This window comes from Pantoea sp. GCM10028869 (assembly GCF_042666835.1).
Taxonomy (GTDB): domain Bacteria; phylum Pseudomonadota; class Gammaproteobacteria; order Enterobacterales; family Enterobacteriaceae; genus Pantoea; species Pantoea leporis.
The window spans coordinates 1-57,671 of the sequence record NZ_JBHTGO010000012.1; the positions used below are offsets into that span (position 1 = coordinate 1).

The 57,671-nt window shown below is 55.1% G+C and carries 48 protein-coding genes and 1 pseudogene (1 of these 49 running past the window's edge); 15 read left to right on the forward strand and 34 right to left on the reverse strand.

What is annotated here, in order from left to right; all coding sequences use genetic code 11:
• Positions 1-232 precede the first annotated feature (232 nt).
• The 4 genes from ACFQW4_RS21885 to ACFQW4_RS21900 all read right to left on the reverse strand — a co-directional run bounded on the left by ACFQW4_RS21885 (position 233) and on the right by ACFQW4_RS21900 (position 4,928).
• Positions 233-1,873: a dihydroxyacetone kinase subunit DhaK gene (locus tag ACFQW4_RS21885; protein WP_377727572.1), complete on the reverse strand. Its 1,641-nt coding sequence runs from the start codon at positions 1,871-1,873 to the stop codon at positions 233-235.
• A gap of 122 nt (positions 1,874-1,995) precedes the next feature.
• A complete protein-coding gene (locus ACFQW4_RS21890) occupies positions 1,996-3,048 on the reverse strand; it encodes a YncE family protein (protein ID WP_377727575.1) in 1,053 nt (350 codons plus the stop codon).
• Positions 3,049-3,262: 214 nt separating this feature from the next.
• Positions 3,263-3,472: a YdgH/BhsA/McbA-like domain containing protein gene (locus ACFQW4_RS21895; protein ID WP_377727578.1), complete on the reverse strand. Its 210-nt coding sequence runs from the start codon at positions 3,470-3,472 to the stop codon at positions 3,263-3,265.
• A 268-nt stretch (positions 3,473-3,740) separates the two neighbouring features.
• Positions 3,741-4,928, reverse strand: a complete 1,188-nt coding sequence (locus tag ACFQW4_RS21900; RefSeq protein ID WP_101763035.1) for an MFS transporter — start codon at positions 4,926-4,928, stop codon at positions 3,741-3,743.
• Between the two features lie 104 nt (positions 4,929-5,032).
• On the opposite strand from ACFQW4_RS21900, the gene ACFQW4_RS21905 reads away from it, so the two are divergent.
• Positions 5,033-5,983: a cupin domain-containing protein gene (locus tag ACFQW4_RS21905; RefSeq protein ID WP_377727582.1), complete on the forward strand. Its 951-nt coding sequence runs from the start codon at positions 5,033-5,035 to the stop codon at positions 5,981-5,983.
• Here ACFQW4_RS21905 and ACFQW4_RS21910 read toward each other — a convergent pair.
• From ACFQW4_RS21910 to gltP, 5 genes are all read right to left on the reverse strand, one after another.
• Positions 5,980-7,524, reverse strand: coding sequence for a PAS domain-containing methyl-accepting chemotaxis protein (locus tag ACFQW4_RS21910; RefSeq protein WP_217550042.1), 1,545 nt, complete (start codon positions 7,522-7,524; stop codon positions 5,980-5,982). The genes ACFQW4_RS21905 and ACFQW4_RS21910 overlap by 4 nt on opposite strands.
• A 376-nt stretch (positions 7,525-7,900) precedes the next feature.
• Positions 7,901-13,972: an autotransporter outer membrane beta-barrel domain-containing protein gene (locus ACFQW4_RS21915; protein WP_377727587.1), complete on the reverse strand. Its 6,072-nt coding sequence runs from the start codon at positions 13,970-13,972 to the stop codon at positions 7,901-7,903.
• Positions 13,973-14,462: 490 nt separating this feature from the next.
• Entirely contained in the window at positions 14,463-15,893 is a 1,431-nt protein-coding gene (gene murP / locus ACFQW4_RS21920) for a PTS N-acetylmuramic acid transporter subunit IIBC (RefSeq protein ID WP_377727590.1), read from the reverse strand.
• Entirely contained in the window at positions 15,893-16,804 is a 912-nt protein-coding gene (gene murQ, locus ACFQW4_RS21925; RefSeq protein ID WP_377727593.1) for an N-acetylmuramic acid 6-phosphate etherase, read from the reverse strand. The genes murP and murQ overlap by 1 nt, the downstream gene beginning before the upstream one ends.
• Positions 16,805-16,981: 177 nt before the next feature.
• Positions 16,982-18,283 (reverse strand): glutamate/aspartate:proton symporter GltP, encoded by a 1,302-nt coding sequence (gltP, locus tag ACFQW4_RS21930; RefSeq protein WP_007888562.1) that lies wholly within the window; start codon positions 18,281-18,283, stop codon positions 16,982-16,984.
• 581 nt (positions 18,284-18,864) lie between these two features.
• Here gltP and acs point away from each other — a divergent pair.
• The 3 genes from acs (at position 18,865) to actP (ending at position 23,093) form a co-directional block, all read left to right on the forward strand.
• A complete protein-coding gene (gene acs / locus ACFQW4_RS21935) occupies positions 18,865-20,820 on the forward strand; it encodes an acetate--CoA ligase (protein ID WP_271461117.1) in 1,956 nt (651 codons plus the stop codon).
• 297 nt (positions 20,821-21,117) lie between these two features.
• On the forward strand, positions 21,118-21,444 hold the full coding sequence (locus ACFQW4_RS21940) for a DUF485 domain-containing protein (RefSeq protein WP_008109989.1): 327 nt from the start codon (positions 21,118-21,120) through the stop codon (positions 21,442-21,444).
• Complete coding sequence (gene actP / locus ACFQW4_RS21945) at positions 21,441-23,093, forward strand: cation/acetate symporter ActP (RefSeq protein ID WP_110868165.1); 1,653 nt, start codon at positions 21,441-21,443, stop codon at positions 23,091-23,093. Before ACFQW4_RS21940 ends, actP begins: the two co-directional genes overlap by 4 nt.
• 172 nt (positions 23,094-23,265) lie before the next feature.
• Here the strand turns inward: actP and ACFQW4_RS21950 are convergent, their stop codons facing one another.
• The 4 genes from ACFQW4_RS21950 to ACFQW4_RS21965 all read right to left on the reverse strand — a co-directional run bounded on the left by ACFQW4_RS21950 (position 23,266) and on the right by ACFQW4_RS21965 (position 25,689).
• Positions 23,266-23,811, reverse strand: coding sequence for a YfaZ family outer membrane protein (locus tag ACFQW4_RS21950; protein WP_008109987.1), 546 nt, complete (start codon positions 23,809-23,811; stop codon positions 23,266-23,268).
• Positions 23,812-23,951: 140 nt separating this feature from the next.
• Positions 23,952-24,425 (reverse strand): YfaZ family outer membrane protein, encoded by a 474-nt coding sequence (locus ACFQW4_RS21955; protein WP_377727598.1) that lies wholly within the window; start codon positions 24,423-24,425, stop codon positions 23,952-23,954.
• A 153-nt stretch (positions 24,426-24,578) separates the two neighbouring features.
• The gene (locus ACFQW4_RS21960; RefSeq protein ID WP_101763044.1) at positions 24,579-25,274 is read right to left on the reverse strand and encodes an LrgB family protein; all 696 of its coding nucleotides are present in this window, start codon (positions 25,272-25,274) and stop codon (positions 24,579-24,581) included.
• Positions 25,267-25,689 carry a CidA/LrgA family protein gene (locus ACFQW4_RS21965; protein ID WP_008109984.1) on the reverse strand — a complete coding sequence of 141 codons (423 nt, stop codon included), beginning with the start codon at positions 25,687-25,689 and terminating at the stop codon, positions 25,267-25,269. Before ACFQW4_RS21965 ends, ACFQW4_RS21960 begins: the two co-directional genes overlap by 8 nt.
• Before the next feature lie 104 nt (positions 25,690-25,793).
• Here ACFQW4_RS21965 and ACFQW4_RS21970 point away from each other — a divergent pair, with 104 nt between their 5' ends.
• Entirely contained in the window at positions 25,794-26,696 is a 903-nt protein-coding gene (locus ACFQW4_RS21970; protein WP_377727603.1) for a LysR family transcriptional regulator, read from the forward strand.
• A gap of 83 nt (positions 26,697-26,779) precedes the next feature.
• Here ACFQW4_RS21970 and ACFQW4_RS21975 read toward each other — a convergent pair whose 3' ends face one another.
• The 4 genes from ACFQW4_RS21975 to soxR all read right to left on the reverse strand — a co-directional run bounded on the left by ACFQW4_RS21975 (position 26,780) and on the right by soxR (position 31,362).
• Complete coding sequence (locus ACFQW4_RS21975; RefSeq protein ID WP_101763047.1) at positions 26,780-28,429, reverse strand: Na+/H+ antiporter; 1,650 nt, start codon at positions 28,427-28,429, stop codon at positions 26,780-26,782.
• A 139-nt stretch (positions 28,430-28,568) separates the two neighbouring features.
• Positions 28,569-29,918 carry an NCS2 family permease gene (locus tag ACFQW4_RS21980; protein WP_101763048.1) on the reverse strand — a complete coding sequence of 450 codons (1,350 nt, stop codon included), beginning with the start codon at positions 29,916-29,918 and terminating at the stop codon, positions 28,569-28,571.
• Positions 29,919-30,176: 258 nt separating this feature from the next.
• A complete protein-coding gene (locus tag ACFQW4_RS21985; RefSeq protein WP_137384974.1) occupies positions 30,177-30,842 on the reverse strand; it encodes a glutathione S-transferase family protein in 666 nt (221 codons plus the stop codon).
• A gap of 43 nt (positions 30,843-30,885) precedes the next feature.
• Positions 30,886-31,362 (reverse strand): redox-sensitive transcriptional activator SoxR, encoded by a 477-nt coding sequence (gene soxR, locus ACFQW4_RS21990; RefSeq protein ID WP_101763050.1) that lies wholly within the window; start codon positions 31,360-31,362, stop codon positions 30,886-30,888.
• A 98-nt stretch (positions 31,363-31,460) separates the two neighbouring features.
• Between soxR and soxS the strand changes: the two genes are divergently transcribed.
• Complete coding sequence (gene soxS, locus ACFQW4_RS21995) at positions 31,461-31,892, forward strand: superoxide response transcriptional regulator SoxS (RefSeq protein WP_036649992.1); 432 nt, start codon at positions 31,461-31,463, stop codon at positions 31,890-31,892.
• Between the two features lie 253 nt (positions 31,893-32,145).
• Positions 32,146-32,427 carry a YjcB family protein gene (locus tag ACFQW4_RS22000; RefSeq protein WP_008109973.1) on the forward strand — a complete coding sequence of 94 codons (282 nt, stop codon included), beginning with the start codon at positions 32,146-32,148 and terminating at the stop codon, positions 32,425-32,427.
• 55 nt (positions 32,428-32,482) lie between these two features.
• On the opposite strand, the gene ACFQW4_RS22005 is transcribed toward ACFQW4_RS22000, so the two are convergent.
• Both ACFQW4_RS22005 and ACFQW4_RS22010 read right to left on the reverse strand, forming a co-directional pair.
• Positions 32,483-33,433 (reverse strand): ATP-grasp fold amidoligase family protein, encoded by a 951-nt coding sequence (locus tag ACFQW4_RS22005; protein WP_101763051.1) that lies wholly within the window; start codon positions 33,431-33,433, stop codon positions 32,483-32,485.
• An 8-nt stretch (positions 33,434-33,441) separates the two neighbouring features.
• On the reverse strand, positions 33,442-34,698 hold the full coding sequence (locus tag ACFQW4_RS22010) for a polysaccharide biosynthesis C-terminal domain-containing protein (RefSeq protein WP_101763052.1): 1,257 nt from the start codon (positions 34,696-34,698) through the stop codon (positions 33,442-33,444).
• Between the two features lie 526 nt (positions 34,699-35,224).
• Here ACFQW4_RS22010 and ACFQW4_RS22015 point away from each other — a divergent pair.
• Entirely contained in the window at positions 35,225-35,620 is a 396-nt protein-coding gene (locus tag ACFQW4_RS22015) for an IS3 family transposase (RefSeq protein WP_008109970.1), read from the forward strand.
• Positions 35,621-36,554: 934 nt separating this feature from the next.
• Here the strand turns inward: ACFQW4_RS22015 and ACFQW4_RS22020 are convergent.
• Both ACFQW4_RS22020 and ACFQW4_RS22025 read right to left on the reverse strand, forming a co-directional pair.
• Positions 36,555-37,508, reverse strand: a complete 954-nt coding sequence (locus ACFQW4_RS22020; protein ID WP_377727612.1) for a DMT family transporter — start codon at positions 37,506-37,508, stop codon at positions 36,555-36,557.
• Positions 37,509-37,580: 72 nt separating this feature from the next.
• Positions 37,581-38,411, reverse strand: coding sequence for an AraC family transcriptional regulator (locus tag ACFQW4_RS22025; protein WP_101763054.1), 831 nt, complete (start codon positions 38,409-38,411; stop codon positions 37,581-37,583).
• Positions 38,412-38,532: 121 nt separating this feature from the next.
• Here ACFQW4_RS22025 and ACFQW4_RS22030 point away from each other — a divergent pair, with 121 nt between their 5' ends.
• The 3 genes from ACFQW4_RS22030 to ACFQW4_RS22040 all read left to right on the forward strand — a co-directional run bounded on the left by ACFQW4_RS22030 (position 38,533) and on the right by ACFQW4_RS22040 (position 40,034).
• Positions 38,533-39,060 carry an isochorismatase family protein gene (locus ACFQW4_RS22030; RefSeq protein WP_271461123.1) on the forward strand — a complete coding sequence of 176 codons (528 nt, stop codon included), beginning with the start codon at positions 38,533-38,535 and terminating at the stop codon, positions 39,058-39,060.
• 72 nt (positions 39,061-39,132) lie between these two features.
• Positions 39,133-39,576: an antitoxin Xre-like helix-turn-helix domain-containing protein gene (locus ACFQW4_RS22035; protein ID WP_101763056.1), complete on the forward strand. Its 444-nt coding sequence runs from the start codon at positions 39,133-39,135 to the stop codon at positions 39,574-39,576.
• Positions 39,573-40,034 (forward strand): RES family NAD+ phosphorylase, encoded by a 462-nt coding sequence (locus tag ACFQW4_RS22040; RefSeq protein ID WP_350261422.1) that lies wholly within the window; start codon positions 39,573-39,575, stop codon positions 40,032-40,034. Before ACFQW4_RS22035 ends, ACFQW4_RS22040 begins: the two co-directional genes overlap by 4 nt.
• A 72-nt stretch (positions 40,035-40,106) precedes the next feature.
• On the opposite strand, the gene ssb1 is transcribed toward ACFQW4_RS22040, so the two are convergent.
• The gene (gene ssb1 / locus ACFQW4_RS22045; protein ID WP_192236001.1) at positions 40,107-40,661 is read right to left on the reverse strand and encodes a single-stranded DNA-binding protein SSB1; all 555 of its coding nucleotides are present in this window, start codon (positions 40,659-40,661) and stop codon (positions 40,107-40,109) included.
• A gap of 222 nt (positions 40,662-40,883) precedes the next feature.
• Here ssb1 and uvrA point away from each other — a divergent pair, with 222 nt between their 5' ends.
• Together uvrA and ACFQW4_RS22055 are read left to right on the forward strand one after the other, a co-directional pair.
• Positions 40,884-43,712, forward strand: coding sequence for an excinuclease ABC subunit UvrA (gene uvrA / locus ACFQW4_RS22050; protein ID WP_110868157.1), 2,829 nt, complete (start codon positions 40,884-40,886; stop codon positions 43,710-43,712).
• A gap of 219 nt (positions 43,713-43,931) precedes the next feature.
• A complete protein-coding gene (locus ACFQW4_RS22055; RefSeq protein WP_377727620.1) occupies positions 43,932-44,996 on the forward strand; it encodes an NAD(P)-dependent alcohol dehydrogenase in 1,065 nt (354 codons plus the stop codon).
• Between the two features lie 6 nt (positions 44,997-45,002).
• Here the strand turns inward: ACFQW4_RS22055 and ACFQW4_RS22060 are convergent, their stop codons facing one another.
• From ACFQW4_RS22060 to dnaB, 7 genes are all read right to left on the reverse strand, one after another.
• Positions 45,003-45,353 (reverse strand): MmcQ/YjbR family DNA-binding protein, encoded by a 351-nt coding sequence (locus ACFQW4_RS22060; RefSeq protein ID WP_101763060.1) that lies wholly within the window; start codon positions 45,351-45,353, stop codon positions 45,003-45,005.
• A gap of 3 nt (positions 45,354-45,356) precedes the next feature.
• Positions 45,357-45,773, reverse strand: coding sequence for a secondary thiamine-phosphate synthase enzyme YjbQ (locus tag ACFQW4_RS22065; protein ID WP_061718371.1), 417 nt, complete (start codon positions 45,771-45,773; stop codon positions 45,357-45,359).
• 108 nt (positions 45,774-45,881) lie between these two features.
• Positions 45,882-47,417: a catalase gene (locus ACFQW4_RS22070; protein WP_377727625.1), complete on the reverse strand. Its 1,536-nt coding sequence runs from the start codon at positions 47,415-47,417 to the stop codon at positions 45,882-45,884.
• A 190-nt stretch (positions 47,418-47,607) separates the two neighbouring features.
• A complete protein-coding gene (locus tag ACFQW4_RS22075; protein WP_101763128.1) occupies positions 47,608-48,801 on the reverse strand; it encodes an amino acid aminotransferase in 1,194 nt (397 codons plus the stop codon).
• A 48-nt stretch (positions 48,802-48,849) separates the two neighbouring features.
• Positions 48,850-49,464 (reverse strand): YitT family protein, encoded by a 615-nt coding sequence (locus ACFQW4_RS22080; protein ID WP_008109953.1) that lies wholly within the window; start codon positions 49,462-49,464, stop codon positions 48,850-48,852.
• 228 nt (positions 49,465-49,692) lie between these two features.
• On the reverse strand, positions 49,693-50,184 hold the full coding sequence (locus tag ACFQW4_RS22085; protein ID WP_097095220.1) for an Lrp/AsnC family transcriptional regulator: 492 nt from the start codon (positions 50,182-50,184) through the stop codon (positions 49,693-49,695).
• 128 nt (positions 50,185-50,312) lie between these two features.
• Positions 50,313-51,719 carry a replicative DNA helicase gene (gene dnaB / locus ACFQW4_RS22090; RefSeq protein WP_101763062.1) on the reverse strand — a complete coding sequence of 469 codons (1,407 nt, stop codon included), beginning with the start codon at positions 51,717-51,719 and terminating at the stop codon, positions 50,313-50,315.
• 73 nt (positions 51,720-51,792) lie between these two features.
• Between dnaB and ACFQW4_RS22095 the strand changes: the two genes are divergently transcribed.
• A complete protein-coding gene (locus ACFQW4_RS22095) occupies positions 51,793-52,776 on the forward strand; it encodes a quinone oxidoreductase (RefSeq protein ID WP_336769178.1) in 984 nt (327 codons plus the stop codon).
• Between the two features lie 193 nt (positions 52,777-52,969).
• On the opposite strand, the pseudogene pspG reads toward ACFQW4_RS22095, so the two are convergent.
• The 3 genes and pseudogenes from pspG to traF all read right to left on the reverse strand — a co-directional run bounded on the left by pspG (position 52,970) and on the right by traF (position 55,817).
• Positions 52,970-53,237, reverse strand: a pseudogene (pspG, locus tag ACFQW4_RS22100) (envelope stress response protein PspG).
• A gap of 234 nt (positions 53,238-53,471) precedes the next feature.
• Positions 53,472-54,470, reverse strand: coding sequence for a tRNA dihydrouridine(20/20a) synthase DusA (gene dusA / locus ACFQW4_RS22105; RefSeq protein ID WP_110868152.1), 999 nt, complete (start codon positions 54,468-54,470; stop codon positions 53,472-53,474).
• Positions 54,471-54,566: 96 nt separating this feature from the next.
• Positions 54,567-55,817 carry a conjugal transfer protein TraF gene (gene traF / locus ACFQW4_RS22110; RefSeq protein ID WP_101763066.1) on the reverse strand — a complete coding sequence of 417 codons (1,251 nt, stop codon included), beginning with the start codon at positions 55,815-55,817 and terminating at the stop codon, positions 54,567-54,569.
• Positions 55,818-56,268: 451 nt separating this feature from the next.
• Between traF and zur the strand changes: the two genes are divergently transcribed.
• Positions 56,269-56,787: a zinc uptake transcriptional repressor Zur gene (gene zur / locus ACFQW4_RS22115; protein ID WP_101763067.1), complete on the forward strand. Its 519-nt coding sequence runs from the start codon at positions 56,269-56,271 to the stop codon at positions 56,785-56,787.
• A 75-nt stretch (positions 56,788-56,862) separates the two neighbouring features.
• On the opposite strand, the gene ACFQW4_RS22120 is transcribed toward zur, so the two are convergent.
• On the reverse strand, positions 56,863-57,075 hold the full coding sequence (locus ACFQW4_RS22120; protein ID WP_110868149.1) for a CsbD family protein: 213 nt from the start codon (positions 57,073-57,075) through the stop codon (positions 56,863-56,865).
• Positions 57,076-57,239: 164 nt separating this feature from the next.
• Positions 57,240-57,671: the 3' portion of an MATE family efflux transporter DinF gene (gene dinF, locus ACFQW4_RS22125; RefSeq protein ID WP_377727635.1), read on the reverse strand. Its footprint extends 891 nt past the window's final position; the window shows 432 of its 1,323 coding nt (coding positions 892-1,323); its start codon lies off the right edge, out of view — the gene reads right to left on this strand; it ends in the stop codon at positions 57,240-57,242.

Below are 57,671 nucleotides of genomic sequence, written 5' to 3' on the forward strand. Positions count from 1 at the left end.
TACGTAATGACATGGTATCTCTCGCATCCCAGGACATAAGCGACTCCATAAACGGGTTCTTATGCCTTAGTTGTAAGTGTCTACCATGTCCCCGAACAAGTGTTCACCATGTCCCCGGACTGTACACTCCCACGGGGAGAGGGAGACGCTGCCAAATGTTAAATATGTGCTCGGTCAGTCCCCTCTCCCGCTTGCGGGAGAGGGTTAGGGTGAGGGGCCAGGCGCACTCTGTTTAACCCGCCAACACCGCAAACACTTTCTCAATCGCATACGCGCCCGGATCTTTCACGCCATCCAGACTCTGCTGGTTCAGATACGCGGAACGCCCCGCTTTGGCGCTCTGCATCTGCGCAGTGGCGTCGGCGCCTTTCTGCGCCGCTTCTGCCGCCGCAGCCAGCGACTCGCCCGCCACTAACGCTTCCAGCGCCGGTTGCAGCGCATCCACCAACGTACGATGACCCGGCTGCGCGCCGCCGTAATGTTTCATGCGCTCCAGCCCGTGCATCAAGGCCTGTGGCAGCGCGCTGCCCTCTTCCAGCTGCTGGCCGGCGCTGGTGAACAGAATTGACATCAACACGCCGCTCGATCCCCCCATCACCGTCGCCAGCTGCTCGCCAATCAGCGCCAGCAAGGTTGGCAGCTCATCCAGCGGCAGCTGTTTTTCCTGCAGGCCGCGCTGAATTTTCTTCGCCCCGGCGGCAAAGGTTGAGCCGGTATCGCCATCGCCTACTTTGGCATCCAGCGCGTTCAGCTCGCTTTCCAGATCGATCAGCGTCTGCGTGACGCTGGCGACGATGCGCGCCACCTCCGCATTTTCAGAGGCATCAAAATCCAGCACGCTGCCGATTTTCTCAGCACGTTGCAGGCTGATCGGCGCAAAGTCATACACCGGCACCCAACCCAGCACCTGAACCGGCGCGTTTAACGCTTCAAGGAACGGCTCCTCCAGCGCCAGCAGCGTCAGCGAAAAACCTTTCATATCCAGCGCGCTGACCAGCGTTGCCGGCCCCAGCAGATGCGTGATGCGCGCCGCCAGCGGCGACTGCAACACTTCACGCGTCAGCAGTGCCAGCTCCAGCTGCGAGAAGCCACCGAGATTGTTGATCAGCAACAGCGCTTGCTTGCCGTCCGGCAGCGCCTGCGCCAGTTTATCGGTCATGATGCTGGTGATTTGGCGGCTGTCTTGCGTATCCAGCGTGATTACACCCGGCTCGCCGTGAATGCCCATGCCGAGCTCGCTGTGCCCGGGCTCGACGCGCTCATCGCGTTTTTCGCCCGGCACATGACAAGTGGCGAAAGCCAAACCAATGGACGATGTGGCATCAATCGCGCGCTGCGCCAGCGCTTTGACCTCATCCAGCGATTGTCCCTGCTCCGCCGCAAAGCCAGCAATTTTGTGCACCAGCACAGTCCCGGCGATGCCGCGTGGCTGCGGGTTTTCCGGCAGCGCGATATCATCCTGCACCATCACCAGCTCAACTTTGTAGCCGAGGTTTTTGGCTTTCTCTGCCGCCAGACCGAAGTTAAGACGGTCGCCGGTATAGTTCTTCACAATCAGCAGGCAACCGGCATCGCCGGTGACGTTAACAATGGCGTTCAACACCGCATCGACGCTCGGCGAGGCGAAGATATCGCCGCACACCGCCGCCGTCAGCATGCCTTTGCCGACAAATCCGGCATGCACCGGTTCATGGCCAGAACCGCCACCCGAGATCAGCGCCACTTTGCTTTTATCCCAGTCCGAACGCACCACCACGCGAATCTCATCACCGAGATCGAGGCGACTGAGGTTGTGCCACGGCGTACTCAGCAAAACCCCTTCGATGGCTTCGTTAACCAGATCGTTTTTCTCATGCATAAAAAACTGGCTCATTGCATCCTCTCCAATGGTGTTGTCGTCCTACAAGGTAGCGTATGTGCGTAAAGAATAGGCGCAGCGAAGTGCGGAAATGCAAAGGGCGGCACAAGCCGCCCTTTAATTCAGACTATTACCGCTTATAAAGCGATGCGCAGCACGCTATCTGGATTTTTTGGTGGTTCTTTGCGTGAACCCGGCTGCTTGATGCTGACAAACAGGGTTTTGCCATCGGCGGAAACCGCCAGGCTGTTTGGCAGGCCCGGCGCTTTCACCGTGCGTTTTACCTGGTAACTGCTGGCGTCGATGATGCTGATTTCGCCCGCTTTACGGTGCGTGACGTACAGCTCATCACGATCGGCATTAAACAATACCGCCAGCGATTCCGGCACATCGATCTTGTGGATCACCTGCTGGGTGCGGGTATCCAGCACCAGCACCTGCGGCTGTTTTGAGTCGCTGAGGAAGGCGCGATGGCCTTTGGTATCCAGCGAGATATTGAGGAAGAAGTGATCGTTGTCGCCATCGATTTTCTGACGCTTTTCAATCGCGTTCAGGCGCGTATTGATGGTCACCAGTTCGCCATCGGAGTTAGTGACGTACAGTTTTTGCGCCGCAGAATCGATCGCTAAACCGGTGCCCATTTTGCCGGTGTTCGGCACGGTGCTGATCAGTTGCAGGGTTTTGCCATCCACCACCCACACCACGCTCTGCTCACCGAGGCCAGTGATGTAAACGCGATCGGTCGCCGGATCAACCGCCAACTGGCGCGGCTGCAGCGGACGCACGGTTTCACTGCGCTGACGACCATCCAGCACCAGCGTGTTGATCACCTTGCCGCTGGTGGCATCCACTGCAGTCAGTGCAGCATCGCGGGTGTTACCCAAATAGAGAATGTTGGTTTTCTGGTTGATCGCTGCGCCAAAGGTCGGCAGGTCGGTGTTGATGGTTTGCTTTACCGCCAGATCCTGCGGATCGAGACGATAAACGGTGCCGCCTTTTTTGTCGGTGGTGCTCTGCGCGGTCGCCAGGAACAGCGCATTATCGCTGTTGCTGAACGCCAACTCGTAAGCGCCTTTTGAGATCGCCTGGTTCAACGGCTGAGACTCCGCCGCCATCACCGCAGAGGTTGAGAACAGCGCTGTTGCCAGCAGCAGTGGACGCAGCGCCCACGATTTTTTATTCGCCTTCATAACATCTCCATAGCAAAAACACCGCCTGATGGCAGTGAAGTGAAAGCCCGACATTACAACCAATGTTAAAAAGACAGCCCGAGGCGAGCCGACGAAGGGTGCTACTTTTTGAGAATAGTAATCATTTCGAAGGGAAAGTGACAGGATTTTATCGGCTTACCAACGCCGCCAAGGCGCCCGAAGGCACCCTGTCAGCACAGAACGTTAATGCAACTTATTTGGTCAGTTCCGCAGTCATGTGCACGCCGTTGTTGAAGTTGGCTTCGGTCACTTTATACGAAGAACCAGCTTCATGCGCCTGAGCAGCGATTTGCGCTTCTGCTCCATCCAGCGTTGAAGCGGTTGCAGTGATGCTTTGCGCAAAGCTCGCGAATGGCAGAACGGTCAGAGCAACAACAGCAGCAAAAGTTTTGATGGTTTTCATGGTCAATTCCTTAGTGTACGTTTGATTGAGTAAGGCGTCATCGCCTTGTTGAGAGATATAATAGGCGCAGAATTGATCAGTAAAAAGCGGAGAGATTTGCCGTTGTCATTCGAATATTTTGAACATAAAAAGCACGTTTGGGTTAACCTTTGTGCAAAGGGTTAAAAACCTAACATTTAATTAAAAGGCAGGATATATGGCTGTGATAGCCCGAACGCATAACGCTGTCGCGGCGCGATTTATCGCGCCGCGACGGATGGCATAGGTGTTAACCGTGATGACGAACGCGGGTGAAGATGGTGATGGCCGCCAGCAGCATCAGCACGCCGCTGGCGAGGAACACGCCGCCAGCGCCTTGCAGATCAAACATCCAGCCGCCGGCTGCGGCACCGGCGGTGATCGCCAGCTGAATGGTGGCGACCAGCAAACCGCCGCCTGATTCCGCATCGTCCGGCACCGCGCGGGAGATCCACGTTGACCAGCCGGTTGGCATCGAACCAAACGCCAGGCCCCACAGCGCCACGCCCGCCGCGACCAGCCACGACACCTCGCCGAAGCTCACCAGCAGCAGCGCGGTCACGCTCATCACCAGCGCCATCGCGGTTAACGTCAGCGATACGCTGCGCGTCACCAGATATCCTGCCAGCGAAGTACCGAAGAAGTTCGCCACGCCAAACGCCAGCAGCACCAGCGACAGCTGATTGACGTTCAGCTGCGCGCTGCCTTCGAGGAACGGACGCAGATAAGTAAAGAAGGCGAAGTGGCCGGTAAACATCATGATCACCGCCAGCATGCCCCAGCGCATCACGCTTTTACGCAGCAGATCCAGCACGCCACCGCTGCGCGCTTTATTAATCGGCGGCATCGCGGGCAAGGTGAAGAACTGCCACAGCAGCGCCAGCACGCCTAATGCGGCGGTCAGAATGAAGATGTTACGCCAGCCAATAATGCCGCCCAGATAGCTGCCGAGCGGCGCAGCAATAATGGTCGCCAGCGAAATACCGCTAAACACGATGGACAGCGCGCGCGGCACCTGATCGCTCGGCACCAGACGCATGGTAATCGCGGTCGAGAGCGTCCAGAAGCCGCCAATCGCCACGCCCAGCAGCACGCGGGCCAGCAGAATCATCGGCAGATTCTCGGCAAAAGCCACCAATAGCGCCGAGGCAATCAGCAGCAGCGTAAAGGCCAGCATCACCACGCGACGATCGAGCTGGCGCGTCACGTTGCCAATCACCAGGCTGGTGAGCAGCGCCACCAGCGCAGTGACGGTCACGGTTTGTCCCGCCTGCCCTTCGCTGATACGCAGCGTGTCGGCGATCGGCGTCAGCAAGCTGACCGGCAGAAATTCTGCGGTAATCAGGCCGAACACGCCAAAGGCCATGGCAAACACCGCGCCCCACGCCGGTTTATCCACGTCTAACGGTGTTTCGACTATTTCAGTATCCAGGCTCATCTGTGATCCCCATCACAAAATATTTAGCGTTAAGCATAGTGACTGATCACCAGACGATCTATGATGCAGAAACTTTGTTTTTTGATTATTCGTCTGGGATTGGTATGAGTCGCTATGAAGATCTGACCAGTGAATTGCTGATGGGCATGCGCCTGTACGGCGTCAAATACCAGCGTATCGCGCTGCACGCGCCTTTTGGCCTGCAATATGACGACGCGCCTGGTCGCGCGCAGCTGCATTTTGTTGGGCGCGGATCGTTACTGATTCGCTCGGCGTCAGGCGTGATTTATCCGCTGCAGGCGGGCGATGCGCTGCTGATCCCGCACGGCAAACCGCACGCGCTGATCTCCAGCGAAGAGGCCGTTTGCGAACCCATTTCGACGTTTAATAGCCGCCCGATTTGCGCCAGCGTCTGCGCCATCGACGACAGCACCGAACTCTGCCCGGATAACAGCGATGTGATTCTGTTCAGCGCCTGCATGGCGTTTGAACTGGGCGGCATGCAGCCGCTGGTGCACACCATGCCAGACGTGATGCTGGTGAGTACGCTGCTGGCGCAGTACCCGGAAATTCAGCCGATTCTCGATGCGATGGAGCGCGAAACGCGGCAGCGCAAAGCCGGTTTCGCCGGGATTTTGTCGCGGCTGGCGGATGTGGTGGCGGCGCAAATTGTGCGGGGCTGGGTGGAGAACGGCTGCGGCAAAGGCAGCGGGCTGGTGCAGGCGCTGCGCGATCCGCGTCTCAGCCTGGCGATGGCGGCGATGCATCGCGCACCCGGCGAAAACTGGACGGTGGAACGGCTGGCGCGCGAATCCGGCAGTTCACGCTCGGTGTTTGCCGCGCGCTTCCAGACGGCAACCGGCATGACGCCGCTGCGCTATCTTACCGAGCTGCGCATGCGGTTGGCGGTGGAACGTATCGTGAACGAGGGTGAAGCGGTGGAAAGCGTCGCCTTCCACCTCGGTTACGGTTCGCTGGCGGCGTTTAGCCGCGCCTTCAAACGCATTGTTGGCACGCCACCCGGCGCACTGCGCGCCGAACGCGACATGGGTTAACGGAACACGCTGATCGCTTCCACCAGACGATTGGCCTGATGCTTCATGCGACCGGACGCTTCGGCGCTTTCCGCCACGCGCGCGGCGTTTCGATGGGTGATATCGTCGAGATCTTCCACCGCTGTGCTGACCTGCGTCAGCGCGATGGCCTGCTCGGCGGTCGCGCCGCTGATTTGCGCGATCAGCGCAGTGACATTCTGCACCTGATCGACAATCTCCTGCATGGTGTGCCCAGCCGCATCGGCGTGATCGCTGCCCGATTGCACGCGGCTGGCGCTGGTTTCCACCAGATGTTTGATTTCGCTGGCGGCCTTGGCGCTGCGTTGCGCGAGATTGCGCACTTCACCGGCCACCACCGCAAAGCCTTTGCCCTGCTCACCGGCGCGCGCGGCTTCCACTGCGGCGTTAAGCGCCAGAATATTGGTCTGAAAAGCGATACCGTCAATCACGCTGGTGATGTTGGCGATGCGCTTCGAGCTGTCGGCGATCTCCGCCATCATGCCCACCATCTCCTGCATCACTTCGCCGCCTTTGATCGCCGCATGACTGGTGTTTTCCGACAGCCCATTGACCTCTTTGGCGGTATCGGTGTTGCTCTTCACCGTGGCGGTCATTTCGTTCATGGTGGCGGCGGTTTGCTGCACGTTAGCCGCTGCTTGTTCGGTGCGGCGGCTCAATTCGTCGTTGCTGCGCGCAATGGCATCGCTGGCGCTCAGCACGTTGATCGCCTGGCCGCTGACATCATCCACCAGCCAGCGGAACATCAGCCCAAGCTGGCCGATGGCGCGCAGCGTCACGCCAATCTCATCGACGCGATCAATCTGCTCCACTTTATGGCTGGCACCGGTCGCCACGCTCAATGCCTGACGGCACATGCGCTCCATCGGACGTGAAATTTGCTGCTCCAGCCACAGACTCGCCAGCAGTAAAAGGCCCGCCATGCCGCCGGCAAAGCAGCCAACGGCAAGAGGTGCAAGGCCCAGCAGCCAGACGCCAATCACCGAGAGCGGCAGCAGCGTTAATAAGGTTGAGCGGATGCGCCAGCGCAGCGGCAGAGTTTTCAGGATCGAGCCCAGGCGACGCCAGCCGGTGCCGACCATCAAGCCTTTATGGAAGCGGCGTCCTTTGACGCGCCCTTCGCGGAAGTCGCGGTACAGCGCTTCGGTCTGGCGAACCTCCTCCACCGACGGCTTGGTGCGCACCGACATAAAACCCTGCACTTTGCCTTCACGCACCACCGGAATGGCGTTGGCGCGCACCCAATAGTGATCGCCATTTTTACGCCGGTTTTTCACCAGCGCCGTCCACGGCTCGCCCTGTTTGAGGGTCGCCCACATATCGGCAAAGGCTTCCGGCGGCATATCCGGGTGGCGCACCATGTTGTGTGGCTGGCCATTCACCTCTTCCGGACTGAAGCCACTGACTTCAATAAAGGCATCGTTGGCATAGGTGATGTAGCTGTTGAGATCGGTAGTCGACATCAATGTGGCGTCATCGTCAAAAGCGAATTCACGCTGAGTGACGGGCTGGTTGTTACGCATGTGTGTGTCCTTGCAATACGCAGGCGAAAAGAAGCAATCGATAATACTTTTTTATCTTTTCGGCATCGTACGGCTTGAGCTTTAGCACCAGTTTCAAATTCAGGCCAATAAAAAAGCCGCTTTGCAGCGGCTTTCACACTTTTTCACTTAGCTCATCGATTAACCGGGTTTTACAGTAAACCAAATCAATCTTTTATTAAAAACCCAGTCAGCAGACCTGCATGCAGCGCAAAGGGCGCAGGGAAATGGGATTTCCCAAAGCCATTTGTGTCGCAGGAAGGCGGCAAGCTCGTTCATCCCCGGGAGCAGAGTGAACTCTGTGACCGGGGTGAGCGAGCGCAGCCAACGCACCTGCAGCGCAAAGGGCGCAGGGAAATCAGAATTGCCAGCGAACCCCCACGTTATACCGCCACCCTTTGGCACCATTACCATCAATCTCTTTGCGATAATCCGCTTCCGCATACAACGAAACATCCTTCTGCAAGGTTGCGGTGCCGCCTGCGCCCACTTCCCACATTTGACCAAACTTGCCGCTGCTGAAGGTTGCGCCAAACGCCGGATTATCCACCGATGACACCGAGGTATCTGCGCTGCCGCCCCAACCTTTGTAGTAGTTCGCGCGCAGATAAGGAGTGTATTGACGATTGCTGTCGTCGGTCCACGTACGATCGAGGCGCGCGCCGAGACGACCAATAGTTTGATTATAGTCGCCGTAACGCACGTTTTTGCCGTCTTTATCGGTGAAATCATTCATATTCAGCTTCATGTACATTAGCTGCGCCTGCGGCTCAAGCTTGTAGCCATCGCCCAACGCAAACGGATAGCCGCTCTCCAGCGATGCCGTCCAGCCGTGGCCTTTCAGCTTCGCTACTTCTTGCGTGCGGGCGATATCGGTTTCGCCGCGATGCCAGTCAAATGACAACACACCGTCCAGATAGAATCCGCTCTGACGCTGCCAGGTGCCGTAAAACGCCAGGCTGTCGCTGTCGAAAGTGGTGCTGCTGTAACCGTCGGCCGCATGCGGACGAATGCGCGTATTACCGCGCGTATAGGCTAAACCGCCGCGCAGGCTATCCTGCTCGCCATCGAGTCGCAGCAGATTGCCGCCTACCTGCACCGCACTGTAATCGAGGTCAAAGTCGTAACCGAAGTCGCGGAAACTCTTATCGCTCTTGTACTTCAGGTTCGAGCCGATATAGCGCAGGAACATCTCGCCGCCGTTGCCTTGCGGACGTGTCTGCTCGTGGCGCAGTTCACCAAGACGTTTATGCAGATCGTCGATAATCGCCGAGGTGTAATAGGCCAGGCCAACCGGTGCCGACACATAAGATGGCACCTGCGGCACCACCGCCGGACGCGAATCGTAGCTTTGCGGCGTGCCAAAGGCATCGGTGACGAAGGTCGGCTGACAGTTAACGCTATCCTCACACACGTAGTAGTTCGCCAGACGGTAATCCCAATAGTTATTGCCGCTGCCGCTGACTAAACGCTGGTTAGGATCGCTGCTGCCCGGTGCAAAGGTGTAGAGCCGATATTGCCACGGCCCGGCACCGAGATAGCCATCCTTCAACGCGAAGCTGTTGGCGCTGGCATTACCGCCAACCTGCGCCAGCGAGATCCCTTCGTTGCCCTCTACCCCTCCATTTTGATTGAGATCGGTGAGTGCGCCGGTGCTGGCATCCGCCAGTTTCACATTCACCAGCGTGGTACCGCTGGCATTGCCGGTGACGTTAATGTGGTCGGTGAACTGATTGCTTAGCGCACCACCCTGGTTGAGGTTAGTGACCAGATTGAGCTGGCCGCCGCTCGACGCCAGCGATCCAGCGATATCCAGCGTGTTGCCCGGTGAACCCGCGCCGTTGGTGAGATCCAGCGTACCGGCGTTGTTCACCAGCAGCGAATCGGCGGTGCCACCGGATAGCGTCGGATGCACGTTATCGCCGGCATACAGCGTGGAATCCGCATCGACATTGATGGTGCTGTGCGCCAGCTGCAGGTTATCGGTTAGTGTCCATTGGGTATTGGCGAAGTTGATGGTGCTCCAGCCGCTGCCAAGATTAACGCCTTTGCTGAGATCGTCGGCGCTGAAGCTGCCGCCGCGCGCGTCGATCTGATTGAAGGTCAAGGTGTTGCCGGTGCCATTACCGCTGGTGAGATGATAGGTGGTGCCGAGATCGACCTTGCTCACTTCAGCCGTGTTGTTGTTGTCGTTGCCCATGGTCAGGCTGCCGTTGAGCGTTCCGCCCGTCCAGCGGAACCGATCCGATCCGCCGCCCGGATTGATATCGCCCTGCACCGCGCCTTCGGTCAGCAGAATTTCGTCATCGGCGTTGCTGCCCGCTACCGCCACGGTTTGTGGGTTGGCGGTGATGATGTTGCCAAGGTTCTCGAAGATGGTTTTACCGCCGCGCAGATCCACCACCGGCGCCGTCAGGCTGTTGGAGGTGAAGTTGCCGGTATTGACGATGGTGCCCGCCGTGCTGGAGACCAGCGCCGATCCGCCCGCCGCATTGTCGATATTGACGTTGGCAGCGGTGGTGACATTGCCGGTGGTATTGGCGCGGATACCGGTGCCGCCTGCGCCGGTAACATTAAATTGATAGCCCGACCCCAACGTCAGATCGCCGCGGGTGGTGGAACCATCGGCATTGGCGATATTCAGGCCGCTGCCGCTGCCGGAGACGTTGGTGGTCACCGTCGAAGCCGGATCAAATGGCACAGCGGTGCGAATCCCGTTGCCGTCGCCGACGTTAATGGTGAGATTGCTCAGACCAACGTTGCTCAGTTCGGCGCGGTTTTCGATGCCGTTGCCGCTGCCCAGCACGTTCACCGTGGCGTCGCTGGCGCTGAGTGCGGACGCACCGCTGTCCAGCAGGATGCCATGCGCATTGCCGCGCGTGGTGATCACCGTGTCGCTGCCGGTAAGCGCCAGCTGCGCGCCGTCGCTGATGCGCACGCCCGCGACACCGTTATCGACATTGATGGTGCCGCCTTTCGCCAGCGTGCTGCCGCTGCCGGAGACATCCAACCCGGTGCCGTTGGCTACGTTGACCACGCCGTTGTTGGTCAGCGTGCTGCCGGCGCGCGAACGGATCCCAATATTGTTGCTGCCGGTGAGGTTCACATTGCCGTTGTTGACCAGCTCTGCGCCGTTGGTGACATCAAAACCCATCGCGCCATTGCCCGCGCCGCTCACATTGCCGTTGCTGGTAACGCGGGTGGCCGCCGCGCTGCCATCCAGCGCGTTGCTCAAATCGGTACGCAGATTATTGACCAGCACGCCGACCGCGTTGCTGCCACTAAGATTGATGCTGCTGCCGCTATCGAGCGTGGCGTTCGCACCGCCTTCGGCACGGATCGCCGTACTGCCCTGGCCGCTGGCGGTGAAGTTGGCGTTGCTGCTATTCAGGCTGCTGCCGCTGCCGGAGATAATCGCGCCGGTGCTGCTGCTGGCGCTGGCGGTGAGGGTGGTCGGCGTGGTGAAACTCAGCGCCGCGCCGTCATCAATGCGATAGCCGGTTGAGCCGCTGCTGTTGATATTTAACGCGTTGGTGGCGGAGCTGATGCGCGATCCGCTGCCCGCCGCGTGATAAGCAATTTGGTCACTGTTATTGAATACCGGCGCTGAACCGGCGGCGATATTCACCAGCGCACCGTTGAGCGCTTCCGCCCCAATCGCGCCGGTGCCGTTGAGATTCAGCGTGCCACCGTTCAGGTTGGCTACCGCGCGATTGCCGCTGGCGCTGACGCCTCGGCTGCGGTTGGTGGTGCTGCCGCCATTAACATTGATGGTGCCGGTGTTATTGGCGGTGGTGGCAAAGGTGCTGCTGCCGCTGTTCACCGCGATGCCGGTACCGCCATCGTTGATGTTGATATTGCCGCTGTTGGTGCCGGTCGCACCGCTCTCGACGCGAATGCCGGTGGCGTTGGCGCCGCTGAAGGTGATATCGCCGCTGTTGGTCAACTGCGCGCGATTGCGGGCCAGATAACCAGTCAATCCACTCTGTGACGCATTCAATGACGCCGCAGAGTTCAGGCGGGTGCTGGTCACCGGCGAGCCGCTGTTTCTGCCAAAGATGTCGTGTTTTTGTCCGTCAACGATCGCGCCAATTGCGTTGCTACCGGTGAGATTCATGGTGGTTGCGGCATCAATAATACCCGTTGCGCCCCCTTCCACCGTGATGCCATTGGCACCGCTGCCGCTGACGTTGATCACCGCCGCATCGCTGCTCACTTCGGTGCCTGCGCCGCTACCGAGCACGGCGGTAGAACCGGCACCCGACGCGGTGAGCGACAAGGCGTTACCGTTGAAGTCTGCGCCCTGCTCAACACGAAACAGCGTGGAGTTCTGCGTGGTGACATCAAACGGATTGTTGCCCAGCACGTTAATCAGCGCATTGGGGCCGTAGGCGAAGAAGGCGATCTGATTGGTGCCGTTCGAAAAGGTCGGTACGGCAGCCGGATCCACGGTCACCGTGGAATTGCCGCGTGCATGCACGCCGATCGCGCCATTGCCGCTGAGATTGATCGGGCCATCGACGGTGGCCTGCGCCGTGCCAGTTGCACCTTGCCCTTCCACCCACACGCCATAGTTACGCGTGCCGCTGGCCGGATCGGCCCCGCCTGCCACGTTGATGGTGCCAGTTGAGGTGGCGCTGGCGGTGTTGCCATTGGTCGCCAGCACTTTCAGGCCGGTGCCGTTCACGCCATTCAGGTTAATCGTACCCGCGTTATTGATGTTGCCGGCACTGTTGGTCACCAGCATGCCGACGTTTTCACGCGGAATGGTGGCAGCCGCACCGTTCACATTGATGGTGCCGGTGTTGATCATGGTGGCGTTATTCGCGCCGGTCGCCGACATCCCCGCCGCATTTTGCGTTCTCGTGCCGAGGGTAATGCTGCCGTTGTTAACCGCGTTGCCGTTGGCGACCAGGGCAATACCGCTGGTCAACCCGCTTTGGTTCATCGCGATATCCGCCGTCGCTTCACTCAGGCTGTTCTGCGGTCCGCGACCAATGTAGATATTGCCGCTGGCGTTATTGGTGAAGCTGGAAGTGGCGTCGGTCAGTAACACGCCAGACGCGGTGCCGCGCGCGCTCGAACCGTTGACGCCAACGTTGATATTGCCGCTGTTATTGGCGGTGGATGACACGCCAAGATTGATGCCCGCCACGCCATACTGTGAATTGCTGCCGGTGGTGGCGAGGTTGAGGATGCCGTTGTTGTTAAAGGTGCTACCGGTTTGCACGGCTACGCCGTTGGCACCGTAGCCGGTCGAGCCAATGCCGGTACCATCCTGACGATTGAGGAAGCCGCCGTTAATTACCCCATTATTGGTTCCACTGCTGTTATCGGTTAACACCAGCGCCGTGCCGTTATTAGTGATGCTGCCGCGACTCGCCAGTTTGCCATCAATCACCGCTTGCGCGCCGTTGGAGGCTTTGATCGCACCGCCCGTCGCGCCCACCACTTCCAGCGTTTTACCCGCCGCCAGATTGACCCTCGCGTCCGCGCCATTGGCATTGATCACAATGCGATTGCCGATCGCCTGCGTCACCTCGTCTGGCGGCGTGGCGCTAACGTTGTAGACGATGTTGGCATTGGTGAAGGTGACAGCTTTATTGAACTCAGGCAGATAACGGGTTTTATCAAGATTGCCCGCCTGCAGCTGACCGATCAGCCAGTTGTTGTAGTTTTGCAGCTGGCTGGCGTTGGTGACGGTAAAGCTGGTGCTTTTGCCATCCAGCGTCTGCACGCTGAATGCGCCGTTATAGGTGGCGAGGTTTTGCACCTGATAGCTGCTGGTGGCCGATCCCGCGCCGTCCGGCGTGGCGGTGGCACCGAAAAAGCTGATGCGGTTATTACTGTTCCAGTTCACCGTGCCAGTGCCGCTCACATCAAATAGCTGTGTCTGCTTGGCGGCCATGGTCCAGCTGTTGGTGCTGGCGCTGCTGAGCGCATTCGCCTGGCCGATATTCACATCCAGCGTGCCGCCGGTGACATCCGCAATGCGCGCATCGATGTACTGCGCATCATTGACGTTCTGCACATCCGGCACGCTGGTGGCACTGGTGACGGGCGCTAAGGCGACAAGACTGGCGGAGTTATATACCTGGAATGTGCTGTTGGTGCCGGTTGCGGGATCGGGCGTAGTGATCGCAAAGTTTTGCGGGCCGGGATCCAGGCGATCCTGATTGAGATACTGCGATCCCGAGGTGATCGCCACTTGCCCGAGCGTGGTGGTGACCGCGCCATCCGTTCCTGCCGTGAATGCCTGATTGCCGGTCAGACTTTCATTGCCGCTGCTGACGGTAATTTTACCGGTTTGGTTGTCATTATTTTCTGGTGTGTAAGTCCCCAACGTAACAGCCTGACTTTGCATCGCTGGATAGATCAGCAATTGCGCCGCCAACATCCCTAATGCGATAGGATTTAATGTAAACCTCATACTTCCTCCAGTGGGCGTGCAGCGTCCGCGCTGTTATTGCAACAGCGTTAAATTCTTCGCGTGGGGATAAAGCGGCAGATAATGACCAATCCCGTGTAGCAATCTAATTTGAGAACAACTGTGTGAAGAAATACGGTGCAGTGAAAAAAGGGATGGAATTGTTGTTATAGATTAATTGGCTTTAGGTATAGACTTTTTCGCTGGTGAGTGCAAAAGACAATTATGAGTAACCTATTGTCATCTCGGGGAATTAATTGCGATGCAGGTTGGATATTCTAAATAATTTGAGGCCATTTTAAATATTAGGTCTGGATTTCTATCTCCTTAATAAAACCTTTATTTTTTGCTAACGCTTTACTTACAAACGGTACTTAAGCAGTGAATGTGGCTGTGACGGGTTAAGCGACTTGAGAGAGTTTAAAAGCGTGATCGTGATCACGGTTAGACCAGGTCACGCTTTATGCCGACCTGGTCGATATCCGTACTTCACTTAACTTAAATCCACATTGCGGGTGCCGCCCCACCAGGTAAAGACGAACCCGCCAATCCACGCCACGATCAGCCCGGCGAGATACACCGCCATGCCGGCAAAAATGCCCTGCGATGAGGTCATTAGCGGCAATGTGACTAATCCTGAAGGGCCAAACACGGTGTTCATTCCCACTGGCAATCCCAGCCATGCCACCAGCCCGATAAAGAAGCCGCCCAGCGCACCGCCAAAACAGGCGGTGATAAAGGGTTTGAGACGCGGCAGCGTGACGCCATAAATCAGTGGTTCGCCGACACCGAGCAAGCCCGGCACAATGGCGCCTTTGATCTGTTTACGCAGCAGTGAGTCTTTATCCGCTTTGCACCATAACGCCAGTGACGCGCCGACCTGCCCGGCGCCGGCCATCGCCAGAATTGGGAAGAGCGAGTTAAAGCCCTGGGTTTCCATTAGCGCGAAATAGACCGGAATAAAGCCTTGATGAATGCCAAACATCACCGCGATCAAAAACAGTCCGGCCAGAATAGCGCAACCAAACGGATTGTTATTTAGATGAATGAACAACCACGACATGCCTTTAAATAATTCGCCGCCGATTGGCATAATCACCAGGAAAGTCACCGCGCCGGTAATTAATAACGTCAGCAACGATGTCAGGATCATATCGAGATTATCGGGAATGATTTTTCGCAGCTGTTTCTCAATCCAGGCACCAAATATTGCCGCCAGCAGCACGCCAATAATATTGCCGCGCGGATCGATCACCATGCCGAAGAAATCCTGCATCCCGCTGTAATAACCGACCTTCGCGTCAGGGATATAACCGAGCACAAACAGCGAGGCGATAATGGCCCCGTTGACGCCGGTACCGCCAAAGGCTTTCTGCGCGTTATAGCCAATCAAAATACTCAGGAAGGTGAACAGCCCTTTGCCAAACACCTTCATGTACGCCACGGTATCCAGCAGCCAGCGTGCATGATCGCCAGGCTGATTAAGGTGGAAGATCTGCTCAATCAGCGTGGCGAAACCCAGAAGCAAGCCGGCACCGATAAAACCGGGGATCAGCGGCGTAAAGATGGTGGCGAAGCAGGAGAGAAAACGGTGCAATGCGCTGGTCTGCTTTGCCTTCATCTGCTGCTTTTGCGCGCTGGCGATGGCCTGCAGATCGCCCGGCGCCTGTTGATTAAGCAGTGCCTGCATTTTCTCTGCTGCAGTTTGCGCTTTACCGGGACCGAGCACGATCTGCAGCTGCGCATCGCTGTCGATCACGCCCAGCACGCCCGGCAGCGCTTTGAGTGTGGCGCTATCCACTCGCGCGGCATCGTTAAGTGTCAGACGCAGGCGCGTCATGCAGTTGCCGCACTGCACCACATTATTGGCGCCGCCCACCGCCTGCAAAATGTCGCGCACCAGATCCTCAGTAATGGCCGCCATTATTGCGCTCCTGCGTCACGCAAAGCGTTGCGAATGAAGCCCTGATTCTGACTCAGCAGCGATTTCGCTTCATCGGCCGTTAATCCCGCCAGCACCATGACAATCGCGGTTTTACAGTGCCCATTACACGCCGCCAACGCCTGCTGCGCGGTAGCATCGTCACAGTCGGTGGCTTGTTTGACGATATTCACCTGGCGCTGCACCAGCTTCTGGTTGGTGGCTTCCACATCGACCATCAGATTGCCGTACACCTTGCCGCTGCGAATCATCGCGCCGGTGGTGAGCATATTCAGCACCAGTTTCTGCGCCGTGCCGGCTTTCATGCGCGAAGAACCGGTGACCACTTCCGGGCCGACCACTGGGGTTAACGCCACATCCGCGGCCTGCGACATTGGGCTGTTGGGATTACAGGTTAACGCTGCGGTAAATGCGCCTTGCTGACGCGCATACGCCAGCGCGCCCAATACATAGGGCGTGCGGCCGCTGGCGGCAATCCCGACCAGCACATCGTTAGCGTTGAACTGGATATCCCGCAGATCCTGCGCGCCCTGCTCCACGTTGTCTTCGGCGTTTTCCACCGCCTGCAGAATTGCGGTGTGGCCGCCAGCAATTAGCCCAACCACCTGGCTGCGCGGCGTGCCGAAGGTCGGTGGACATTCGCTGGCATCCAGAATCCCCAGACGACCCGACGTGCCTGCGCCGCAATAGATCAGGCGACCGCCTTTGCTGAAGGCGTGGGTGATGGCATCCACCACCTGCGCAATCTGCGGCACGATGGCTTCCACCGCCAGCGCCACTTTTTTGTCTTCATCATTGATCACCCGCAGCATCGCTTCGGTGGTCAGCTCATCGATGTTGTGGCTGGCGGGATTACGACCTTCGGTGATCATCTGGCTCAGATCGATCTGCATGGGACACTCCTGTATGAGAATAATTTATTCGTAAAACTATATATCACACGGAATTGTTAATTCCTCTGCTGCGCGGGATTTTTTTGTTTTTTGCCGCAGCGGACATAAAAAAACCCGCCGAAGCGGGTTTCTGTGCGTAGTGGTCGCCATGAATGTCGCCCCCTACGGCGCAGGTGGTTAGCTGGCGCTTTGCGTGCGCAGCTGTTGCTCGTAGGCGGCGGCTTGTTTGGTGTCGAACTGGTCTTCCCAGCGCGCAATCACCAGCACCGCCAGCGCGTTACCGATCACGTTCAGCGCGGTACGCGCCATGTCCATGATGCGATCGACACCAGCGATAAATGCCAGGCCTTCCAGCGGAATGCCCACGCTGCCCAGCGTTGCCAGCAGCACCACGAAGGAGACGCCCGGCACGCCAGCGATGCCTTTCGAGGTCACCATCAGCGTCAGCACCAGAATAATCTCGTCAGTCAGCGACAGATCAATGCCATACAGCTGGGCGATAAAGATCGCCGCGATGCTCTGATACAGCGTTGAACCGTCGAGGTTGAACGAGTAACCGGTCGGCACCACGAAGCTGGTGATGGCTTTCGGCGCACCGTAGGCTTCCATCTTCTGCATAATGCGCGGCAGCACGGTTTCTGAGCTGGAGGTAGAATAGGCAAGAATCAGCTCATCTTTCAGAATGCGCATCAGCGTGGTAATGCGCAGCTTACAGAAGCGCGCCACCGTGCCGAGCACCACGAAAGCAAAGAACAGAATCGCCACGTACACCAGCAGCACCAGCTTGGCGAGCGGATAGAGCGACGCAAAACCGAAGTTCGCAATGGTGACCGCAATCAGCGCAAACACGCCGACTGGCGCATAACGCATGATCATGTGCGTCACTTTAAACATGGTTTCGGAAATCGAACGGAATACCGTGACCAGCGGATCGCGATGTTCCGATGGCAGCGCCGATAAGCCCATACCAAACAGCACCGAGAAGAAGATAATCGGCAGCATGTCGCCCTTCACCAGCGAGGCGAAGATGTTCTGTGGGATCAGCGACAGAATGGTGGTGACCAGACCGTGCGGTGCACCCTGAACCGCTTCGGTGGTGGCTTCGTATTTAGAGATGTCCACCGTTGCCAGCGTTGACATATCAATGCCGCTGCCGGGTTGGAATACGTTGGCCAGCGTGATGCCGACCACAATGGCAAGGGTGGTGATCACTTCAAAATAGATAATGGTTTTAACACCAATACGTCCGAGCTTTTTCGCATCACCCACGCCAGCAATGCCGACAATCAGTGAGGAGATAACAATCGGTACCACAATCATCTTGATCAGATGAATAAAGATGTCACCCGCTGGCGTCAGAATGTTAGTGATTAACCATTCACGATCGTCGGGCTGATTATGCAGCACGGTTCCCACAATCACGCCCAGAATCAGCGCGACTAAAATCTGCCATGCAAGGGTGAACTTAAAACCTTTCATAACGCGTTATTTCCTCAGTTAAAAACCCCTTTGCTCTGCTGCGAAGGTGCAGGAGAAATGTCACACAGGGAAGTGAGCAAAAGCCCGATAAAATAGAGGGTTATTTATGACTACGTCGGTTACAGCTGTGCAGGCATTTTGCGCCTGCGGGGTGATGCAGTCTGAGTTGATACCTGCTGAACAGGGCCGAGATAAGTACCATTTTCACTACGGTAAATGCAACCCCCGGCGCGATAGCGCAAATCTTATTCAGGTTAGTAGCATAAAATGCTGACGAAGGTTAACGGCCATAACTCGCTGTTATGAAAAGTGTTAATTCGATAAGTTTCAGCATAGCTATGCAATATTGCGCAAAAAGCGGCCCGGCGCGTTTGCTGATTATTTGCACAACAGAGGCAGCGATCTTGTAGGCTTAAGGCAGAAGATCACGCTGCTGGCGCGGCGTTTTTGCCCGCCGTTCGCCGGGGATTTGGCAGTGATAAAAGGTCGTGATCCAGACTACAAAACAGAAACAAAGCCCTGTCGTAGTCTTCAATTAACCATTGATTGACATATGATTAACATCTTCAAGGAGGTCAGCCATGAGCCAAATACACAAGCATCCCGTACCCGCTGCCATTGCAGCGAATGCTCTCATTAATGCCGATCAGTATGCGGCGCTGTATCAACAATCGGTTGACGATCCCGACACCTTTTGGGGTGAGCAAGGCAAAATCCTCGACTGGATTAAGCCTTACAGCAAAGTGAAAAATACCTCCTTTGCCCCCGGCAATATTTCGATTCGCTGGTATGAAGATGGCGCACTGAACCTCGCCGCGAACTGCCTCGATCGCCATCTCGCCACGCGTGGCGACCATCCCGCCATCATCTGGGAAGGCGACGACGCCAGCGAAAGCAAAACCATTACTTTCCGCGAATTGCATGCGGACGTCTGCCGCTTTGCCAATGTGCTCGACAGCCTGGGCGTGAAGAAAGGCGACGTGGTGGCGATCTACATGCCGATGGTGCCTGAAGCCGCCGTTGCGATGCTGGCCTGTGCGCGCATTGGCGCGGTGCACTCGGTGATTTTCGGTGGCTTCTCACCGGAAGCCGTCGCCGGGCGCGTGGTCGATTCCAACGCCAAACTGATTATTACCGCCGATGAAGGCGTACGCGCCGGACGCAGTATCCCGCTGAAGAAAAACGTTGATGATGCCCTGAACAATCCAAACGTCACCACGGTGAAAAATGTGGTGGTGTTTAAGCGCACCGGTAAAGATACCGGCTGGCGTGAAGGCCGCGATCTGTGGTGGCACGATCTGGTGGCGAAGGCCAGCGATCAGCATGAACCGGTCGCCGTTGATGCCGAACATCCGCTGTTTATCCTTTATACCTCCGGTTCCACCGGCAAGCCGAAAGGCGTGCTGCACACCACCGGCGGTTATCTGGTGTATGCCGCCAGCACCTTTAAGTATGTGTTTGATTATCATCCTGATGATGTTTACTGGTGTACCGCCGATGTCGGCTGGATCACCGGCCACAGCTATCTGATTTACGGCCCGCTGGCGTGCGGCGCGACCACGCTGATGTTTGAAGGCGTGCCGAACTGGCCAAAACCAAGCCGCATGGCGGAAGTGGTGGATAAACATAAGGTGACGCTGCTGTATACCGCGCCAACCGCAATTCGCGCGCTGATGGCCGAAGGCGATAAAGCGATTGAAGGCACCGATCGCAGCAGCCTGCGCATCATGGGTTCGGTGGGTGAACCGATCAACCCGGAAGCCTGGGAGTGGTACTACAAGAAGATTGGCGACAGCCGTTGCCCGATCGTCGATACCTGGTGGCAAACCGAAACCGGCGGCTTCATGATCACGCCGCTGCCGGGCGCGACCGAACTGAAAGCCGGTTCCGCCACTAAACCGTTCTTTGGTGTGCAGCCAGCGCTGGTGGATAACGAAGGCAATCCGCTCGAGGGTGCCACCGAAGGAAACCTGGTGATTGTCGATTCCTGGCCAGGCCAGGCGCGTACGCTGTATGGCGATCACGATCGTTTCGAACAGACCTACTTCTCCACCTTCAAAAATCGCTACTTCAGCGGTGACGGCGCGCGCCGTGATGAAGAGGGTTATTACTGGATCACCGGCCGCGTCGATGACGTGCTGAACGTCTCCGGCCACCGTCTCGGCACCGCCGAGATTGAATCGGCGCTGGTGTCGCATCCGAAGATTGCCGAAGCGGCGGTGGTGGGCATTCCGCACAGCATCAAAGGCCAGGCAATCTATGCGTATATCACGCTTAACCACGGCGAAGAGCCGTCGCCAGAGCTGTATACCGAAGTGCGTAACTGGGTGCGTAAAGAGATTGGCCCAATTGCCACGCCGGATGTACTGCACTGGACCGACTCGCTGCCAAAAACCCGCTCCGGCAAGATTATGCGTCGCATTCTGCGCAAAATCGCTACGGGCGATACCAGCAATCTCGGCGATACCTCTACGCTGGCCGATCCGGGCGTGGTAGAGAAATTGCTGGAGGAGAAACAGTCCATCACCATGCCGTAACCGGCATTGACCCGACGGAGCGTGTCAGCCTGTCCCCGGCAGGTTCCTCTCCGTCACCTTTACCTTACGCCGTAGGCTTTTCACCATCGCACAACCCATACCCAAAATAATTCGAGCTGCAGGAAGGCGGCAAGAATGAGAATTCCAGGCGCTTACTGAAGTCAGTGACGGGGATGAGCATACGCAGCCAACGCACCTGCAGCTTGAAGTATGAAGGGTATATATAACTAGAATATTCAGCCAGTTAAATCACTTTATCGTGAGATATCTGTCTGCCTTGCCTCTGGAGAAAATGTGATGAACGAAACCCCTGAACAGGAAGCAGTCTGGCAACAAGTCGAGAATAATCCGCGCTTTCATGAACTGGTGCACAAGCGCCAGGCGTTTGCGCTGCTGCTCAGCGTGATCATGCTGGTGCTCTATATCGGCTTTATTCTGCTGATCGCTTTTGCGCCCGCCTGGCTCGGTACGCCGCTGCACGCGGGCACTAACGTTACGCGCGGCATTCCGATTGGTGTCGGTTTAATTGTGATGTCATTCGTGCTGACGGGCGTCTACGTGTGGCGCGCCAACGGCGAGTTTGATCGTCTGACCAAACAGATCCTGAGCGAGGTGAAATCATGAAGCGCCTGCTTTCGGTATTTTTAGCCATCGTGCCCGCCAGCGTGTTTGCCGCCGATGCCATTACCGGCGCGGTGCAACGGCAAGCCACCAACTATGAAGCCATCATCATGTTCGTGGTGTTTGTCGCGGCGACGCTCGGCATTACCTATTGGGCCTCGAAACGCACCCGCTCGCGCAGCGATTACTACACTGCAGGCGGCAATATCACCGGTTTCCAGAATGGCCTCGCCATCGCCGGTGACTTTATGTCCGCCGCCTCTTTCCTCGGTATTTCTGCGCTGGTTTACACCTCGGGTTACGACGGGCTGATCTACTCGCTCGGCTTCCTCGTCGGCTGGCCGATGATCCTGTTTTTGATCGCCGAACGTCTGCGTAACCTTGGACGCTATACCTTCGCCGATGTCGCCTCCTATCGCCTCGCGCAGAAACCGATTCGTACGCTGTCAGCCTGCGGCTCGCTGGTGGTGGTGGCGCTGTATCTGATCGCGCAGATGGTGGGTGCCGGTAAGCTGATCCAGCTGCTGTTCGGCCTCGATTACCATATCGCGGTAGTGATGGTCGGGATTCTGATGGTGCTGTACGTGCTGTTCGGCGGCATGCTGGCGACCACCTGGGTGCAGATCATCAAAGCGGTGCTGCTGCTGTTTGGTGCCAGCTTTATGGCGATTATGGTGATGAAAGCCACCGGCTTCAGCTTCAATACGCTGTTCACCGAAGCGATGGCGGTGCACCCGAAAGGCGCGGCGATTATGCAGCCGGGCGGGCTGGTGAAAGATCCCATCTCGGCGTTGTCATTGGGTCTCGGCTTGATGTTCGGTACCGCCGGTTTGCCGCATATTCTGATGCGTTTCTTCACCGTGGCCGATGCGCGTGAAGCACGTAAAAGCGTGTTCTGGGCCACCGGCTTTATGGGCTACTTCTACTTCCTGACCTTTATTATTGGCTTCGGCGCGATTTTGCTGGTGGGATCGAATCCAGCCTTTAAAGACGCCAGCGGCGCGCTGCTCGGCGGCACCAACATGGCAGCGGTGCATCTGGCGAACGCGGTCGGCGGCAGCCTGTTCCTCGGCTTTATCTCGGCCGTGGCCTTCGCCACCATTCTGGCGGTGGTGGCAGGTCTGACGCTGGCGGGCGCGTCGGCAGTTTCACACGATCTCTATGCCAGCGTGATCCGTGAAGGTAAAGCGACGGAACGCGATGAACTGCGCATCTCGAAGATCACCGTGCTGGTGTTAGGTGTGGTGGCGATTGCGCTGGGGATTCTGTTTGAGAAACAGAACATTGCCTTTATGGTCGGTTTGGCGTTCTCGATTGCTGCCAGCTGTAACTTCCCGATTATTCTGCTGTCGATGTACTGGTCAAAACTGACCACGCGCGGCGCGATGGTGGGCGGTTGGCTGGGACTCGTTACTGCGGTACTGCTGATGATCCTTGGCCCGACGATTTGGGTGCAGGTGCTCGGGCATGAGAAACCGATCTATCCGTATGAGTATCCGGCGCTGTTCTCAATGCTGGCGGCATTTATCGGTATCTGGCTGTTCTCAATTACCGACCATTCTGCACGCGGTGCCCAGGAACGTGCCCGCTTCCGTGGGCAGTTTATTCGCTCACAGACGGGGATTGGGATTTCGCAGGGGAAATCGCATTAAGTCCGTGCTGGCTTCCCCTCACCCTAACCCTCTCCCATAGATGGGAGAGGGAACCGATCGGCGCGTTTTCTCCTTCTCCCGCTTGCGGGAGAAGGCCGGGATGAGGGACAGACCGCACCCAAACAAAAATGGCGACCCATTGGGCCGCCATTTTTCATTCTAATTTAAACAATTAGAAACGCAGTGATGCGCCAACATACGGGCCATCGACCAGCACGTTATCTTTACGGCTACCTTTGTTGTTCAGCTCAATGTACTGATAACCCACACGCAGGTTCAGCAGCGAAATCGGCGTGAAGCTCAGGCCACCTGAGGCTTCCTGGTAGCTATCCAGACGATCGGAGAACGCTTCTGGCGCATAGTAATATTCGCCGTACAGGCCCCACATACTGTTGAAGCTGTATTGCGCTGCGCCACCGACTGCCACGGTGAAGCCATCACGACCATCTTCCGGATGGGTGAACAGCGCTTTCGCGGTAGGCGCAATGCGGAAATCACCCACGTCGATGTTATAGCCGAGGCCCGCACCGTAGGTGCTGCCATCGTGATCGCTGCGCAGCCAGTTGCCTTTCAGGAACAGGCCCGGTGAAGTGGTGCCGAGGCCAAGGTTCAGGTTGGTGCTATGCTCACCCACGTCAACACTGCCCTCAATTGCCTGTGCGCCGCTGCTCAGCAGTGCCAGACCCAAAACGCTTCCAGTAACAAGTTGCTTTAACATGTGATTCCACTCCATGAAGGACAATTAATTCGGCGGCAAGGGTACCAGCCTGGCGACGAGAGACAACATTATTTGGAAAGCTTTACGTAAAAATGGATTACGGCGGGGAAAAAAGTGGCCCTAAAAGGCCACTTTTCAGATTAGAAGCGCCAGGCTGCGCCGATAAAAAGACCATCAATCGCACGATGGGTTTTATATTCGTGCAAGCCACTGCCGAGATAGCGGTAACCGGAACTCAGCGTTAACCAGTGGGCCGGTTGGTAGTAAACTCCGGCCTCAAACTGATGCAGATGATCCAGCTTATAGGTGCTAAAGTTAGGCGCCATGCTGAAATCGAGATAGAGCCAGGTATGGCGCGCTTGTGGCAGTGGAGCCATCGCGCGTATACCCGCGTTAACGCCGTAGCTGGACGTTTTATCGTGGTTCAATTCAGCCCAGAACAAACCGATGCGCGGCACAATGCGCATTGCGCCTACAGCCACGCCGTAACCCAGATTGGCGTCCAGCAATTCTGACTGATGTTTGGCATTCACGTATTCCACGCCATATTGCAGGCCTGGCGCGGTTTTTTGGCTGTTGATGGCGGCCGCAAAGAAATCACTGCCCCCCTTCACGCCGATTTCCTGAGCAGTTACCCCAGCGGAGGCCAACAGGAGCCCCATTGCAAAATACTGACTTTTCATTTTTCGCTTCCTTATCGTTTAAGCGGGCAAACAATAAGCAAAGCGATCGGGCTGCTGTATGAGCAATGACTCAAAACCAGCGGATTACGATACCCACAGTAAGTGGCTTAACAGCGGCGCGAGAATGACGGTGACGACGCCAGACAGCATCATTACCAGGCTCGACACCACGCCTTCCTGCTGGCCGAGTTGATACGCGCGCGCGGTGCCTGCGCCATGTGATGCAGCACCAAAACCGGCGCCTTTAGCCACGCCCTGCTTGATGGCGAGACGCAGAAACAGCACGTCGCCCACCGCCATACCAAACACACCGGTGATCACCACAAACAGCGCCACCAGATCCGGCTGGCCGCCAATCGGCTGCGCGGCTGCCAGCGCAAACGGCGTGGTGATTGAGCGTACCGCCAGGCTGCGCTGAATGGTTTCCGGTAACGTCAGCCAGCGCGCCAGCCACACCGAACTGCATACTGCCACCAGCGTGGCCGTCAGCACGCCCACGCTCAGCGACAGCCAGTGACGCTTGATGATCTCAAGGTTCTCATACACCGGCACGGCAAATGCCAGCGTCGCCGGGCCAAGCAGCCAAATCAGCCAGTGGCTTTCAGCGATGTAATTTTTCCAACTGACGTGAGTGAGCAGCAACAGCGCCACCAGCACCAGCGGCGTCAATACCAGCGGCATCAACAGCAGCGTGCGCCAGCGGCGATAAAGAATTTTGTTGAGGTAGTAGACCAGCAGCGTGAACGCCAGACACAGCAGACTAATCAGCAGATCATTCATGATGCGCCTGCTTGCGTGCGGCGCGCGCCAGTTCGAAGCGATATAAACGATCAACCACCAGTGACGTCGAAGCCAGCACCAGCAAGGTACTGACGCCGATCACCACGCAGATGCGCCAGCCTTCACTGCGCAGCAAATCGCTGTAGTTCACTACCGCCACCACCGCCGGAATAAAGAACAGCAGCATTTCTGCCAGCAGCCAGTTGGCGCCAGCTTTCACCCAGCGCAGCGGCACGATGCGCGTCATGATCAACACCAGCAGCAGCACCATGCCCACCACGTTGGCGGGCAGCGGCAGATGCAGCCAGCTCACCAGCCTGTCGCTGAAAATAAACAAACCGACATACAGCACCAGCTGCAGCGGAACAAACGTACGTTGCAGGAGATCCGTTCTGCGCGGACTTAATGCCATCATTGCTTGTTACCTGGATGAAGAAGTGAGGTGACCAGTATAAATCCGCCGCAAACTGTGAAAGAAATGAATTAAAATTATTCAAACTATGCCAAAAAGGAATGTTTATGGATGTGCGCGCCCTGCGCTACTTCACTGAAGTGGTGCGCCAGCAAAGCTTCACCCGCGCCGCTGAGAAGCTGTTCGTGACACAGCCGACCATCAGCAAAATGCTGCGCCAGCTGGAAGAGGAGCTCGGCTGCACCTTACTGCTGCGCGAGGGCCGCAAACTGCATCTAACGGATAGCGGTCAGGCGGTTTACCAGCGCGGACTGGTGATTCTGCAAGAGTTCCACCAGCTTGAAGCGCAGTTGGGCGATATCAACCAGCTGAAAACCGGCAAGCTGCGGCTGGGTATTCCACCGATGGTCGGCATGCAGATGGCCGGTTCAATCTCCGCCTTTCGCCGCCGTTATCCTGGCGTACAGCTGAAAATATCCGAGTTCGGCGGACTGACGGCGCAGCAAGCGGTGCTGAGTGGCGCGCTGGATATCGCCCTCACCGCACTGCCGATCGAATCCGAACTGCCGCTCAATACGCTGGAGTTGATGCACCATCCGCTGTGCGTGCTGCTGCCGCGCAGTGAACAATGGCGCGATCACCGTAAAGTCGGTTTGGCCGAGTTAGCCGAACATCCGCTGCTGATCCTCAATGAAGAGTTCGCCTTGAATCGCCAGATTCGTAAAGCGTTTCAACGCCAGAACCTGACGCCAACTATTGCGCTGCGCAGCGCGCAGTGGGATTTTCTCGCCGCGATGGTGCAGGCGGGCATGGGACTGGCGATTCTGCCGGAGCCCATTTGTCAGCGGCTGGATAAGCAGTCGCTGCTGTGGCTGCCACTGGAATCGGAGCTGCAGTGGAGTTTGGGGTTGATTTGGCGGGAAGGCAGTTATCTGTCGCGCAGCGCCGAGGCGTGGATTGAATGTTGCCGTGAACACTGGCCGGATAGTGCGCCACGGCTGTCGGTGTGAAAACAACTGCAGCACATTAATGTAGCGGCGCAATTTATTGCGCAATGAATTGCGCCGCTACCGATGAACAATATGGCTTGCCTCTATTCCTCTTTCTCAATCAGCAGCGCTTCCAGCAGATCAAGATCGTGCAGCAGTTTCTGCATTGTCTCGTTGGAGATCTCCTGCGTGGCGCGCAGATGATAGACCTCGGCGCGCTCGGCGCGCAGCGCATTGAGGCGGAAACGACGCTCGAGATTTTCGGCAAATTGCGCCTGCTCGATATCGTTTTTCCCCTCCGCACGACGACGCAGATTACCAATCACGCGCAGGCTGACCTCTTTCAGCAGCTCAGGATCGATGTTCTCTTCGGTGTCGCTCTCAAGACGCTGCTCCATTTTATGCAGGCTCTCAATCGCCACACCCGCCATCGCGGCACGCGCAAACTGAATCTCACGACGATGGCCGACCTTATCGATGCTTTCTACGTCGCGCAGCAGAATCGGCAGCAGCACCACGCCAACCAGCAGCGACACCAGAATCACGCCGGTAGCGATGAACACCAACTCATAGCGCGCCGGGAACGGATCGCCGTTGCTCAGGAACAGCGGAATCGACAGCACACCGGCCAAGGTAATGGCACCGCGCACGCCGGCAAAAGAGGCAATCAGCAATTCACGCAGCGAGTAATTGGTAAACTCCAGCGGCTTCTTCTTCAGCAGACGCATGCTGGTGCGCTTCATGATCCACAACCACCCGAAACGCACCACCATCAGCGCGGCGTACACCAACAGAACATCGGTAAACAGCATCCACAGTTCCACGTTAGGATCGGCTTGCGCCTGCGCAATCGAGGTGGAAAGGATGTCGGGCAGCTGCAGGCCGAGCATCAGGAACACCATGCCGTTGAACACGAACTCCAGCATCTGCCAAACGCTGTTCGCGCGCAGACGCATCGCCAGCGGTGCCTGGCGGATAATGCCGGAACGCGTAATGGTCATACCGGCGGCGACGGCGGCGAGAATGCCCGACACGCCAAGGTGTTCCGCAATCAGGTACGAGGCGAACGGTAACAGCAGCAGCAGCACGGTCTGTGTTGCCGGGTCATCCCCGCTCCAGCGGCTCAGCAGACGCAGCGAGCGGCCATACAGCCAGCATATCGCCACACCAGCGACCAAACCGCCGACCGCCACTTTGAGAAACTCAACGCTGGCGCCGCCCCACGTAAACACCATGGTGCCCATCGCCACCGCGACGGCAAACTTCAGCGATACCAGGCCCGACGCGTCGTTCATCAGGGCTTCGCCCTGCACAATCGACATAATTTTTTTCGGGATGCGTCCTTCACCGACAATGCCGGACAGCGCCACGGCATCGGTTGGCGAAAGCACCGCCGCCAGCGCGAAGGCGGGAATCAGCGGAATCCCTGGCACCAGCCAGTAGATCAGGTAGCCAATCCCGACCACCGTGATCAGCACCAGAACCAGCGCCAGCCCCATGATTTCGCGACCGTGATGCAGGAACTCGTTTATCGGCGTTTTCCAGCCATCCGCAAACAGCAGCGGCGGAATGAACAGCACGAGGAACAGTTCCGGATCAAAATCGACATGCAGGCCGAAGACGGGAAATGCAAGCAGTGCACCGGCGGCAATTTGCACCAGCGGCAGGGGAATTTGAAACGGCAGAATACGTGCCGCCACGCTGGAGAGTGAAACCACCAGCGTCATGATGAGAATAGTAAAGAAGATTTCCATGCTTTCCTTAGGCGAATCAATTTCATTAAAGCGATGTTGTTGCGTGGGAAAGTGTAAAACAAAACGCCGCACAGCGGAGCAACCCGATGTGCGGCGTGATGCAGAAAGCGAATAATCCTGGAATTATTCAACTTTCAGGTCAGATGGCCCAGCCACCGGCATAGAACGCGACCAGCGCGACAGCAATCACCACGGTGCCCACGTTCAGCTTGCGCCACTCACCGGCAAACAGGCGTCCAATCACCAGTGAAGCGAAGCCGAGCATGATGCCGGTGACGATGTTGCAGGTCAGCACGATGAACACGGCGGTCAGCAAGCCGGACATCGCATCAACGAAATCGTTGAAGTCGATTTTTGCCACGTTACTCAGCATCAGCAAGCCAACGTACATCAGCGCCGGCGCGGTCGCGTAAGCCGGAACCAGATAGGCCAGCGGCGACATGAACAGGATCACCAGGAACAGCAAACCCACCACAATCGCCGTCAGACCGGTTTTACCACCCGCCGCCGTGCCCGCCGCCGATTCGATATAGACCGCAGCTGGCGAAGCGCCGACCAAGCCGGCGAACAGGCTGCTGACGGAATCGGTGGTTAACGCACGACCGCCGTTGATGATCTGCCCCTCTTTATCCAGCAGATTGGCCTGCCCCGCGACCGCGCGGATGGTACCGGTGGCATCAAAGACGGCGGTCATCACCAGCGCCAGCACGCTTGGCAACACCACCGGTTGCAGCGCACCCATGATATCGAGGCTAAACATCGCTGATTGCCCGTTAGCATCCTTCAGGCTCGGCATGGCAAACAGACCTTGATAGGTCACCGCCGGATCGAAAATCAGGCCGAGAATCGAGATGGCGATGATGGTCAGCAGAATGCCGCCCGGCACGCGGCGTTTTTCCAGACCAAAAATCGCCGCCAGTCCCACCAGCGACATGATCACCGGGAACGAAGCGAATTGACCCAACGCCACCGGCAAGCCCGGAGCCGGATTTTTCACCACTAAACCAATGCCGTCAGCGGCGATTAGCAGCAGGAACAAGCCGATACCTACGCCGGTGCCATGCGCCACGCCCATCGGTAAATTGCGCAGAATCCATGCGCGGATGCCGGTAACCGAAATCAGCGTGAACAGCAAGCCCATCAGGAACACCGCACCAAGCGCCACCGGCACGCTAATGTGCTGGCCGAGCACCAGGCTGAACGCGGTGAAGGCGGTCAGCGAGATGGCGCAACCAATCGCCATCGGCAGATTGGCCCACAAACCCATGATGATCGATCCAAAACTGGCGACCAGACAGGTAGCGACGAACACCGCCGTTGGCGAGAAGCCCGCTTTGCCCAGCATGCCGGGCACCACGATGACGGAGTACACCATCGCCAGAAACGTTGTCAGACCCGCCAATACTTCCTGACGCACGCTGCTGCCGCGTGCAGAGATATTGAACCAGGCGTCCAGTTTTCCACTGGCCGGGCGCGATTCGCCAGACATAATTCTTCCTCAATTTTTTTGTGATGTGAGTCGCCGCGCGGCCACGTTTGCCGTTCCCTGATGGCGGTTTTTCATGATGAAAATCCAGGCAAACGTTTACGTCGCCGCGTATTCCAGGCCGTAAAGGGGGACGCGGAAAAAAGGCAAACGATTATCTGGCGTTTGCCCTGGGGTTTTCAACTCTTAATCACGGGTATGACAGGATAAATCCAGGCAACTGACCCCGCAGGGCCGCCAATTATGGCGGCCTGGCTGAACTCAGCGGCTTAACTCAATCGCGCCGCCCTGCTGGATCGCCCGTTGCCAGGCCGCGCGCTGCTGCATGGTTTCCAGCCAGCGGGCGGTGGCGGGCGTATCGCGTAGGGAACCACGCAGTTGCAGCGCCAGCAGCGGGAAGCTCATCTGCACATCGGCGATGCTAAAACGTGAACCGGCAAAAAACGCATGCTGCGTGAGATGCTCTTCAATTACCCGACCATGTAGAGCCAGCTGTTTATTCAGCCAGGCTTTCTGAATCCCTTTGCTCAGGGCGATGCCGGCCGGACGCAGCAGCCACGGCACCGGCTTTTTGCCAAACTGCGCAAACACCAGTTTCATTACCAGCAATGGCATCAGCGAACCTTCAGCGTAATGCAGCCAGTAACGCGCCTGAATCTGCTCATCTTCATGACTCAACGTCAGCTGATGCTCGCTGTCGTACTTCAGTTGCAGGTATTCGAGAATTGCGCCTGACTCGGCAATCACGCGATTGCCGTCGGTAATCACCGGGGATTTGCCCAGCGGATGCACTTTCTTTAAGGAATCGGGTGCCAGCAGGCTGTTTTCACGCTGATAGCGTTTGATTTGGTAAGGCACCGCAAGCTCTTCCAGAAGCCATAACACGCGATGCGAGCGGGAATTTTCCAGATGGTGAACGGTGATCATACGGTTTCCTTGCCGGTAAAAGTGTTCCGCCAAGTATAGTCGATCAGCGTTTTTGCTCGTCCTGTTCCGGATCGAGTAACACCGCGCCCGAACCTTGCTCGCCCAGCCGGTCACCGGGATTGCGCAGCGGGCAATCGCGCATCGATAAACAGCCGCAGCCAATGCAGCCATCAAGATCGTTACGCAAGCGCGTGAGGGTTTCGATGCGTTTATCCAGCTCCTCGCGCCAGTGCTGCGTCAGCGCGTCCCACTCTTGTGTCGACATCCGTTTATTAGCCGGGACATGCGTCAGGCTGTCGCTCACCGTCGCCAGCGGAATGCCAATGCGTTGTGCAATTTTGATGATGGCAACGCGACGCAGCACGTCACGGCTGTAGCGACGTTGGTTGCCGCCGTTGCGCGAGCTACAGATCAATCCTTTGGTCTCATAGAAGTGCAGCGCAGACACCGCCACGCCGCTGCGCTTCGCCACTTCACCCGGCGTCAAAACCGGCTTCGGGTAATTGCGTTCTTTTTTCATTTAGGGCCTTTACCTCAAGTTAACTTGAGGAATTATACTCGCACCCCAGCAAAACTTCGAATTTCTTACCAGGCAAAAAACATCAGAAGGATGAGGCTATGATGCAACAGGAAATCATTCATTCGCTGTCCAACTGGATCGATCAGAATCTGGATAAAGCGCTGTCAATTGATGAAGTCGCGGCAAAATCAGGTTACTCAAAATGGCATCTGCAGCGTATGTTCCGTGCCGTCACGAAACAAACGCTGGGTGGCTATATTCGCGAACGTCGTCTGACCCTGGCCGCTGAAGCGCTGCGCCAAACCCAGCGTCCGGTGTTCGATATCGCGATGCAATACGGTTACGATTCGCAGCAGACGTTCTCGCGCGTGTTCCGCCGTCAGTTCTCGCAAACGCCAACCGCTTATCGTCATACCATGCGTCGCCAGGCGATGATTCAGCGTCCGCGCTTGCTCAGTTTTGACTGTGCAGACAACAACATGACTAGTTTTGCCCAGCGTACCACCGGCGAGTGCTGCCCGGTTAGCTAACCCTTTCTGCGCGCCCCTTGCGGGCGCACCTCGCTTTGCCTGCCTGTTTTTTCCTCAGTTCGATAAAAATCTTTCTACCTGACCCGGTATAAATTTTGTTCAAAATTTAAAATCGAGTGATATAATGTGAGCCAAGTCACACTTTCCTGTCTTCAGTAAGACGGCCAGAAGGACTTCCCTGACCTTCCTTCTCAGCCGCCAGTGATGTCGATTGAATGTCGGGGATATCACTGATTCTAAGAGGTTTTTGCAGATGGCCACCCTAACCACCAGTTTGATTGTAATGCGCTGGGAACTCCTGAGTGCGGTAATGATGTTCTTCGCCAGCACCATGAAAATTCGACTGCGTCAGAACAGTCACCACGTGATGGCGCTGCTGTGCGGTGGCATCGGCGTTGGCATGTCCTGCTGGTTTGTGACCGGCCTGCTCGGTATCACGCTGAGCATGGAGAATCTGCATAACTTTATGGAAATCTCCAAAAACGCCTTTATCGAAGTGATGAGCCAGACGCCAACCGATTGGCCAATGCCTTAATCGCAGCCAATAAAAAACCCCGCCGAAGCGGGGTTTTTTATTTTGCTGTGTGATTCTAAATTTTCTTCAATACGGCCGGAATGGTCACTTCCGCCACCGTGATGCCCGGTATCTTCGTACCGCGGCGATCCTGAATCCACATATCACCCATCATTTGATTTAGCCCGCGATCCAGACCGGTCACCAAACCCGCGCCCGGCGTGAAGGTTAATTCGCCGAAGTAGATCTGCTCGTTATCGATGTACCAATCCACGCGCACATAATCGAAATCGCTCGCCAGCTTTTTACTCAGCGCCAACGCGTGCTGCAACGAGGCCATTTGCGGCGTCACGTCCAGGCCGGTATCACGAATTTTGTGATACGCCTCGTTGAGGTTGTTGACGTAGAAGTTCATCGACAACAGCGGATTGCAGCGGTTGTAGATCACCTGCAGCACATACTCAAAGCTACCGTCGCGCTTGTTGAACATATGGAACTTGTAGTCAATCGGTGCCGATTTACCATCGCCAATGTACTGCTCCACCAGAATGCGTGGCTTGATGTAGCGATAGTGAATCTCGCGCGCTTCGTTGGCGAAATCGGTCTTCAACCAGCGATGGCAATCGTTGATAATCTGCTGCTTCTTCAACGCATCCGGCTCTTCCAGCAGGATCTCCACCATGTTGGAGGCGTGATTCGGCTTGATAACGGTATTTTTCCAGCTCGGCAGCGTGTGCAATGAGCTGGGATCGCTGGTCTCGTAAACCAGCGGGATCAGGTATTCGCTGCCCACTTTCTCGGCGATATATTCACGCACCGAATATTTGTCCGACAGACGACCATAAATCTGATAATCGCCATGGATGAATTTGCGATACAGCACCTTCTCGTTAAACACTTTCGGCTCGCGCAGATTAGGCAATTTGCGGAACTTGTGAAAATAGTAGATACGATCCTGGTATGCCCAGGGCATCTTCTTGATGAAGTACTGAACGCTTCTTCTGAGTTCATCTTTCAACTTGAGCATATCTGACCTCATTTGTAGGTTTTGTAGTTGAGTGAGGAAACCTGGATTTTTTGGATGACGCCGTTTTTGAAGAAGTAATTCATTACGGTAAGAGACAGCAATTCTGAGATGAAAACGCTCCATGCGGCACCCATGATGCCGTAGCTCTGGATCAGCCACCACGACAGCGGCAAGCTGATGACCATCAGGCAAACGATTTTCTTCAACAGATAATTAAACCCGCCTTCTTTGACCATGTAGCGATACGCCACGGTCCCCATCGCCGAAAAGCAGGTTGCTAACGACAACAACGTAATGAGACTTCCTGACTGTGTGTACTCGTGACCATATAAAGCGATGATGATTTTTTCGCCGTACATCGCGATCACCGCTAACAACAACAATGAAACACCCATGACATAACCATTAAGCCGTGCTGTCAGCTTGATGGCGGTTTCTCCACGCTCACGGAAGATTTCCGAAAAGCAGGAAGTGATGATGGCGACCGGGATAAAAATCCAGGAGGCCGAAATGGTATTGGCGGCGGCGAACAACCCAAGATCGCGCGCTGAGGCGATGCCTGCCAGGAACATCTGTGCCGCTTTCACCTGCACCGAGATAAAGATGCTGGAGATGGCCAGCGGCAATCCGGCGTACAGCAAGTAGCGCAGATAGGTGTTGCGCTTATCCTGCGGCGGCGCCACATCCTGATTTTCGCGATAAAAGTTAAAACGCTTAATGACGTACGGCACCAACGTGACGGCGACAATCGAAACGGTCAGCCATAGCGGATTGAGGTGCAGCCAGGCAATGGCGAAACTTAAGCTAAAGCCCAGCAGCAATCCGACTGAGTTGGCGATGGTATTCAGCCGCGACGCTAAGCGCGCATTGTTGTAGACACTGAAGGTGTCCTGCGTCACGAAAACCGAAGAGATAAACGAGGCCAGTGCAAAAGCGAGGAAGTTTTCCTGCATGTTGTACCAGACCCAAATCAAGACGGGCAGCGATGTGAGCAACAGTAAAACCATGCGCATGTTGCGCGCTACGGTCATCAGGCGGAGCCCTTTCGGTGCACTCTTACTGATACGTTTAAACAGAATGGTTTCCGTACCGAAAATCGCCACGGTCTGCACCATGGAAAACAGTGAGGTCGAAAACGCCATTTGGCCAAAGATGGTTGGACCAAAGGATTTTGCCACGTAGGAGGTCACAAATATGACGCCGAACACGGAGACGATCTTTTCAGACATCATCCAGGCGGCATTCGACATTACGCTCAATTTCATTGACTGATCCTTAGTATTACGAACTACAACAACTTTCGGTACAACGTCCTTGAAATGAATTAACAAGCGCTCAGTGGGCCTGACTTAATTTATTAACTTCAAACCAAACTGGTCCGAAAAATGAGACTCGCGTCAGCAATTAGGAATTATATTCAGGAAAATTCCGATTATATCCGGTGCGAAACTCGGTGGATGTAAACGATTTCAGCCTAAATTCTAAGCAAAAGTTTACAGGCATACCCTGACATTTCTGCAAGTGGTTTATGCCGATTTTCCAATGAATGTAGTATTTTTCTGCATTTGGGATGGAGAGAATTTATATCAAAAACCTAAAGCCAGGAAGGCGTTCAATGCCATTCGGAATAAAATAAGATTTATCCCATGATGATATTTCTTCTAAATATCTTAATTTAACCCTCGCAATTCAAATCGCGCACTTTAATACTGCATTAATAGTGTTTTTGCAGTGCCAGATATTAATACAGTAATTCTCATCCACTAATTGATAAGAAAGGTAATAGCATTTATGAGAAAGTCACGATATAGCGAAGAGCAAATCACAAATGCCATTAAAGCTTCTGAAACGGGAGTGAAAGTCAGGGAGATTTGTGAGGAGCTTGGCATTTCCGAGGCCACTTTCTATAGCTGGAAGAAGAAGTTTTCTGGGCTCTCTTCCGAAGAAGGTAGAAAAATCAAGGAGCTGGAAGATCAGCTACTTAACCTCACGCGTGAGCTGCAATCACTGAGTTCCGATAAAGAGATGCTGCAAAGCGTATTGAAAAACTTCTTCACCACCAATGAAAAGCGTCAGGCGGTTAACTTTCTGCAAACGACATTCGACATAGGTACCCGTCGTAGCTGCCGTTTACTGGATATTAGCCGTAGCGTTTATCATTATCCTGCAGGTACAGATAATCGCTAATACCATTAAGGCCGATGTTATTTGACCTAATGCTGAGATTTGTTCTTACCAGAAGATATGAAGATCATTTAATACGGCGTTCACAACATAACAATTCGCACCAATTTTTCCTGATGAATACCATCGCGGAATTGCTTCCTTTTTTGCGGTAAAATAGATTCACATCAGCAAAAGTCTCTCTATTCAAGCCATTCTAACGAAGTCCAATCTCATTTCGATGAGATTGGCGCTTCGATTATTACTTTACCAACATTAATCATCAGTCCTGAATGCGGATAGTTCTGTTAAGCATTAATGAACAACCGCGTGTAACCGCTCACACACAACCTCTGTTTTCATCTGGATCTGTTCTGAGATCGAGTCGTCAATCGTTTGACGCGCGTAGACCATAATTCCCTCTTCTGTTGCCAGGAATAATCCTGATAACAAAGGTTACCTGCCCTAAACAATAACGGCCAAAAAGCGGGAAATAAGTTAAATTCCTGCACCCTATTCATCGCTACGCTTAATGGTTTTTTGCCAAAGGTTAATGGAATCTTTCTTAACATCTCACGATTCCCTTAAGCAAAAAGTGGTTTTCAAGTGCCAATCTTCAGTGCCAAATGGCAATAAAAGGTAGGTTAGATGCATGTTTTTGCGCGTTAATGCGTCGGTTTTTTCCGCTTTAGGGCCTGCGATAGCCAGGAAGATCGGAGATTCGTGAAGGTTCAGGAAGCCTTAATACGGTTAAACACTCATGCGCCGGATGAAACGGTATGACTTTTTATGACAAATCAGCGCTAAAAAGAGGGCTGCAATTAGCCAAAATGTTATATCGATGGCCAGATGAGCGCCTGAATGGGCGAAGAGGCGAGTGAAAAGGGTTAGTCAAATTCTTAAAATACAGCGTAGTACGCTGCCGAAATGATTTTTCAGCAGCGCTGATTTTGATGACCTATACCGCAGTGATGTGCGGCTGGGGTTTAATACGCATCGCGTAGATCACGCCAATAATCAAACAACCAATGCCAAGCGCGGTTAGCAGCGGCGGCCAGCTTTGTCGCCACAGGAATGTCCACAGCAAACCGGCTAAGGTTTCGAACACAATCAGCGGCCCCATGATCACCGTCGGCACGCGTTGGCTGGCCGCATTCCAGCAGAGCGTGCCCAACCATGAGCAAATCAGCCCGATACCTAACATCAATAATAGAAAGCGTTGCGGCTGCGTCCCGAATGGCAGCGCAAATGCAGGTTGCTGCCAGTGAAGCTGCACGCAGACTAATAGATAGAACACTATTGCCAGCGGCAGCGTCACCAAACCTTGTGCCGTCGCCCAGCTGGATGGCTTGTGCTGGGGATGCGCACGTAACCATAAACCATTACGCAGCGGATACCATGTCCAGCATGCCACCGCCAGAACCGCTAACCCTAAACCGGTGAGATAGCGCGACCAATCAAAATCGGGGCCTTGCGTCTGGAGTTCGGCGGCATTCACGCAAGCCAGGCCCACAGCAATAATCAGCAACGCCGGCGTCAGTTTACGCCACGGCAAGCGCCCTTCAAGATGGCCATAACAGAGATTGGCCGTCACAGTAATCACCACCGGCAAGGTGCCGATAATCATGGTAGAAATGGGCGCGCCGGTGCGTTGAATCGCGCTGGCGAGAAACGCGTAATAGAGCAAATTGCCAATCAGCGACAGCTTCAGCGCTTCAATCCAGTCTTTGCGCGCCAGCTGACGCAAACGACGGCGATCCAGCCAGGCGAGCGGCAACACCACCAAACCAAAGGCGACGTAGCGCCCGGCCGATTGCAAGGTGCCGGGATAATCCGGTATTAACAGCGGGCCCACAAAGATCAATCCCCACATCAGTCCCGCCGCCAGCGCAAACAGTATTCCAGCAAACATAAACTCTTCCTTTATATGCATTCCGCTGCAGTGTGACGCAGGCGGGGGCTAAAGGCTTGTAGCAGATTGCGGTTAGCGTGAAGGGAACACTTGTTTTTGATAGCGGCCCGGCGTGATGCCGTAGCGATGCGCGAAGGCGCGGGTGAGATGAGCCTGATCGGTAAGACCAACCGATGCCGCGACGGTTGCCGCACTGTCGCCGCGTGCCAGCTGCTGTTTTGCTGCGAACAGACGAAAAGCCATCAGCATTTGATGCGGCGTGACGTGGAAGTGTTGTTTAAAACTGCGCAGGAAATGCCACGGCGACAGTGATGCCAGCGCCGCAAGTTCTTCGAGGCGCACCGGTTCGGCGAGATTTTCACGCAAATAGTCTCTTACCGCATCAAAGCGATGTGCACCTTCGACAGGTCGCTGCTGTCCCTGACGCGCCAGCGGACGCATTAACTCCAGCAGTTCGAGCAAAATGCTTTCACGCTCCAGCGGGGTTTCCGCCTGCCACATCTGCGCCAGCAATTGAGAAAACGGCTGCGCCAGACGCGCATCGGTGCGCAGAGCATCGGTGAACCACCAATGACGATCGCCGGTCAGACGATCCATCTCCTGCGGATCGATATAGATCATGCGATAACGCCAGCCTTCGTCGCAGGCAGATTCACCGGTGTGCAGCTCGTCAGGATTCATCATCACCAGCGAATGCTGCGGCGCGGTGTAACTGGCTCCGCGATAGCGAAAGCGCTGGGCGCCGGATTCGATAGTGCCGATGCCAAAGGCTTCATGGGTATGCGGTTCAAAAGCGTAGCGGGAGATGTGCGCCTGATACAGCTCGATGCCCGGCAGCTCAGCAAAATGCTGAAACTGCGCACGATCTTGCTCACAAGGAAAGATTTCAGGAACCACCTTCACGACACACCTCCGGGAAAAATCGCTTATAAGCATGCGCGGCAGTGGCGATAAATGCAAAGCGGATTTGCTTTACCTCGTTGCGAGTTCACCGGACACTGACAAGACTTAACAGGAGATCAAAATGGCTAATCGTGTAGTTGTGGTAGTGGATATGCAAAACGGCGTGCTGGCATCGCCGCGTTTTGATCGTGCCGGACGCTGCGAGCGGATCAATCAGTTAACCGCTGCGGCCGATCAGGTGATCTTCATCCAGCACGTTGGCCCAGGTTTAGAGGTCAATTCAGCAGGCTGGGCCATCGTGCCCGAGTTGCAGCAGCCGGCCAACGCCATCTTTGTCAATAAAACCGCCTGCGACAGTTTCTGGCAAACCGATCTCGCCGCTCAGCTCGACCAACGCAGTATTAAAAGCTTCGTTATTTGCGGCTGCGCGACCGATTACTGTGTCGATACCACCATCAAAGTCGGCGCCAGCCTCGGCTATCACATCACCGTCGCCGCCGATGCGCATACCACCGCCGACCGCACCTATGTTTCCGCACAACAGCAAATTAATCAGCACAACGAAGTGTGGGCCGATTTGATTATGCCGGGCAACCCGGTGCTGGTACGTGAGACGGAAGCGTTATTGCGGGAATGGCGACCGCATTAGAGGTTCTGCTATTGAAAACTTCTGACAAGTGTCAATAATAGAGTATGACATTTGTCAGACCTGGAGAATTTTATGAGAGCCTACATTCCTGATGGCAAATCACATGACAATGCACTTTGGCGCTTTGCTGGCTTACCCCCACGCGGATTGGAGCTAACTCGCATGCTTGAGGCGGGCTTGCCGGTCGCGGTGATTGATGACATTCGTCATTGGTCGGCAATGAGTAGAGCCGAAATTATGAAGGTCACTGGCATCAATGAGCGAAATATTGCCCGCCGTAAAAGCGCAGGTAAAAGCTTGTCACCCGATGAGAGCGAACGCATAGCCCGCTTCGTCCGAGTGATGGATGCAGCCGTTCAATTGTTTGGTGGTAATAAAGAAGATGCTACGCAATGGTTAAGCCGGCCGGTCAAAGGATTAGGTAACATTGCCCCTATTACATTGCTAGCAACTGAAAGCGGCGCACTGGATGTGCTCGATTTGATTGGCCGTTTGGAGCATGGTGTCTTCTCGTGATTTTCTATCGGCTAACCAAAACGCTATACGCTTCTGAAGCCTGGACCGGCAACGGTGCGAAACAGTACGGTGGCCGCTGGAATCACAAAGGCCACGCAACCATTTATGTCGCAACCTCGGTTTCACTTGCTGCGCTTGAAGTGCTGGTGCACGTTTCGAACGAGTCGATTTTGGATGATTACACTTTATTCAGCATCGAGATTCCTGACGATGAAGTCTCCTATATTGGAGAAGCATTTTTGCCAACCGATTGGCGACAGGATCCGGCTCCGGTTTCGACTATGGATTTGGGTACAGGTTGGCTTCAATCGGGGGAAGATGCAGCGTTGATTATTCCCTCAAGCATTATTCCGATGGAAAATAATGCGATATTGAATCCGGAACATACGGTATTTGAGGATTATCTGTCGAGCATAAAAAAGCTGCCGTTTTCATTCGATAAGCGATTGATTAAATAATAAAAATATCTTTTTTGAACAATAAAAAGCCCCGCATTGCGGGGCTCTAAACAGATACTACATTCTGTATTTTTAGAACGGAATATCGTCGTCAAAATCCATTGGCGGTTCGTTGTTAGCAGGCGCGCTCTGCTGCTGTGGACGCTGCTGCGCACCGCCGCTGAACTGGTTGCCACCGCCCTGCGGCTGCTGTTGTGGCTGCTGTGGCTGGCCCCAACCGTTATTATTGCCGCCGCCCTGGCCGCCCGCCGGTGCGCCACCTGCGTTCGCGCCCTGCTGACGTCCGCCCAGCATCTGCATGGTGCCGCCAACGTTAACCACCACTTCAGTGGTGTATTTATCCTGGCCGGCCTGATCGGTCCATTTGCGGGTACGCAGCTGACCTTCGATGTAAACCTGAGAACCTTTACGCAGGTATTCGCCAGCCACTTCCGCCAGCTTGCCGAACAGCACAACGCGGTGCCATTCCGTGATCTCTTTGTTTTCACCGGTTGTCTTATCGCGCCAGCTTTCTGACGTGGCCAGCGTAATGTTGGCTACCGCGCCACCATTTGGCATGTAGCGCACTTCCGGATCCTGACCCAGATTCCCGACTAGAATCACTTTGTTTACGCCACGACTGGCCATGTTGCTGTCTCCCGATGAGTTGATGCTAAAAGTCTAAGCGAAAAATTGTATCACGTCACATTGGCGTGTGCCCACTTTAGAGCGGGATTCCAAAATTTATCGGCGGACAGAATAGCAAAAACACTGGATATTTATTCAGTTTATTTTTTGTGCCATAATGGACCGTTTCTGCTGGTCGTGCTGGCAAGGCATGGCGAGTGTTGTTCAATCCGGGAAAGGTGAATGGATAAGATCGAAGTCCGCGGTGCTCGCACCCATAATTTGAAGAACATCAACCTGATCATCCCTCGCGATAAGCTCATTGTGGTCACCGGTCTGTCAGGTTCCGGTAAGTCTTCGCTGGCGTTTGATACGCTGTATGCGGAAGGCCAGCGTCGCTATGTCGAGTCGCTTTCGGCCTATGCGCGCCAGTTTCTTTCATTAATGGAGAAACCGGACGTTGACCATATTGAAGGTCTTTCGCCCGCCATCTCCATTGAGCAGAAATCGACTTCGCATAACCCGCGTTCCACTGTCGGCACCATTACCGAAATTCACGACTACCTGCGCCTGCTGTTCGCGCGCGTGGGTGAACCGCGCTGTCCGGATCATGACGTTCCTCTGGCAGCGCAAACCGTGAGTCAGATGGTCGATCAGGTGCTGTCGCAGGAAGAAGGCCGCCGTCTGATGCTGCTGGCACCGGTGGTGAAAGATCGCAAAGGCGAACACACCAAAACGCTGGAAAACCTCGCTGCGCAGGGCTATATCCGTGCGCGTATCGATGGTGAAGTGTGCGATCTGTCGGATCCACCGAAGCTGGAGTTACAGAAGAAGCACACCATTGAAGTGGTGATTGACCGCTTCCGCGTGCGCGAGGATCTGGCAACGCGCCTGGCCGAATCCTTTGAGACCACGCTGGAACTGAGCGGTGGCACCGCGATCGTCGCCGATATGGACGATCCCAGCGCCGAAGAAATGCTATTCTCGGCCAACTTTGCCTGCCCAATCTGTGGCTACAGCATGCGTGAACTCGAACCGCGCCTGTTCTCGTTCAACAACCCGGCTGGCGCCTGCCCGACCTGCGATGGCCTGGGCGTGCAGCAATATTTTGATCCCGATCGAGTGGTGCAGAACCCCGAGCTGTCGCTGGCCGGAGGCGCCATCCGCGGCTGGGATCGCCGTAACTTCTACTACTTCCAGATGCTGCGCTCGCTGGCAGAGCATCTGCAATTCGATGTTGAAGCTCCGTTTAACAGCCTGAGCGACAAAGCGCGCGAAGTGATTCTGTACGGTTCCGGCAAAGAGAATATCGAATTCAAATACATCAACGATCGCGGTGACACCTCAGTGCGCCGCCATCCGTTTGAAGGCGTGCTGCACAACATGGAGCGCCGTTATAAAGAGACGGAATCCAACGCGGTGCGCGAAGAGCTGGCGAAATTTATCAGCAACCGTGCCTGCGCCAGCTGTGAAGGTACGCGTCTGCGTCGTGAAGCGCGTCATGTTTTTGTTGAAGACACCAACCTGCCGACCATCTCAGAAATGAGCATCGGTCATGCGATGGATTTCTTCGCCAACATGAAGCTGAGCGGCCAGCGTGCGCAGATTGCGGAAAAAATCCTGAAGGAGATTGGCGATCGCCTGAGCTTCCTGGTGAACGTCGGCCTGAATTACCTGTCGATGTCACGCTCGGCGGAAACGCTCTCCGGCGGTGAAGCGCAGCGTATTCGTTTGGCCAGCCAGATTGGTGCCGGTTTGGTCGGCGTGATGTACGTGCTGGATGAACCCTCAATCGGCCTTCACCAGCGCGACAACGAACGCCTGCTTGGCACGCTGATTCACCTGCGCGATCTCGGTAACACAGTGATTGTGGTGGAGCACGATGAGGATGCGATTCGTGCCGCTGACCATGTGATCGATATCGGTCCGGGCGCGGGCGTGCACGGTGGTCAGGTGGTTGCCGAAGGTGATGTGCACGCGATCATGGCGAATGAAAATTCCCTGACCGGCCAGTTCCTTAGCGGCAAACGTGAGATTGCGATTCCCCAAGAGCGCGTCAAAGGCGATCCAGCCAAAGTGCTGAAACTCACCGGTGCGCGCGGTAACAACCTCAAAGATGTCACGCTGACGATTCCGGTCGGCTTATTTACCTGCATCACCGGCGTGTCCGGATCGGGTAAATCGACGCTGATCAACGATACGCTGTTCCCGATTGCGCAGCGCCAGCTCAACGGCGCGACCACCATCGAAGCCGCGCCTTATCGTGAAATCGCCGGTCTGGAGCATTTCGATAAAGTGATCGATATCGATCAGAGCCCGATCGGTCGCACACCGCGTTCGAATCCCGCGACCTACACCGGCATTTTCACTCCGGTGCGCGAACTGTTCGCCGGCGTGCCGGAAGCGCGTTCACGCGGCTACAATCCGGGGCGCTTCAGCTTCAACGTGCGCGGCGGACGCTGCGAAGCCTGTCAGGGTGACGGCGTGATCAAGGTAGAGATGCACTTTCTGCCCGACATCTACGTGCCGTGCGACCAGTGCAAAGGCAAGCGCTATAACCGCGAAACGCTGGAGATTAAATACAAAGGCAAGAGCATCCACGAAGTGCTGGATATGACCATCGAAGAAGCCCGCGAATTTTTTGATGCGGTGCCGGCGCTGGCGCGTAAGCTGCAAACGCTGGTCGATGTCGGCCTGTCGTATATCCGTCTGGGCCAGTCAGCTACCACGCTTTCTGGTGGTGAAGCGCAGCGCGTCAAGCTGGCGCGTGAGCTGTCAAAACGCGGCACCGGCCAGACGCTCTATATCCTCGATGAGCCAACCACCGGCCTGCACTTTGCGGATATTCAGCAGTTACTGGAAGTGCTGCATCAGCTGCGCGATCAGGGCAACACCATCGTGGTGATTGAGCACAACCTCGACGTGGTGAAAACCGCAGACTGGATTGTCGATCTCGGCCCGGAAGGCGGCAGCGGCGGCGGTGAAATCCTGGTGTCCGGCACGCCAGAAACGGTGGCGGAGTGTGAAAAATCACACACGGCGCGTTTCCTTAAGCCAATGTTGAAGAAGTAAATTTCTCTCAGGCCCGCCATTGCGGGCCTGTTTTTTTCTGTCGGATTCCGCAACGAAATGCAGGAACAGGCAAGAATCAGACAACTTCAGGCATATACGCATTCCCCCCTGCTGACTATCCTTACAACGTTCCTTTTGGCGTCCCTTACGCCCTTTATCCCTTCAGTGTGCTGAACGGGATCCCGCATAGAAATCACGACACATCCTACTGGAGACACCATGAATATTACGCATGCCTATGCCGCACAGGACGCGAAAGCAAAACTCGCCCCGTTCGATTTTAAGCCACGCGAACTGCGCGCTCATGATGTGCAGATTGAAGTGTTGTACTGCGGCGTCTGCCACTCGGACCTGCATACCGCGCGCAACGAATGGCGCAACACCATTTTTCCTGTGGTGCCTGGCCATGAAATTGTTGGTCGCGTGACGGCCGTTGGCGCTCACACCCACAACTACAAAGTGGGCGATTTGGTCGGCGTTGGTTGTATGGTTGATTCCTGCCGCAGCTGTCCAAGCTGTCAGGAAGGGCTGGAGCAGTATTGCGAGAATGGCTTCGTTGGTACTTACAACGGTGAAGACCGTGAAACCAAAGCCATCACCTACGGCGGTTACTCCACCAGCATGGTAGTAGATGAAAGCTTCGTGCTGCGCGTACCAGAAAATCTCGATCTGGCGGGCGTTGCGCCACTGCTGTGTGCCGGTATCACCACTTACTCACCGCTGCGCCACTGGAATGTCGGTCCGGGTAAAAAAGTCGGTATCGTCGGTTTGGGCGGCCTTGGTCACATGGGCGTGAAGCTAGCTCATGCGATGGGCGCACATGTGGTGCTGTTCACCACGTCACCGTCAAAAATTGAAGATGGTAAACGTCTGGGCGCTGATGAAGTGATGATCTCGAAAGATGCCGACCAAATGGCCGCACACACCAACAGCTTCGACTTCATCCTGAACACCGTTGCAGCGCAGCACGATCTCAACCCGTTCATCGCCCTGCTGAAGCGTGATGGCAACATGACGCTGGTCGGCGCGCCGGAGCACGATCATCCGGCACCGCAGGTCTTCAACCTGATCTTGAAACGTCGCAGCATTGCCGGTTCACTGATTGGCGGCATCGCGGAAACCCAGGAAATGCTGGATTTCTGCGGCAAGCACGGTATCACTTCAGATATCGAACTGATCGCGATGAATCAAATCAACGAAGCCTACGAACGTATGCTGAAAAGCGACGTGAAATACCGCTTCGTGATTGATATCAATACTCTGCGCGAGGAATCTGCGGCTTAATTCGCCTCAGTGTTCATCATGGTTGACGCCCGCCGCGCGCGTGGCGTCAGCCTGTTGCCAGGAAGCATCCACCAGATAGTAAATCTGCGAATCTTTTAGCGAACCATCCAGCCACAGCGTGCTCCAGTGCGACTTATTTAAATGTTCGCTGGGAAACACATCGTTGTGCTCCTCACGTAACAATTCCGCCAGCGCAGGCGTGGCTTTCAGCGACAAGGCCGGACGCCCTTTTACCTCATAAAGCATGGCAAACAGCACACCTTCACTTTTAATCTGCGTCGCCTGCCAGCACTCTTTAAAGCTTTGCTCCGCGCCCGGCTTGCTCATGCAGTACGTCAGTAAATCCGAAGTATTCATCTTTTATTCCCCTTGTAAGGTTGCCACGATACGCCGCGCACCGCCCTGCACCCGATGTTCACCCAACCAGATTCCCTGCCACGTACCTAACATCAGACGACCGCGGTTAACCGGAATCAGCAGCGAAACGCCGAGCAGTGACGATTTGATGTGTGCCGGCATGTCGTCAGCCCCTTCGTAATCGTGCTGATAAGGCGCACTTTCCGGAACATGGCGTAAGAAATGCTGCTCCATATCGCTGCGCACGGTGGGATCGCAATTCTCATTGAGCGTTAACGACGCCGATGTATGTTGCAGCAGCAGATGCAGTTGGCCGACGCGCACATCGGATAAGCCATGAAGCTGGCCGACAATCTCGTCGGTGATCAGATGAAAGCCGCGCGCTTTGGCGCCAAGCGTAAGCGTTTGTTGATGCCACATGCCAGAATCCTAAAAGTAATTACACCGTTTAAGTGTGCAGCATGTCGGCGAAAGGTAAACCCTGAAGAGAGGAAAAAGCGGCAGAGCGTGAACTCTGCCGACTGAAGGTTAGTCGCTCAGCTTAGCGGCCATGGTTTTGATGCTGCCCACATCGTCTTTAGTGATCGCAGCCAGACGCTCGCCGTACTCTTTATCAGCCTTGTAGAAGTACGACAACATAATGGCGCGGCTCTGCACATCCACACCTTTCAGCGCGCCGCCCAGAGAATTGATCAGATCGGTTTTCTCTTTGTCATTGAAGGAACGATACAGATCGCCCGCCTGCTTAAAGTTCTGCGTTTTAGCAATCATCGCCTGCTGCGTGGTGCCGCTCAGCGGGCTGTGGCTGTATCGGGCGCTCTGCAGCTCTTCGCGAGGATAGACACGGCTTGGCTGATAGTTGACGCCATGATCGTCAGCCTTGCCGCTGTTCATCGCGCCGTCCTGATTACCGTTGCTCACCGGCACGCGCGGCGCGTTGACCGGCAACGCCAGGCCATTGGCGCCCAAACGGTGCATCTGGGTATCGGCGTAAGAGAACAAACGACCTTGCAGCAAGCGATCTTCCGATGGCTCTATGCCCGGAACCAGATTCGATGGCGCCATCGCCACCTGCTCGGTTTCCTGGAAGAAATTATCCACGTTGCGGTTCAATTCCATCTGGCCGACTTTCACTTCTGCGATACCCGGCCAGATTTTGGTGGCGTCCAGCGGGTTGAAGTCGAATTTATCCAGATCGCTGGCTTTAATGGTTTGAATATAGAGATCCCATTTCGGGAAGTCTTTGTTGTTGATCGATGCCACTAAATCTTCGGTCATGTGGCTGAAAGTGCTGCTCTGAATAGCCGCCACTTCGCCCGGATCGAGATTTTTCTCGCCCTGCAGGGTTTTCCAGTGGAATTTCACGTAGTGCACTTCGCCTTTGGCGTTGACGAACTTATAAGCGTGCACGCTGTTGCCATCCATCTGGCGATAGTTTGCTGGCGTTCCCATATTGGAGAACAGCATGGTCAGGCCATGCGTGGCTTCCGGTACGTGAGAGAAGAAATCAAAGGTGCGCGCGTCGTTGCCAAGATTGGTGCGTGGATCAGGCTTAAAGGCATGCACCATGTCCGGGAATTTAATCGCGTCGCGGATGAAGAATACCGGCAGGTTGTTACCCACTAAATCCCAGTTGCCCTGGCTGGTGTAAAACTTGGTGGCAAAACCGCGCGGGTCGCGCAGCGTTTCCGGTGAATGTTTGCTGTGCACCACGGATGAGAAGCGCACAAATACTGGCGTCACGCTGCCTGGTTTAAAGACTTCGGCAATGGTTAAGTCGCTGATATCTTTGCTGGCGCGGAACTCGCCGTGCGCGCCGGTACCGCGTGCATGTACCACGCGCTCTGGAATGCGTTCTCGGTCAAAGCGTTGCAGCTTTTGGATCAGCTGCACATCTTGCAGTAACACTGCGCCATTTTCGCCTGCGGTTTGTGAGTTCTGGTTATCGCCGACGGGTGCGCCGTTATCACGCGTTAAAGCGGTGCTGTAAACCGGAAGGGAAAAGGCTAAGGCTAATACACAAGCGAGGGGTTTGACTGCAAAAGAGTAAGCGGTCCGGGTCATAAGCGTGCGTCCTTGTGAGTTTAAATATGCGACTACATTGCCGCTCTCGCGCCGTTTCAGGCTGGAGGATATTTACACTCATGGGGAGAAGCGCTAACGAGACCAGTCCGGTTTATAGTTAAAAAAAGTTATAAATAAAAAACCGCCAAACCATGTTGGCGGTTTTTTGTGGCGCGCCGTCGCAGTGAAGTTACATCACCGCAGCAAACGCCTCAGCAACCTGGTTGACGTTACGGCTGTTCAGGCCGGCAACGCACATGCGGCCGCTGGCGATCAGATACACGCCAAACTCATCACGCAGACGGTCAACCTGCTGCGCGCTCAAGCCGGTATAGCTGAACATGCCACGCTGTTTCAGCAGGTAATCAAAGTTTTGTCCCGGCAGTTTGGTACTCAATACTTCAACCAATGCCTGACGCATGTCGATGATGCGCAGACGCATCGCTTCGACTTCTGCCAGCCAGTTGTTGAGCAGCGCTTCGTCGTTCAGTACGCAGGAAACCACCTGCGCACCGAAGTTTGGCGGGCTGGAGTAATTGCGGCGCACGGTGGCTTTCAGCTGGCCCAGCACACGAGCGGACTCTTCCGCGCTATCGCAGACAATAGACAGGCCGCCAACGCGCTCGCCGTATAGCGAGAAAATCTTGGAGAACGAGTTGCTGACCAGCGCAGGCAGACCCGCTGCCGCAATCGCGCGAATCGCATAAGCATCCGCTTCCATGCCCGCGCCAAAGCCCTGATAAGCGATATCGAGGAACGGAATCAGCTCCTGCGCTTTCAGTACTTCGGTGGTTTCATCCCACTGTGCGTTGGTGAGATCGGCGCCGGTTGGGTTATGGCAGCACGGGTGCAGCAGCACGATGGATTGCTTCGGCAAGGTTTTCAGTTTGGCGATGAACGCATCAAACTTCACGCCGTTGGTTTCCGCGTCATACCACGGATAGGTATTCACCTCGAAACCGGCACCGTTGAAGATCGCGACGTGGTTTTCCCACGTCGGATCGCTCACCCACACGTTGGACGCCGGGAAGTAACGCTTAAGGAAATCAGCACCGACTTTCAGCGCGCCTGAGCCGCCCAACGTCTGGATGGACGCAATGCGGCCCGCTTGCAGCATCGGATGTTGTTTACCGAACAGCAGCGGTGCAATGGCGTTACGGTAAGCGTTCAGACCTTCCATCGGCAGATACAGCGACGCCTGATGCGGCTGCGCCTGCAGGCGCTCTTCTGCTGCGGCAACCGCCTGCAGCTGAGGAATGATGCCCGCTTCGTTGTAATAGAGACCAATGCTCAGGTTTACTTTGTTATCGCGCGGATCTTGTTTGAAGGTTTCCATCAACGACAGAATCGGATCGCCGGCATAGGCATCAACGTTTTGAAACACGGTGCAGATCTCCATGATTGGTCATAAATAAGAGGTAAAGATGCGTCATCAAACCATGTAACGGCCGGGACGATGATTCATTGCGATGATGAGATTGAGGATCACCGCGCCCGCGATTGAAGCAAACAGCATCGGTAACGACACCACAAACAGCGACGCTAATACCACGCAGGTATCAACCGCCATTTGCAATTTTCCTGCACGCAGACCGATGCGGTCCTGCAGCCAGAGCGCCAAAATATTAATACCGCCGAGGCTGGCTTTGTGACGGAACAACACTATAAACCCAATGCCCATCACCACGTTACCGAACAGTGTCGCATAAAACGGATTTAGCGCAGAAAAATGCACAAACAGCGGATGCAGATGGGTGAACAGCGACACCAGGCCAACCGCGCAGAAGGTTTTCAGGGTAAATTCCCAGCCCATGCGTCGCACGGCCAGCCAGTAAAATGGCAGGTTGATCAGGAAGAAGGCGCTACCGAAGGAGAGCGGTGACAAATAGCTGATTAAGAAGGCAATACCGGCAGAACTGCCGGTGAGTGCGCCCGCCTGTTTCAGCATAATGACGCCGAAAGAGACCATTAGCGTGCCGAGGACTATCGCCAGCGCATCTTCAATCAGCGAATGGGGAACTTTAGTGGGTTGAACAACGTTATCCATGGGTTAATCTCATTGCAAATGATGCGGTTCAAATGCAAAAAACGCACCACATCGGCGGCGTATGCTCGCCGCCGATGGGTGCCAGTGATTATCCAATTGATAACTAAGGCGCTTTATTGCAGGTTTTTGTGCATCAGTTGCGACTTAAACCATCAACCCATGCACAAATCTGTTTTCTGGTGCGCGTTTTTTGCATTATTAAGGCAATAATTGCACCAGATTAGCACGTCACGCACTTTTTTGGCGCGTTTTGTGCTGCGGGATGATCATCAAACCGTTCTCTTTCAAACGGCTCAATACCACGGAAGTTTTCACGTGCGCCACGCTTTGATGGCCAGCCACTAACTGGCTGATCAGCGCGCTCAGTGAAGCCAGATCGGCCACCGCCACTTTCAGCAGATAATCAGCATCGCCGGTGGTTTTGAACGCATCAACGATCGCGGCTTCTTCTTCCACCATGCGATGGAAACTCTCTTCATAATCCGGCGTATGGTTTTTCAATCGCACTTCAATCAATCCCACCATGCCAAGGCCCACCGCGTCGGGCGAGAGGCGTGCGTGATAGCCGAGAATGAGATTGGCCTGCTCAAGATTGATGCGGCGGCGTGAACATTGCGACGCCGAAAGTCCGACTAAATCACTGAGTTCCTGGTTGGTGAGGCGTCCGTTAGATTGTAATAATGTCAATATCTTAAGGTCGTGATCGTCTACCTGAGTCATTCTGTTTCCACAGCGTAATAAGGGGCGCTTTGCTACAGATAACCTGATTAAAGCCGGGGTTGTCCAACACTATTTTCTGATGACGTGAAATGCATGCACAAAACGTGCATGCATCCGGAATGAAAGGGTTATTCGTCGTCGTATTGCGGGCCAGCGTAGTTATCAAAGCGCGACCATTGGCCATTAAAGGTCAAGCGTACCGTACCGATCGGGCCGTTACGCTGCTTACCCAGGATGATCTCGGCGATGCCTTTGAGATCGCTGTTTTCGTGATACACCTCGTCACGGTAGATAAACATGATCAAGTCGGCATCCTGCTCGATCGAACCTGATTCACGCAGATCCGAGTTCACTGGGCGCTTATCCGCACGTTGTTCCAGTGAGCGGTTTAGCTGCGACAGCGCCACCACCGGCACATTCAGCTCTTTCGCCAGCGCTTTAAGTGAGCGCGAGATTTCAGCGATCTCCAGCGTACGATTGTCCGACAGCGCAGGCACGCGCATCAGCTGCAGGTAGTCGATCATGATCAGGCTCAACCCGCCATTTTCACGGAAGATGCGGCGCGCGCGTGAGCGCACTTCGGTGGGCGTCAGGCCAGAAGAGTCATCGATAAACATGTTCTTCTTCTCAAGCAAAATCCCCATGGTGGCGGAAATGCGCGCCCAATCTTCATCTTCCAGCTGACCGGTACGAATGCGCGTCTGATCTACGCGCGACAGCGACGCCAGCATACGCATCATCAGCTGCTCGCTGGGCATCTCCAGGCTGAAAATCAACACCGGCTTGTCCTGCAACATCGCGGCGTTTTCGCACAAATTCATGGCGAAGGTGGTTTTACCCATCGAAGGACGCGCCGCGACGATGATCAGATCCGAGCCCTGTAAACCGGCGGTTTTTTTGTTCAAATCCTGATAGCCGGTATCGACGCCGGTGACGCCGTCGTGCGGCGTTGAGACCAGCGACTCAATGCGCGATACCGTGGCTTCCAGAATCTGCTCGATATTCTGCGGGCCCTGATCTTTATTAGCGCGCTGTTCAGCAATTTTGAAAACATTCGATTCAGCAAAGTCGAGCAGATCTTCACTGCTCCGTCCTTGCGGATCGTAACCGGCATCGGCGATTTGGTTCGCCACAGAAATCATTTCGCGCACTACCGCACGTTCACGCACGATATCGGCATAAGCACCAATGTTCGCGGCACTTGGCGTATTTTTTGCCAGTTCGGCCAGATAGGCGAAGCCGCCGGCCATCTCTAATTCACCAAGCGTTTCCAGCGATTCAGAGAGCGTAATCAGGTCGATCGGTTGGCCAGCTTCCAGCAAACGCTGCATTTCCGTGAAAATCAGACGGTGCGAGCGGTTGAAGAAATCACTGGCGACGACGCGTTCAGAAACGTTGTCCCAGCGCTGGTTATCCAGCATCAACCCACCGAGCACCGACTGCTCCGCTTCTATGGAATGCGGCGGCATTTTCACGCCTTCCAGCTGCCGATCGCGGGGTTCGTTCGATTTGTTGGTGGGTTTATTTCCTGCCATAGTGAATGCATTACCGATCGTGAAAGGGACGCGCAAGTATACCGTCCCAGGATGAACAATCACAGGAGTCAGAATGGCAAAGCGTATTCAGTTCAACCAACACGGCGGCCCAGATGTACTGCAATGGGTCGATTTCGAACTGGCCGATCCCGCCGAACATGAAGTGCAGGTGGAAAACAAGGCAATTGGCATTAACTACATTGATACCTACGTGCGTAGCGGCTTGTATCCGCAAAGCAGCTTCCCTTCCGGCCTGGGTACCGAAGCCGCCGGCGTGGTGAAGCGCGTCGGATCGGCGGTGACGCGGTTTAAGGCGGGCGATCGCGTGGTCTATTGCCAGGCCGCGCAGGGCGCTTACAGCGAAGTGCACAATGTGGCGGAAGATCGTCTGGTGATCCTGCCGGACAGCATCTCCTTTGAGCAAGGCGCGGCCTCTTTCCTCAAAGGTTTAACCGTGCAGTATCTGCTGCGCCAAACCTATAAAGTGAAAGCTGATGAAATCTTCCTGTTCCACGCCGCCGCGGGTGGCGTGGGTTTGATCGCCTGCCAATGGGCCAAAGCGCTCGGCGCACATCTGATTGGCACGGTGGGTTCGGCTGAGAAAGCGAAGATAGCTAAAGATGCCGGTGCCTGGGCGACAATTAACTATCGTGAAGAGAATATCGCGAAGCGCGTCAGCGAGTTGACCCATGGTGAGAAAGTGGCCGTGGTATATGACTCAGTGGGGAAAGATACCTGGGAACCATCGCTGGATAGCCTGCGTCGCCACGGATTAATGGTCAGCTTTGGTAATGCGTCGGGTCCGGTTACCGGCATTGATCTCGGCATTCTCAACAAGAAAGGCTCGCTGTTCGTCACCCGACCTTCGCTGTTCGGTTACATCACCAACCGTGAAGAACTGGATGCCGCCAGCAATGAGTTGTTCTCACTGATCGCCAGCCGCGCGATTCAGCTTAACGTGCCCGAGCAGCAGAAATTTGCCTTGAGTGACGCGGTGCGCGCGCATCAGGTGCTGGAGAGTCGCGCGACTCAAGGTTCCAGCCTGCTGATTCCCTGATCGCTAAATGCAAACGGGGCTTCCCGTAGGAAGCCCCTTTTTCTTTCTTTTTATAGTTCGCGCTGGTGTAGGGACAGCGGCGATGAATTCGTTTGAAACAACGCCAATCATCCTGACAGAAAACATAAGTAAAAAATATGTTTAAATGCGGAATAATGCTAAGCAATATCCGAGTCTGTGATCGTCACCGCAATTAGCGCCAGTCCCTTCTATCTAAGTCGCTGATTTTTCTTTTCAGCCTGCGCAATTTTGCCTCACCTGAAGGCGTGGTAAATGCCCGATAAAGCCAGACAACGACAACCGCCAATACCAGCCATGGCAACACTTTAATAACAATTGCCAGCAATCCGCCAAAGAACATCAAAGCGGTCGCCACCACCAATGCTGCAATAACGCCCAGCAACGAAACGCCGGTGAACAGCAGCATCAGAAAAAAAGCCGATAACAAATAGAATTTCCACTAAGGCTCTCCTGTGTAAGTAACATCAGGAACATTACAAGATACGTGCCAGGTTATAAAAATAGCTAACTGCTTGAAAGCAATGGACAAGAGTTGAATGAAGAAATAATGAGGTGATGAAAAAAACTAATTCTCGGCGTAGAAATAACCATCTATAAAATTATGGTACTGGCTTTACGGTGCGCATGAAGGCGCACCGTATCAAACCGGAAGGTTCCGGCATGCTAAACAGTGATTACATCACTTCCTGTGGGATCTTATCCGCTACCAGCGCTAACGCCGCTTCCAGCACGCGCACATCGGCGCCGGGTTTGTGGGCGTTTTCACTTAAATAGCGACGCCACTGGCGCGCACCCGGAATGCCCTGGAACAGGCCAAGCATATGGCGCGTCACATGGCCGAGGTACATGCCTTTGGATAGTTCAGCTTCAATGTAAGGATACATCGAGCGCACCACCGCTACCGGATCGACGCGCGGCGTATCGCGACCAAACAGCTCGCGGTCAACCTGCGCCAGAATCCCCGGATTCTGATAGGCTTCGCGCCCCATCATCACGCCATCCATATGCTGCAGATGCAGTTTGGCCTCTTCCAGCGTTTTGATGCCGCCATTAATCGCCATGGTCAGCGCCGGGAAATCGCGCTTCAGCTGGTAAACGCGGGGATAATCGAGCGGCGGAATCTCGCGATTCTCTTTCGGACTTAAACCCGATAGCCACGCTTTGCGCGCGTGGATAATAAAAGTATCGCAGCCGCCCTGTTGCGCCACGGTGCCAATAAAATCACACAGGAATTCGTAGCTGTCCTGCTCATCAATACCGATGCGAGTTTTGACCGTCACCGGAATGCTCACCACATCACGCATCGCTTTAATGCAGTCGGCAACCAGCGCCGCATCGCCCATCAGGCAGGCGCCAAAACGTCCGTTCTGGACGCGATCGGATGGACAACCCACGTTGAGGTTGATCTCATCGTAGCCACGCTCTTCTGCCAGCTTAGCGCACTGCGCCAGGGCGGCGGGATCGCTGCCACCCAGCTGCAGCGCCAGCGGATGCTCTTCCTCGCTGTAGGCCAGATAGTCACCTTTACCGTGAATGATCGCGCCGGTCGTCACCATTTCGGTATACAGCAGCGTGTCACCGCTCAGCTTACGGTGAAAATAACGACAGTGACGATCGGTCCAGTCGAGCATTGGGGCGATGGAAAAACGTTGCGAGGAGAAAGTATCGGTCATGAAACGCAGTAAATCCGCAGTAAGTAAGTGATGAGAAACTGCGCAATCATATCACAGCAAAACGGGCGGCACAGCCGCCCGTTATCAGACGGGTAATTAGAAGTTGAATCCGAGCTGCAGCATGGCACCTACGGTGTTGTCTTTACCCACAGAACCGGCCAGGTCCAGATGGACAGCATTGTTGAACGGTGACACACCCAAACCGGCGGTGAACACGTCAGTATCGGTCGACTTCAGATCGGCGCGATAGCCGGCACGCAGCGCCAGCCAATCCAGCACACGATATTCCGCACCTACGCCAGCATATTGGCTGGTGTCTTCCGACTTGAAGCGCTTGGTTTCAGTCAGATCAACATCCCCCGCCAGCGTAAACGGCCCGTTATTCCAGGAAAGCCCTGTAGTGACCAACGGACGAATTTGATAAGTATCGCGGTAACCGTTCACCTCTTTGGTATCGAGATCGCGCGAGATCAGGTTTTGTCCGGTCACGCCAAAGGTCCAGTTCTCACCGAAATCTGTTGCGACACCCGCATCCATGTTGAAACCGGTATCGCTGCTGCGGTAGCGGCTGCTGTTGATGTCGCTCTTGTCGTAGTTGTAGATACTCGCGGTGTAGTTATACAGCCAGGTTTTCTGCAGCTTTGGCGTCACGCCGACAGAAACCGGATGGCCGGCAATCGAGAACTCATGCGCGACTGACACACCATAATCGGTGACTAATGCCGCCAGGCCATTGGCGCTGGAGCGCAAATTATTTTCATCACCCGGCACAGGCACTCTCGTGCCATTGGCAACCGCGCGCAGGTAGGCAATATCGCTATCAGCCACGTTGGCGCGCACAATCGCAGTGCCGTAAGCCTTGGTGATAAAGGCAAAAGGTAAGGTTTCATTCGGAACGGTGACGGCCACGGCCACACCGGCTGTCGCGTGAGCTTTATTACCACGCAGATCGCTGAGCTGGTTTGCCATATCGCCTGCGGCGGCCTTCAGCTGCGGGTAACCATTGAGGTAATCCTGAAAGGTTAGGTCATCGATCACGTCCTGATAACGATCAACGGTATCGGTAATGTCGTCAACGCGATCGATCAATTTGTCTTTATCGGTAACCTGTGCGCCGGCTGATGGAAGAATGATGCTGACGTTATCTTCAGGCTGCGCCTTGGTCATCAATGCTGGGTTAGCCAGCACCGCTGAACTCCAGGTGGAAGAGGCTACGCCGGTACCGCCCATTGCGTCGTTACGCGCGTCGTACCATGTACCTGCTGCCAGAGCTGAGGAAGAGAGAAATACTGCATTCAAACCAACAAGATAAGCTACTTTTTTGTGCCTGAATAATGTCTTCGCCATGAGCCTGCCATCACCTTTGAAATGTCGCTGAATCACTCACCGACTGAAAGTTTAGTTAGCCGCTATTCTGAACCCTGGCTAACGCTTCATTGCTGTGAATTAAAAGGAAATAGCACTGCTATTCGCAGAATTGGACGCTTCCACGCCATTCCGCTGTGTTTTTATGCAGAAAAATTAACAGTGAGTAAATTGAGACCAGAAATTACTTAAGACCTTTTGAACCATAGCCGCTAACCCGGTGAGTTGCAAAGCAAAATCCGTGCAAGCGTTGCGCTGCCTGGCCGGACGCATTTTACAGACATTAGTGTTGCAGCAATATTGACGGGAAAATGGCGATGGTAATCTATTGATTGAGGAGAATTTTCTTAGGGATTTTAAGGACAATAAGCAATCACAGCAGCGTAAAATTTTGTGTGATAAAATAACATCACCTGCAACCCGGAGAATGCTTATGTCAAACCTCACGCCAGAACAACTTCTTACCCAGGCTGAATCACTTTGCCTTGATCGCGGCGTGCGCCTGACCACTCAACGCGCAGAAGTGTTGCGCTTAATGGCAGAGCAGAACGGTTCGATAAGCGCTTACGATTTGCTGGATCAACTGCGTGTCAGTGAACCGCAAGCAAAACCGCCCACCATCTATCGCGCGCTGGATTTCCTGCTGGAACAGGGATTTATTCATCGCGTAGAGTCAAATAACAGTTACGTGGTTTGCCATCATTTTGATGAGCCAGCACATACTTCGGTGATGTTGGTGTGTGACGGTTGTGCGGCAGTTAGCGAAAAACATGCTCATGGCGTGGAAAAAACCATCGCTGCATTAGCGGACCAGGCGGGGTTTTCTCTGCGACATACCGTGATTGAGGCACATGGCCTGTGTGAAAATTGCGCAGAAGTGGCGGCTTGTACGCACCATGAAAGCTGCGAGCATGACCATCAGGTAGAGGGTAAAAAGCGGGTAAGAAAATAGGGAGGCACATCCTTGTGCCGGGCCAATCACTACGCTAAATGATTGGCGGGTAGGAGCATCATCCGTGAAGTGAGGTTACCAGCGGTAATCTTTGTTGGTTGTTTCCCAGTCTTTCACTTCTTTCTCGGCCTGGTCTTTACCATAACCGTAGCGTTCCTGGATTTTACCAACCAGCTGATCGCGTTTACCTTCGATCACAGTGAAGTCGTCATCGGTCAGCTTGCCCCACTTCTCTTTAAACTTGCCTTTGAACTGCTTCCAGTTTCCGCTCGCTTCGTCTTTGTTCATAATATTCCTCCACTACATCCTGAGTGAGATAGATATATTGCCTGCTTAGCTGGCGATATACCCAGACAACGCGCTACTCATATGCGCCGTATGAGGTAATTGTAGTAGCCGCTTCGCAGTTTGCAGGGAAATACAGATTAATCTGTAGGTTACGCTTCGCTTATTCAGGCGTTAAACCAGCTATCGCGCCGCCAGTGACCACGCCAAATGAGCCACAGCGTCAGTCCGCGTAACGCGAGGAATACCGTCACCGCCAGCCATAAACCGTGATTACCGAGCCACGGCAGCGTGAGCAGCGAGACACCGTAGCCGATCGCCGCCATCACCATGCTGTTGCGCATCTCACGCCCGCGCGTCGCGCCGATAAACATGCCGTCCAGCAGATAGCACCAGACGCCAACCAGCGGCAGAATCACTTGCCAAAGCAGATAGCGGTCGGCCATCTCTCGTAGCGCTTCCAGTGACGTCAGCATCGCCACAATCTCCGGACCGGTGAATGCATAAATCAGCGCAAAGATCGCGGCGACGAAGCATGCCTGGCGACAAGCCGCATGCCAAATCAGCAATAGTCGGCTGCGATCTTTGGCCCCAACCGC

Coding starts and splice junctions, on each gene's coding strand:
- ACFQW4_RS21885 (WP_377727572.1), bottom strand. CDS start 1,873: ATGAGCCAGTTTTTTATGCATGAGAAAAACGATCTGGTTAACGAAGCC.
- ACFQW4_RS21890 (WP_377727575.1), bottom strand. CDS start 3,048: ATGAAGGCGAATAAAAAATCGTGGGCGCTGCGTCCACTGCTGCTGGCA.
- ACFQW4_RS21895 (WP_377727578.1), bottom strand. CDS start 3,472: ATGAAAACCATCAAAACTTTTGCTGCTGTTGTTGCTCTGACCGTTCTG.
- ACFQW4_RS21900 (WP_101763035.1), bottom strand. CDS start 4,928: ATGAGCCTGGATACTGAAATAGTCGAAACACCGTTAGACGTGGATAAA.
- ACFQW4_RS21905 (WP_377727582.1), top strand. CDS start 5,033: ATGAGTCGCTATGAAGATCTGACCAGTGAATTGCTGATGGGCATGCGC.
- ACFQW4_RS21910 (WP_217550042.1), bottom strand. CDS start 7,524: ATGCGTAACAACCAGCCCGTCACTCAGCGTGAATTCGCTTTTGACGAT.
- ACFQW4_RS21915 (WP_377727587.1), bottom strand. CDS start 13,972: ATGAGGTTTACATTAAATCCTATCGCATTAGGGATGTTGGCGGCGCAA.
- murP (WP_377727590.1), bottom strand. CDS start 15,893: ATGGCGGCCATTACTGAGGATCTGGTGCGCGACATTTTGCAGGCGGTG.
- murQ (WP_377727593.1), bottom strand. CDS start 16,804: ATGCAGATCGATCTGAGCCAGATGATCACCGAAGGTCGTAATCCCGCC.
- gltP (WP_007888562.1), bottom strand. CDS start 18,283: ATGAAAGGTTTTAAGTTCACCCTTGCATGGCAGATTTTAGTCGCGCTG.
- acs (WP_271461117.1), top strand. CDS start 18,865: ATGAGCCAAATACACAAGCATCCCGTACCCGCTGCCATTGCAGCGAAT.
- ACFQW4_RS21940 (WP_008109989.1), top strand. CDS start 21,118: ATGAACGAAACCCCTGAACAGGAAGCAGTCTGGCAACAAGTCGAGAAT.
- actP (WP_110868165.1), top strand. CDS start 21,441: ATGAAGCGCCTGCTTTCGGTATTTTTAGCCATCGTGCCCGCCAGCGTG.
- ACFQW4_RS21950 (WP_008109987.1), bottom strand. CDS start 23,811: ATGTTAAAGCAACTTGTTACTGGAAGCGTTTTGGGTCTGGCACTGCTG.
- ACFQW4_RS21960 (WP_101763044.1), bottom strand. CDS start 25,274: ATGAATGATCTGCTGATTAGTCTGCTGTGTCTGGCGTTCACGCTGCTG.
- ACFQW4_RS21965 (WP_008109984.1), bottom strand. CDS start 25,689: ATGATGGCATTAAGTCCGCGCAGAACGGATCTCCTGCAACGTACGTTT.
- ACFQW4_RS21970 (WP_377727603.1), top strand. CDS start 25,794: ATGGATGTGCGCGCCCTGCGCTACTTCACTGAAGTGGTGCGCCAGCAA.
- ACFQW4_RS21975 (WP_101763047.1), bottom strand. CDS start 28,429: ATGGAAATCTTCTTTACTATTCTCATCATGACGCTGGTGGTTTCACTC.
- ACFQW4_RS21980 (WP_101763048.1), bottom strand. CDS start 29,918: ATGTCTGGCGAATCGCGCCCGGCCAGTGGAAAACTGGACGCCTGGTTC.
- ACFQW4_RS21985 (WP_137384974.1), bottom strand. CDS start 30,842: ATGATCACCGTTCACCATCTGGAAAATTCCCGCTCGCATCGCGTGTTA.
- soxR (WP_101763050.1), bottom strand. CDS start 31,362: ATGAAAAAAGAACGCAATTACCCGAAGCCGGTTTTGACGCCGGGTGAA.
- soxS (WP_036649992.1), top strand. CDS start 31,461: ATGATGCAACAGGAAATCATTCATTCGCTGTCCAACTGGATCGATCAG.
- ACFQW4_RS22000 (WP_008109973.1), top strand. CDS start 32,146: ATGGCCACCCTAACCACCAGTTTGATTGTAATGCGCTGGGAACTCCTG.
- ACFQW4_RS22005 (WP_101763051.1), bottom strand. CDS start 33,433: ATGCTCAAGTTGAAAGATGAACTCAGAAGAAGCGTTCAGTACTTCATC.
- ACFQW4_RS22010 (WP_101763052.1), bottom strand. CDS start 34,698: ATGAAATTGAGCGTAATGTCGAATGCCGCCTGGATGATGTCTGAAAAG.
- ACFQW4_RS22015 (WP_008109970.1), top strand. CDS start 35,225: ATGAGAAAGTCACGATATAGCGAAGAGCAAATCACAAATGCCATTAAA.
- ACFQW4_RS22020 (WP_377727612.1), bottom strand. CDS start 37,508: ATGTTTGCTGGAATACTGTTTGCGCTGGCGGCGGGACTGATGTGGGGA.
- ACFQW4_RS22030 (WP_271461123.1), top strand. CDS start 38,533: ATGGCTAATCGTGTAGTTGTGGTAGTGGATATGCAAAACGGCGTGCTG.
- ACFQW4_RS22035 (WP_101763056.1), top strand. CDS start 39,133: ATGAGAGCCTACATTCCTGATGGCAAATCACATGACAATGCACTTTGG.
- ssb1 (WP_192236001.1), bottom strand. CDS start 40,661: ATGGCCAGTCGTGGCGTAAACAAAGTGATTCTAGTCGGGAATCTGGGT.
- uvrA (WP_110868157.1), top strand. CDS start 40,884: ATGGATAAGATCGAAGTCCGCGGTGCTCGCACCCATAATTTGAAGAAC.
- ACFQW4_RS22055 (WP_377727620.1), top strand. CDS start 43,932: ATGAATATTACGCATGCCTATGCCGCACAGGACGCGAAAGCAAAACTC.
- ACFQW4_RS22060 (WP_101763060.1), bottom strand. CDS start 45,353: ATGAATACTTCGGATTTACTGACGTACTGCATGAGCAAGCCGGGCGCG.
- ACFQW4_RS22065 (WP_061718371.1), bottom strand. CDS start 45,773: ATGTGGCATCAACAAACGCTTACGCTTGGCGCCAAAGCGCGCGGCTTT.
- ACFQW4_RS22070 (WP_377727625.1), bottom strand. CDS start 47,417: ATGACCCGGACCGCTTACTCTTTTGCAGTCAAACCCCTCGCTTGTGTA.
- ACFQW4_RS22080 (WP_008109953.1), bottom strand. CDS start 49,464: ATGGATAACGTTGTTCAACCCACTAAAGTTCCCCATTCGCTGATTGAA.
- ACFQW4_RS22085 (WP_097095220.1), bottom strand. CDS start 50,184: ATGACTCAGGTAGACGATCACGACCTTAAGATATTGACATTATTACAA.
- dnaB (WP_101763062.1), bottom strand. CDS start 51,719: ATGGCAGGAAATAAACCCACCAACAAATCGAACGAACCCCGCGATCGG.
- ACFQW4_RS22095 (WP_336769178.1), top strand. CDS start 51,793: ATGGCAAAGCGTATTCAGTTCAACCAACACGGCGGCCCAGATGTACTG.
- dusA (WP_110868152.1), bottom strand. CDS start 54,470: ATGACCGATACTTTCTCCTCGCAACGTTTTTCCATCGCCCCAATGCTC.
- traF (WP_101763066.1), bottom strand. CDS start 55,817: ATGGCGAAGACATTATTCAGGCACAAAAAAGTAGCTTATCTTGTTGGT.
- zur (WP_101763067.1), top strand. CDS start 56,269: ATGTCAAACCTCACGCCAGAACAACTTCTTACCCAGGCTGAATCACTT.
- ACFQW4_RS22120 (WP_110868149.1), bottom strand. CDS start 57,075: ATGAACAAAGACGAAGCGAGCGGAAACTGGAAGCAGTTCAAAGGCAAG.